We start from the raw sequence: 55624 nt of genomic DNA, 5'->3' as shown, positions 1-55624 counted from the left end.
TGATCTCTCCCGGGGACAAGGTCATCGTCGAAGGCCCGACCTTCCTGGCCACCATCCAGTGCTTCCGCCTGTACGGCGCGCAGCTCATCAGTGCGCCCATCGACGCCAACGGCGTGAAGACCGACGAGCTGGAGAAGCTCATCGCCGAGCACAAGCCCAAGTTCGTCTACCTCATTCCCACCTTCGGCAACCCCAGCGGCGCCACGCTGACGCTGGAGCGCCGCAAGAAGGTGCTGGAGATGGCGGTGAAGCACAACACCGTGATCGTGGAGGACGACCCCTACGGCGACCTGTACTTCGGCGAGGCGCCGCCGCCTTCGCTGATGGCCCTGACCGAGCAGGTGCCCGGCAGCCGCGAGCTGCTGGTGCACTGCGGCAGCCTGTCGAAGGTTCTGAGCCCGGGCCTGCGCATCGGCTGGATGATCGCGCCGGCCGAGCTGCTGGCCAAGGCGACGATGTGCAAGCAGTTCAGCGATGCCCACACCAGCACCTTCGCCCAGGCCACGGCCGCGCAATACCTCAAGAGCGGCCGCATGCCCGCCACGCTGGCCAACGTGCGCGAGGTCTACGGCCAGCGCGCCAAGGCCATGGGCGCCGCGCTGCAGCGCGAGCTGGGCGATGCCATCGAGTTCACCCAGCCGGGCGGCGGCCTGTTCTTCTGGGCACGCCTGACGGGCGCGGGCGGCCGTATCGCCGACGCCAACGTGTTCGCCAAGCGTGCCATCGAGAAGCTGGTGGCCTTCGTGCCGGGCGCGCCCTTCTTTGCGGAGAAGCCGGATGTCGCCACGCTGCGGCTGAGCTTTGCCACGGCGAACGTCGAGAAGATCGAAGAGGGCATCGGCCGGTTGGCGCTGGCGCTCTGAACGAACGAAAAGCGGCGCCCTGTCAGGGCGCGCGCTGCAACCCGGGCGCAGCCAGGGAAGCCAGGCTGCTCGCGATGGCACTGTCGACCTGTCGATACTTGCCGGCCATCTTGGACAGCTTCATCACCGTCTGAAGGGCCGTGAGGTCCTTGACCGTCGGCGCGGCCTTGATCTGCGCGACGGCGGCCTGGGTCTTGCCGGCGTGGATGAGCGCCATCACCTTGCTCGTCCAGTCACTTGCTCGCGCCATGTTCTCACCCCTTGCGATTCGAAGAAGGCTTACTCTACCCCCATGAAGAAGACATTCCAGCTGCGCCCCGAGGGCAAGCATCCCGACCGCGTCCTGGACGCGCTCAAGCACGAGATCCGCAAGTACATCAAGCGGGAGCGCCGCCGCGACCTGCCCGAAGGCGTGGACTTCTGGGATTTCGATTGCCGGATCGGCACGACCACAGAAGATGCGCTGGTGGTGCACGAGGCGGAACTGATCGGCCGCCTCGATGCCGCCGCCAAGGCCGGCGCCGAGCAGGCCTACGTCGAAGTTCTGGCCAAGCACGGCCATCGCAAGCGCCGGCCTCCCGGCGAAGCGACGCCGCAGGCCGAAGAGCCCGAGGCCTGAAGCCGACGACTCAGGCCAGGGCCTGGTCGAAGCGCAGGCCGAAGCGCTCCCCGAGCGGGGCCAGCGCGAGCGCAATCGAGTGATGCAGCCGCACGCCGTCGCGTGATTGCTGCGTGCGCCGGTTCAGCCCAGCTTCGCCTGGCAGGCGCACCGGGCGCGCAGTATCGATGGGCCGGTTGGTGCGGCATGCATCGGCCAGATGGTCCATCTGGCGCAGGAAGGCTTCCTTGCCGCCGAAGGCGTCCAGGTCGTGCAGCGTGAGGTACACGGTGGCGCCCCAGCCTTCCTTCGGATCGGCGCGGCCGTGCCCCGCCAGCCCGCCGGTCAGCGACTCGACCAGCAGGGCAAGGCCGTAGCCCTTGTGCCCGTGGTCCAGGCCGCCCACCGGCAGCAGCGTGCCGGGCGGGTCGTCGAAGAGCAGCTGCGGGTCGCGCCCCGGCCGGCCCTGCGCATCGATGAGCCGGTCGGCGTCGAATGTCTCGCCGGCCGCGCGCTTGCGATTGCTCATGCCGTTGGTGGTGATCGAGGCCGAGACATCGACCATCACGCCGCCCTGCGACAAGGGAAAGCCCAGCGCCAGCGGATTGGGCGTGAACACCGCCTGCGTGCCGCCATAGGGCGCGACGCTGGCGCTGTTGGGATCGGAGCAGGCCAGCACGGCCAGCATGCCTTCTTCCAGCGCCCGCATCATGTAGACGGCCAGGCAGGCGATGTGGTGGCTACGGCGGATCACCAGCGTGGCGCTGCCCAGTTGCCGCGCGCGCGGCAGCAGCAGGTCGATGCCCTGGTGCACCAGCCACGGACCGGGCAGGCGCTGGCCGTCCCACAGCACGGCGGCGGGCTTGTCGGAGATGACCAGGGGCGCGCCTTCACGGCGCATGGTGCCGGCCTCGACCTCCTTCACGTAGCCGGCCAAGAGGGCCAGGCCGTGCGTGTCGTGGCCCAGCAGGTCGCCGTCCACCAGCGTGCGTGCCACGCTGCGCGCCATCCCGGGGGCCAGGCCGGCGCGAGAGAGCAGCGCATCGGCGAAGTCCACCAGCGCCGGGGCCGCGTAGAGAGGCGCTGCAGGGGTGGATGTTGAATCTTGCATTGCGGGGCCTCCTGGATTGCGCGGCTAGTTGAGGACTTCGAGCAGCCGGTCCAGGCCGCCTTCGTTGATCGCCACCATGGCCGCTTCGCGCACCTTGGGCTTGGCGTGATAGGCCACAGAGAGCCCCGCTTCGCCCATCATCGGCAGGTCATTGGCGCCGTCGCCCACCGCGATGCATTCTGCCGGCGACACGCCCATGAGCGAGGCCACTTCGAGCAGCGTGCGGCGCTTCTCGGCGCCGTCGCAGATGTCGCCCCAGCTCTGCTGCACCACCTGGCCGGTGAGATGCCCATCGGCCTCGTCCAGCAGATTCGAGCGGGCGAAGTCGATGCCCAGGCGCTCCTTCACGCGGTTGGCGAAGAAGGTGAATCCGCCGGACACCAGCAGCACCTTGAGGCCCGCCGCCTTGCACGCGGCCACCAGCTGCTCGGCACCGGGATTCAGGCGCAGGCGCTGGTCGTAGACCTGCTGCAGCGATGCCACCGGCACGCCCTGCAGCAGCGCGACGCGGCGGCGCAGGCTTTCCTTGAAGTCCTTGATCTCGCCGCGCATGGTGGCCTCGGTGATCGCGGCCACCTCGGCCTTCTTGCCCACGGCGTCGGCGATCTCGTCGATGCATTCGATGTTGATCAGCGTCGAGTCCATGTCGAAGGCGATCAGCTTGAAGTCGGAGAGGCGCAGCGGCGGCGTGAATTGCCGGATGACCAGGCCCGGAGCGATCTCGTTGGCGGAAGGCAGGGAACTCATTGCGGGGGTACTTTCAATTCAGCCGATGATTATCCGGTATTACTTGAATAGAATAGGTAAGACCACTCTGCGGGAGCGCTTCATGCCCACCACTCTCACCATCAAGGGACAAGTCACCATCCCCAAACAGATCCGCGATGCACTCGGGCTCACGCCCGGTACGCCGATCGACTTCGCCGTCAATCGCGACGGTGAGGTGGTGCTGCACAAGGCCCGCGCCGGCCGCGGCGCCAAGGCGGCGAAGGTTCCGGCCGACCGCTTCGAGGCGGCCAGGGGCAAGGCCGACGTGAAGTGGCGCACGCAGGATCTGATGGCGCTGCTGCGCGGCTGAGCTCGAAAGGCCCGCATGCTCCTGGTGGACACCAATGTGCTGGTCGACATGCTGGAGAACGACCCCGACTGGGCGGATTGGTCCATTGGCCAGCTGCGCGCGCAGTCGCAGGTGCGCAAGCTGGTGATCAATCCGGTCATCTACGCCGAACTCTCGCTCACGTTCAGTTCCGCCGAGTCACTGGACGACACGCTGGCGGCGCTGCAGATCGCCGTCGTGGAGATTCCGCGGCCGGCCCTGTTCCTGGCCGGGAAGGCCTTCGTCAAGTACCGCCGCCAAGGTGGCACCAAAAGCAACGTGCTGGCGGATTTCTTCATCGGCGCGCATGCTGCCGTGGCGCGCTGGCCGGTTCTCACTCGGGACGTACATCGCTACTCGGCGTACTTCCCGACGGTCGAACTCATCGCGCCGGCCTGAAGGCGAACGCCACCGGGGCTCTCACGCAAGCGCGTCTGCCTCCTGTTCCGTCGGCTTCCCAAGACTGCGCAGCACATCGCGAACCATCTGGGCCCGGTCCTTGGGTTCCTTCAGCTCGCGCTCGATGCGCAGCTTCTCGTTGCCGGCGAGCTTGATGTGCCGGTTCTTCTGGATCAGCTGGATGATCGCCATCGGGTCCACCGGCGGGTCCTTCTTGAACACGATGTTGATCACGCCGGGCGCCGCGTCCACCTTGGTCACGCCGTAGGGCCGGGCCAGCACGCGCAGGCGGTGCACGTCGATCAGCGTCTGCGCCTGCGGCGGCAGCTTGCCGAAGCGGTCCACGATTTCTTCGAGCAGCGCGTCGATCTGCGCCGGCGTCTTGGCGGTGGCCAGCTTCTTGTAGAAGGACAGGCGCAGGTGCACGTCGCCGCAGTAGTCGTCGGGCAACAGGGCGGGGGCGTGCAGGTTGATCTCGGTGGTCACCGACAGCGGCGACAGCAGGTCGGGCTCCTTGCCCGCCTTGAGCGAGCGCACCGCCTCGGACAGCATCTCGTTGTAGAGCTGGAAGCCGATCTCCATCATGTTGCCGCTCTGGTTCTCGCCCAGCACTTCGCCGGTGCCGCGGATCTCCAGGTCGTGCATCGCAAGGTAGAAGCCTGAGCCCAGCTCTTCCATCTGCTGGATGGCGTCCAGCCGCTGCTGCGCGTGCTTGGTCAGGCCCTCCACGTCGGGCACCATCAGGTAGGCATAGGCCTGGTGGTGGCTGCGGCCCACGCGCCCGCGCAGCTGGTGCAGCTGCGCCAGGCCGAACTTGTCGGCGCGGCTCATGACGATGGTGTTGGCCGTGGGCACGTCGATGCCGGTCTCGATGATGGTCGAGCACAGCAGCACGTTGTAGCGCTGCGCCACGAAGTCGCGCATCACGCGCTCCAGCTCGCGCTCGGGCATCTGGCCGTGCGCGACGGCGATGCGCGCCTCGGGCAGGATCTCTTCGAGCTTCTGCCGGCGGTTCTCGATGGTCTCGACCTCGTTGTGCAGGAAGTAGACCTGGCCGCCACGCTTGAGCTCGCGCAGCACCGCCTCGCGGATCACGCCGTTGCCCTCGGTGCGCACGAAGGTCTTGATGGCCAGGCGCCGCTGCGGCGCGGTGGCGATCACGCTCAGGTCGCGCAAGCCTTCCAGCGCCATGCCCAGTGTGCGCGGGATCGGCGTGGCGGTGAGCGTGAGCACGTCCACCTCTGCGCGCATGGCTTTCATCGCCTCCTTGTGGCGCACGCCGAAGCGGTGCTCCTCGTCGATGATGAGCAGGCCCAGGTTCTTGAACTTCACGCTCTCGCTCAGCAGCTTGTGCGTGCCCACCACGATGTCCACCGTGCCGTCGGCCAGGCCCTTGGCGGCCGCCGTGATCTCCTTGCCGGAGCGGAAGCGGCTCATCTCCGCCACCTTCACCGGCCACTTGCCGAAGCGGTCCACCAGCGTCTGGTAGTGCTGCTCGGCCAAGAGCGTGGTGGGGGCGAGGAAGGCCACCTGCTTGCCGCCGGTGACGGCCACGAAGGCGGCGCGCAGCGCGACCTCGGTCTTGCCGAAGCCCACGTCGCCGCACACCAGCCGGTCCATGGGCTGCGGCGAGATCATGTCCTGGATCACCGCATGGATGGCCGCCTGCTGGTCGGCCGTTTCCTGGAAGCCGAAGTCGTTGGCGAAGGTCTCGTAGTCCTGCGCGGCGAAGCGGAAGGCATGGCCTTCGCGCGCCGCGCGGCGGGCGTAGATGTTGAGCAGCTCGGCGGCGGAGTCGCGCACCTGCTCGGCCGCCTTGCGCTTGGCCTTGTCCCACTGGCCCGAGCCCAGCTTGTGCAGCGGCGCCTCGTCGGCGCTGACGCCGGTGTAGCGGCTGACCAGGTGAAGCTGCGACACCGGCACGTACAGCGTCGCCTTGTCCGCGTACTCCAGGTGCAGCATCTCCTGCAGGGCCGGGCTGCCGTCGGGGTTCTTGGAGCCCAGGTCCATGTTGACCAGGCCCTTGTAGCGGCCGATGCCGTGCGCGCTGTGCACCACCGGGTCGCCCACGTTCAGTTCCGACAGGTCCTTGATGAGCGCCTCGACGTCGCTGACCTGCTCCTGCTTGCGGTTGCGCCGGCGCGTGGTGGGCGCGGTGGCGAAGAGCTCGGTCTCGGTGACGAAGTCGATCGCCTGCTCGCGCCAGGCGAAGCCGGAGGCCAGCGCGGCAGTCGCGATGCCGACCTTCTCCCCTGCGTCGGCCTCGAATTCGGCCAGCGAATCGAAGGCCGGCGGGCTGACCCCGCTGGCGCGCAGGAAATCGAGCAGGCTCTCGCGCCGGCCGTCGCTCTCGGCGATCACCAGCAGGCGGTGCGGCGTGGCGGCCAGGTGGCCTTTCAGGCGCGCCAGCGGTTCCTCGGCGCCGCGCACCACCGACAGGTCGGGCAGCTGGTCGAATTCGGCGAAAGCCGGCGCGCCGCCTTCGGGCGTGCCGCGGATGGCCAGTTGCGCATGCGGCTTGGCGCGCGTGTAGAACTGCTCCGCCGACAGGAACAGTGCCTCGGGCGGCAGGGCGGGGCGCTCGGGGTCGCCGCGCACCAGGCGAAAGCGTTCGCTCGTGTCCTGCCAGAAGTGCTGGAAGGCCGGCTCCAGGTCGCCGTGCAGCACCACCGTGGCGGCATCGCCCAGGTAGTCGAACACGGTGGCGGTCTCGTCGAAGAACAGGGGCAAGTAGTACTCGATGCCGGCGGTGGCCACGCCGTTGCCCATGTCCTTGTAGATGCGGCTCTTGGTCGGGTCGCCCTCGAGCAGCTCGCGCCAGCGGCTGCGAAAACGCGCGCGGGCGTCGTCGTCCATCGGAAACTCGCGGCCGGGCAGCAGGCGCACTTCGGGCACCGGGTAGAGGCTGCGCTGCGTGTCGGGGTCGAAGGTGCGGATGGAGTCGATCTCGTCGTCGAACAGGTCGACGCGGTAGGGCATGGACGAGCCCATCGGGTAGAGGTCGATCAGGCCGCCGCGCACCGCGTATTCGCCGGGGCTGACCACCTGCGTCACGTGGCTGTAGCCGGCCAGCGTGAGCTGCCCCTTCAGCTTGGCCTCGTCCAGCTTCTGCTTGGTCTTGAACTGGAAGGTGTAGCCGGCCAGGAAGGCGGGCGGCGCCAGCCGGTACAGCGCGGTGGTGGCCGGCACCAGCACCACGTCGGCTTCCTTCTGGCTGATGCGCCATAGCGTGGCCAGGCGCTCGCTGATCAGGTCCTGGTGCGGCGAGAAGCTGTCGTAGGGCAGCGTCTCCCAGTCCGGGAAGAGGGCGCAGCGCAGCTCGGGCGCGAAGAAGCGCATCTCGTCGATCAGGCGCTGGGCGTCGTTGGCGTCGGCGGTGAAGACGGCCGTGGCGCGGCCGGCGGCCTTCTCGCGCTCCGCCAGCCGGGCCAGCAGCAGGGCGTCGGCCGAAAGAGGAGGACGGGGCAAGGTGAAGCGCTTGCCGGGGACGAGATTGGGAAGATCCATGGCGAAGTAGCAAAGCAGAACACCCCGCGCCGGGCTGGAGCGGGGTGTGCAATGGGGCAATTCTAGAATGGGCACGAACCACACGTCTTTCAATGCACCCGTCCCACCCTCCGCATCTTCACGCCCTGATCCCTTGCGCCGGCAGCGGCAGCCGCGCCGGCGCCGGCAGCCCCAAGCAGTACCAGCGGCTGGCGGGCCGCCCCATGGTGGCCCACACGGTGGAAGCCTTCCGGGCCCTGGCCGACCGCTTTGCCACCATCGCGCTGGTGGTGGCCCCCGAGGACAGGGAGATCCAGACCGCGCTGCCCGCCTTTCCCCGGGACCCCGGCGAGCGCCTGCTGCAGGTGGGCGGCGCCACCCGCGCCGCCTCGGTGCGCAACGGCCTGCTGGCCCTGCGCCAGCAGGGCGCCCGGCCCAACGACTGGGTGCTGGTGCACGACGCGGCCCGCTGCCTGGTCACGCCCACGCAGATCGAGGCGCTGATCGCCGCCTGCGAGCACGACGCGGTGGGCGGCCTGCTGGCGCAGCGCCTGGCCGACACGCTCAAGTCCGCCGGCGGCGACGGCCGCGTGCACGACACGCTGGCACGGGCCGACAAGTGGCTGGCGCAGACGCCGCAAATGTTCCGCCTGGGCCTGCTGCTCGACGCGCTGGACCGGGTGGGCGATTCGGTCACCGACGAATCCAGCGCCATCGAGGCGCTGGGCCTGGCGCCGTTGCTGGTGCCGGGGAGCGCGCAAAATTTCAAGGTCACCTTCCCCGAGGACTTCGCGCTGGCCGAGGCGGTGCTGCGCAGCCGGAGCAAGGGATGAACCCCATGGAGATCCGTGTGGGCGAGGGCTGGGACACGCACCAGCTGGTGGCCGGCCGCAAGCTGGTCCTTGGCGGCGTGGAGATCCCGCACAGCGCCGGCCTGCTGGGCCATTCCGACGCCGATGCGCTCTTGCACGCCATCACCGACGCGCTGTTCGGCGCGGCCGGGCTGGGCGACATCGGCCGGCACTTCCCGGACACCGACGAGCAGTTCCGCGGCGCCGATTCGATGGTCCTTCTCACCGAGGCGGCGCGCCGCGTGCGCGCGGCCGGCTGGCAGATCGGCAACGTCGACAGCACCGTGATCGCCCAGGCGCCCAAGCTGGCGCCGCACATCCCGGTGATGCGCGAGCGCATCGCCGCCGGGCTGGGGCTGTCGCCCGAGCGCGTCAACGTGAAAGCCAAGACGGCCGAGAACATGGGCCCGGTGGGCGAGGGCCGCGCCATGGAGGCGCGCGCCGTGGTGCTCCTGTTCGCCGCGGCGAGCGCCTGAGGCCCGTGCTCAGCCCTTGTTGAAGGGCTCCTTCGACGCTGTCGGCCGCGGTGCGGCGCCCTTGGCGTTGGCCGAAGCCGGACGGATGGATGCCGCCCGCGGCAGCCGGATGTGCGCGGCCAGCCCGCGCCCTGGCGTGCTGGTGAGGGCGAAGGTGCCGCCCATGCGCTCGATGTTCTTCGCCACGATCGACAGCCCCAGCCCGGCGCCCACCGCCGAGGTGCGCGCCTGGTCGCCGCGGAAGAATGGCTTGGTCAGCTGCGAGAGCATGGCCGGCGCCACGCCCGCGCCGTGGTCGCGCACCTTGATCAGCACCGCATCGTTGTGCGCCTGCGCCTGGATGGTGACGCGAGCCACGTCGGTGCCGGGCGTCTTGCCGTAGCGGCGGGCGTTCTCCAGCAGGTTGGAGACCACGCGGATCAGCTCCACCTCGTCGGCCATCACCCGCAGGTCGCCGGGGACCTCGGCCGTGATGTGCATGTCCTCGTGGTCCTGCACGGCGTAGGTGCAGGCATCGACCACGTCGCGAAGCAGCACCGGCTTGAACTCGACGTGGTCCGGTCGCGCATAGTCGAGGAACTTGTCGATGATGGCGTCCAGCTGCGCGATGTCGGCCGCCATGTGGGCGCGTGCATCCTCGTCGGCGACGCTCATCTCGGTTTCCAGGCGCAGGCGCGCCAGGGGCGTGCGCAGGTCGTGTGAGATGCCGGCCAGCATCACGGCGCGGTCCTGCTCGATCTTGGCCAGCTGGTCGGCCATGCGGTTGAAGCCGATGTTCACCGCCCGGATCTCGGCCGTGCGCGCGCCTTCGTCCAGGCGGTGGGCCGCGTATTCGCCCTCGCGCACCTGCCGCGCCGCGCGCGAAAGCTGCGAGAGCGGCCGGTTGATGAAGCTGGTGATCAGCGCCGCGCCCGCCAGCGACAGCGCCATCGCGGTCACCAGCCAGATCAGCCAGGTGCGCCCGCCCACCCGGGTGAAACGGGCCGGGTCCAGCAGCAGCCAGTAGTTGTCGCTCTCGATGGCAAAGCCGATCCACAGTCCCGGCTCGTCGTTGACCACGCTGGCCACCGTGGTGCCCACGCCCAGGCGCGCGACCAGCTCCTCGGTGACGCGCGCATCCAGCTCGCCGCCGGTATAGGGCGCGTAGCGGTCGTCCGGCTCGCGCGGGACGATGCGCACGCCTTCCTGCTCAGCCAGCGTCTTGATCAGGGAGACGCGAGTGATGGCGTCCGAATACACCAGCGCCGCGCGGGTCAGGTTGACCAGCGAGGCGATCTGGTGCGCCGTCTGGATGGCGCGCGGCTCGTACTCCAGCTGCCGGAAGGTCTGCAGCCACGCGATGGTGCTGCCCACAAGCAGCAGCGCCAGCAGGAAGAAGGTGCGCCAGAACAGGCTCAGGCCCAGCCGGACCTTGCGCTTGCGGCTGGGCGGCCCGCCTTCCAGCGGGCTGGAGACGGTGACCGACGAGCTGTCCTCGAGGCCGCCCGACTGCGTGGTGGTGGGGCCGCTGGCGGCCACTGCGCTCAGGTCGTGCCGTCCGGCACGAACACGTAGCCCACGCCCCAGACGGTCTGGATGTAGCGTGGCGCAGCTGCGTCGGATTCGACCAGCTTGCGCAGGCGCGAGATCTGCACGTCCAGGCTGCGGTCGAAGGGCTCGAACTCGCGGCCGCGCGCCAGTTGGGCCAGCTTCTCACGCGACAGCGGCTGGCGCGGATGGCGCACCAGCGCCTTGAGCATGGCGAACTCGCCGGTGGTCAGCGACAGTTCCTCGCCGTCCTTGCGCAGGGTGCGCGAGCCCAGGTCGAAGCTGAAGGGGCCGAAGGTGACGGTCTCGTTGTCGGTGGAGGGCGCGCCTGGCGCTTCCAGCGGCGGGCGCCGGCGCAGCACGGCATGCACGCGGGCCAGCAGCTCGCGCGGGTTGAAGGGCTTGCCCAGGTAGTCGTCGGCGCCGACTTCCAGGCCGACGATGCGGTCCACGTCCTCGCCCTTGGCGGTCAGCATGATGATGGGGGTGCGATCGTTGGCAGCGCGCAGTCGGCGGCAGACAGACAGGCCGTCTTCGCCGGGCATCATCAGGTCGAGCACGATCAGGTCGACCGTGTCACGCAAAAGTATGCGATTGAGCGCCTTGCCGTCCTCCGCGACGATCACCTCGAACCCCTCCTGGGTGAGGTAGCGGCGCAGCAGATCACGAATGCGAGCGTCGTCGTCGACGATGACGATCTTGTCCGTACGGGCAGGTGTTTGAGTCATTTCAACAACACTGAATTTGTAACAGCGTCGATTCTGAAGCGGTTGGCGGGCCATTGAGCCCGTTTTGGCCGTGTGTTGACACAAAGTTACAAAACTTGCGACCGCTCGCGTTCGGGGGTGCAGAGCAGTCGCAGACCAATGGCAAAGTCGCACCCTTTGCGCTTCTCCACCCTAGATGCGACGTGTCCTGACCCTGCTCGTACCCCTGGCCCTGGCGGTTCCTTCCGCCGGGGCGGCGACCCCGTCGCCGCGCCCCGTGCCCACGGCCGAGCAGACCCGCATCGAGGTGCGCAAGGCAGTGGAAGCCCACCGCGCACAGGAGCGCGACGACATCCGCCGCCAGGAAGCCGAGATCGGCCGCCGCCTGACGCCCGCCGAGCGCGCGGAACTGCGCGAGCAGGTTCGGTACCAATGGCTGCTGCCCAGCAAGGCGCAAGGGCCGGCCGGCAAGCTGGAGGGCACGGTGCTCACGCCGCCGGCCCCCGGCACGCCGTCGACGGCGCCCGCGCCCGGCGCGGCGCCCGGCACGCGCGGATTCGCACCCTGACCGGGCGAAAGCCGTCCGGGCAGGCGTTCCAACACTCGACACTATTGAAGGGAATCTTTCGTTTTGAAAAACGCAATCAAGCTCATCGTTTCCTGCGGCGCACTGGCAATGGCCGGTCTGGCCATGGCGCAGAGTGCGCCGGGGGGATGGGCGCCGCCCCAGAACGTGCTGCAGCTTTCAGCGAGCGGCACGGTGGAGGTCCCGCAGGACATGATCAGCATCTCGCTGCAGGCCACGCGCGACGGCAGCGACGCCGCTGCGGTGCAGGCGCAGCTCAAGCAGGTGCTCGACGCCGCCCTGACCGAGGCGCGCAAGAGCGCCCAGCCCGGCCAGCTGGACGTGCGCACCGGCAACTTCAACCTGCACCCGCGCTACAACCGCGACGGCAAGCCGGCCGGCTGGCAGGGCAGCGCCGAGCTGCTGCTGGAAGGCCGTGATTTCGCCCGCGTGTCGCAGGTGGCTGGCCGCCTGGACCAGATGACGGTGGGCAACATCAGCTACGGCCTCACCCGCGAGAGCCGCACCAGTGCCGAGACCCAGGCGCAGACCCTGGCCATCGAAGCCTTCAAGCAGCGGGCCGGCCTGCTGGCCAAGGACTTCGGCTTCGGCGGCTACACCCTGCGCGAGGTCGCGGTCAATTCCGAGTTCGGTTCGCCCATGCCCCGCGTGATGGCGATGAAGGCACCGATGGCCGCTTCGGCCGACGCGCCCGTCCCGGTGGAACCGGGCAAGGCGAACGTCGTCGTCAACGTGTCGGGCTCGGTGCAGCTGAAGTAGGCCCCGGCCGCCGCCCGGCCGCTCCGAAGGCGGCCGAGCGCCCTCGGGGGCCTTTATTATTGGGCCGTCCAGCCGCCATCCATCTGCCAGGCCACGCCGCGCACGTTGTCGGCCGCCGGCGAGCTCAGGAACACGGCCAGGCCGCCCAGCTGCTCCACCGTGGTGAACTGCAGCGAAGGCTGCTTCTCGCCCAGCAGTTCGTTCTGCGCCTTCGAGACCGGAATGCCTTCGCGTGCCGCGCGGTCGTCGATCTGCTTTTGCACCAGGGGCGTGAGCACCCAGCCGGGGCAGATGGCGTTGCAGGTGACGCCGGTGGTGGCGGTCTCCAGCGCCAGCGCCTTGGTGAAGCCGACGATGCCGTGCTTGGCGGCCACGTAGGCCGACTTGCCGGCCGAGGCCACCAGGCCGTGCGCGGAGGCGATGTTGATGATGCGGCCCCAGTTGGCCGCGCGCATGGCGGGAACGGCCAGGCGCGAGGTGTGGAAGGCGCTGGTGAGGTTGATGGCGATGATCGAATCCCAGCGGTCGGCGGGGAAGTCCTCGACATTGGCCACGTGCTGGATGCCGGCGTTGTTCACCAGGATGTCGACTTGGCCGAAGCGCGCGGCGGCGTGCTTCATCATGTCCTCGATCTGGTCGGGCTTGCTCATGTCGGCGCCGTGGTAGTCCACCTGCACGCCGTAGGCGGCAATCTGCGCCTTCGGTGCCTCGTGGTCGCCGAAGCCGTTGAGCACGATGTTGGCGCCTTGCTGAGCCAGCGCGGAAGCGATACCCAGGCCGATGCCACTGGTGGACCCCGTGACAAGAGCGGTTTTGCCTTTGAGCATGATGAGCAATTCTCCGGATGATTTAGGATGCAGCGAGATTATCGGCACAGGACGCAAGGCAGAAAAATGACAGGACCTTCCCTCCGCTTCGTGACCTGCGCCGACGCCGATGGTGGCCACCGCATGGCCTACTGGCAGTGGGGCGAGGACGACGCGCCGCACGTCGTGCTGTGCGTCCATGGGCTCACCCGCCAGGGGCGCGACTTCGACGTCCTGGCGCAGGCGCTGCTGGCGCGCGCAAAGGGTCATCTGCGCGTGGTGTGCCCCGACGTGGTCGGGCGCGGCCAGAGCGACTGGCTGCGCAACCCGCAGGGCTACCAGTTGCCCACCTATGCAGCCGACATGCTGGCACTGCTCGCGCAGTTGCATGCGCAGCGGGAGATCGTCACGCTGGACTATGTCGGCACCAGCATGGGCGGCCTGATCGGCATGGCCATCGCCGGCAGTCCGAAGCTGCCGCTGCCTTCGCCGATCCGCAGGCTGGTGCTCAACGACGTGGGCCCCGCGATCAGCCAGTCGGCGGTCGAGCGCATCGGTGCCTACGTGGGCAAGGGCGGACGCCACGACAGCCTGGAAGCCGCGGCCGATGCCATGTGGCTGCTGTCGACCAGTTTCGGCGCGCACACGCGCGAGGAATGGCTCGAGCTCTCGCGCCACATGGTGGTCCCCGCGGCACAGCGCAGCGAGGACGGCAGCGCCAAGGCGGCGTCCGGCGAGACCGGCGGCCCTGTCATGCTGCACTACGACCCGGCCATCGGCGCGCCCATCCGCGCCATCACGCCCGAGGCGGCCACCCAGGCCGAGGCCGTGATGTGGGGCTTGTATGACGCGATCTCCGCCCGCACCTTGCTGCTGCGCGGTGCGCAGTCGGACCTGCTGACGGGCCAGACCGCGCAGGCCATGACACAGCGGGGCGCGAAGGCCCGGCTGGTCGAGTTCGAGGAAGTGGGCCACGCGCCCACGCTGGTATCACCTGCGCAGCATGGCGTGGTGGTGGACTTCCTCCTGGATTGAGAAGAATTGGATTTCGGATTTGGTAGCAGTACCTTCGCAGCAGCGCTCTTCCGTGAGCGCCGACAACATCACTGAAACCGCGTTGTCGGCCGCCACCGCAGACAGTTCTCCGGCCATGGAGAACATGCTGGCGCGCGCGCGTGCGTTCGCCGAGCCGCTGATCGCCGGCGAGACCCTCAAGACCGGCGAGAACACCCTGGCCCACGCGGATGCGGTGGCCGCCATCGTCGAGCGCATGGGTGGCTCCGAGGCCATGCAGGCAGCCAGCTACCTGGTGTACTCCTGCCAGCACCTGAACAAGCCGCTGGAAGTCATTGCCAAGGTCTTCGGCCAGAACTTTGCCCTGCTGGCGGTGGAGACCACCAAGCTGGTGCAGGTGCAGGAACAGGCGCGCTCGGCGCCCGGCGCCGGCCACCTCATCGAAGGCATGGGCACGCAGACCGAGAACGTGCGCAAGATGCTGCTGGCCTTCTCGCGCGACCTGCGGGTGGTGATGCTGCGCCTGGCCTCGCGCCTGCAGACGCTGCGCTTCGCGGCCTCGGTGCGGCGCCCGGTGACCGAGAGCGTGGCGCGCGAGTCGCTCCTGGTGTTCGCGCCGCTGGCCAATCGGCTGGGCATCTGGCAGGTCAAGTGGGAGATCGAGGACCTGTCGTTTCGCTTCCTGGAGCCCGAAACCTACAAGCTGATCGCCCAGTTGCTGGAGGAAAAGCGCGCCGAGCGCGAGGGCTACATCGAGCAGCTGCGCAACCGCCTCGAACAGGACCTGCGTGCCGAGGGCATCCAGGCCAACGTGCAGGGGCGCCCCAAGAACATCTACAGCATCGTCAAGAAGATGCGCGGCAAGTCGCTGGACTTCGCGCAGGTCTTCGACATCATGGCGCTGCGCGTGATCGTGCCCGACGTGAAGGACTGCTACGCGGCCCTGGCCTGGGTGCATTCGAACTTCCAGCCCATCGACGAGGAGTTCGACGACTACATCGCGCGGCCCAAGCCCAACGGCTACCAGTCGCTGCACACGGTGGTGCGCGAGCGGATCAACGGCCATGCGGGCAAGCCCATCGAGATCCAGATCCGGACCGAGGAGATGCACGACCATGCCGAGCACGGCGTGGCTGCGCACTGGGCCTACAAGGAGGCCGGCACCAAGGGGTATGCAGGCGTCTGGGCCGGCGGCGAGTACGACGCCAAGATCGCGGTGCTGCGCCAGCTGCTGGCCTGGGAGCGCGACCTGTCGGGCGGCGAGCAGGGCAAGGGCCTGTTCGACGACCGCATCTACGTGCTCACCCCCGATGCGGCCATCGTCGAGCTGCCGCAGGGTGCGACGCCGGTGGACTTCGCCTACAGCGTGCACACCAGCCTGGGCCACCGCTGCCGCGGCGCGCGGGTGGACGGGGCCATGGTGCCGCTGAACACGCCGCTGCAGAACGGGCAGACGGTGGAGGTCATCGCAGTGAAGGACGGCGGCCCGTCGCGCGACTGGCTCAACGCCGACCTGGGCTACCTGGCGAGCCACCGTGCGCGCGCCAAGGTGCGCGCCTGGTTCAACGCGCAGATCACGCACGAGACCATCGCTCGCGGCCGCGAGGCGGTGGAGAAACTGCTGCAGCGCGAAGGCAAGACGGCACTGCGGCTGGAAGACCTGGCAGGACGGCTTGGCTTCAAGTCGGCCGACAACCTGTTCGAGGTGGTGGGCAAGGACGAGTTCTCGCTGCGCAACATCGAGAACCTGCTGCGTCCGGCCGAGGCACCGGCGCAGGCCGACGACGGCGTGCTCATCAAGAAATCGCGTGGCAGCGACAAGGCGGGCAAGAGCGGCGTGCTGGTGGTGGGCGTCTCATCGCTCATGACCCAGCTGGCCAAGTGCTGCAGGCCTGCGCCGCCTGATGCCATCGGAGGCTTCGTCACGCGCGGCCACGGCGTGAGCATCCACCGGGCCGACTGCAGCAACTTCCGCTCGATGTCGGTGAACCAGCCCGAGCGCGTGGTCGACGTCGAATGGGGCAGCCCCAAGGGAGACCAGGGCGCGGTCTACGCGGTGGACGTGGCGGTGGAGGCGGCCGACCGCCAGGGCCTGCTGCGCGACATCTCCGACGTGTTCGCACGCGAGAAGATGAACGTGATCGGCGTGCAGACCCAGTCGGTGAAGGGCACGGCCTGGATGACGTTCACCATCGAGATCGCCGACGCGACGCGCCTCTCGCAGGTGCTGCAGGTGGTCAAGGCGGTGAACGGTGTGCGCTCCGCGCGCCGTCGATGACAGAAGCTCTCGAAAAGTTTGCTACAATCGCGGTCTTCCTAGGAAACGCTTAGGCGCGTAGCTCAGTTGGTTAGAGCACCACCTTGACATGGTGGGGGTCGTTGGTTCGAATCCAATCGCGCCTACCAAGCCTTTTCAGGGAAGCATCAAGGACTCCGCAGACATGCCGAGTCCTTTTTTGTTGGCCGCAACGCCCTGCGGCCAGAGCCGGTTCCACCAGCGCCCTTCGTCGGCCGATGCCGACACGCGCGCGGGGCGCAACTGGGCCATGTGCTCGCGGCCCCGGCGCCGGCATTCCGCTTCCAGCGCATGTGCAACGCCGAAGGCCGGCCGCACGCCGTGCGCCGCCTGCTTGCGCCACAGGGCGGCAAGATCTTGCAGTTCCTCGTCGAGTAGCAAGGCGAGCTGCTGCGGGGTCGGGGGCGTCATCAACATGGTGGCTTCTGCGTGTGGTTCAATACGAGCGCCAGTGTCCAGAGCGTAACGCCCGGCTACCGTCGTACGGCGCAGGGCTTGTGCGTAGGACGCCACGCCGCTTTCAAATTCTTGCCAGGCGCGGTTCCCACCAGGCGGGCAACAGCCGTGCCACCTCGGGCCGGGCGAAGCGCTCGTCCAGCAGCCACACCACGCCCTCGTCGCTCTCGCTGCGGATCACGCGGCCGGCGGCCTGTACCACCTTGCGGATGCCGGGATAGAGATAGGTATAGGCATAGCCGTTGCCGAAGCGCTCTTCCATGCGCGCGCGCATGCGCTCGTTCAGCGGGTCGTGCTGCGGCAGGCCCAGCGTGGCGATGAAGGCGCCCACCAGTTGCTCGCCGGGCAGGTCCACGCCTTCGCCGAAGATGCCACCCAGCACCGCGAAGCCGATGCCGCTGGTGCCGCCGGTGCGAAAGCGCTCGACGAAGGCGCTGCGCTCGTCTGCGCGCATGCCACGCCGCTGGCTCCAGGCCGGGACCTGCGGATGGCGTAGCGCGAGCGCGTCGGCGGCCATGTCCAGGTATTCGAAGCTGCTGAAGAAGGCCAGGTAGTTGCCGGGGCGGCGCTCGAACTGCGCGGCCAGGATGTCGACCAGGCGTGAGAGCGAATGGGGGCGGTCTTCCAGCCGCGTGGACAGCGCCCGTGCGAGATGCACGTCCAACTGCCGCGCCTCGAAGGGCGAGTCGACGTCGATCGTGGCGGTGTTCTCCGGCAGGCCCAGGGTGTCGCGGTAGAAGTCGAAGGGCGAGAGCGTGCCCGAGAAGCACACGCAGCTTCGCGCGGCGGCGAACCTCGGGCGCAGGAAGGGCGCAGGGATCAGGTTGCGCAGGGCCAACTGCCTCGCGTCGCCGGCGGGGGAGAAGTCCAGCACCGAATGCTCGTCGAAGCTTTCGGCCAGGCGGGCGAATTGCAGCACTTCGAAGAAGAGGGCGTGCAAGGGGCCCTCGGGCAGCTTGGGATTGGCGTTGAAGTGCTCCGCCAGGCATGCGGCCGAATCGCGCAGCGCGAAGAGCAGGTTGTCGGGCAGCGTGTCCAGCAGCGCATCGCCCGCGCATTGGTCCTCGGCGCGGCGCCACTCGGTGCGCAGCACCTTCAGCGCGCGGGCAGCCGCCGGTGGCGCCAGCTTGCGCGCCGCGTCGAAGGCGGCGTCGCTCAGCTGTGCCGAGTACATGGCGCGCGCGCGTTCCAGCAGGTTGTGCGCCTCGTCCACCAGCAGCGACACCTGCCACTCTTCCTCCCGCGCCAGCACGTACAGGAAGGCGCTGGGATGAAAGTAGTAGTTGAAGTCGCCCACGATGACGTCGCACCAGTGCGCCATTTCCTGGGCCAGGAAATAGGGGCACACGGCATGGTTTGCGGCCAGCTTCGAGAGCCCGGCGCGGTCCAGGACCGGGATGGCGGCAGCTTCTTCACGCGCTGCGGGCAGCCGGTCGTAGAAGCCGCGCGCGAGGGGACAAGCCTCGCCGTGGCAGGCGGCACCCGGATGCACGCAGGCCGATTCTCGCGCCTCGATCTCCAGAACCCGCAGGTCGTGCGTGCCCTTGTCGCGAAGCTCGCGCAATGCCTCGAGCGCGACGGCACGGCCCGGCGTCTTGGCGGTGAGGAAGTAGACCTTGTCGATGCGATGCTGCGCCTTGGCCTTGAGCATCGGATAGATCGAGGCCAGCGTCTTGCCGATGCCGGTGGGCGCCTGCGCCAGCAGGCAGCGCCGCGCAGCGCTGGCTTGGTAGATTCGGCGCGACAACTCGAGCTGGCCGGGCCGGAACGCGGGTCGGGGAAAGGACAGGCCGGACAAGGCTTGCGACAAAGCCTCGGCGCGGCGCGCCTGCGAGCGCGCCCAGCCGAGATAGCGCTGAGCCAGCGCCTGCAGCTGCTCGCACAGGGTGGCGGCGTCCAGTTGCTCTTCGAGCGTGGTCTCGGTCTCGCTGTCCAGGTCGAAGTACACCAGCGCCACCCGCAGGCCAGGCAGCTTGCGCTCGATGCACAGCATGGCGGCATAGGCCCGGGCCTGTGCCCAGTGCAGGGCGCGCTGGTTGGGCTTGACGCCTTCGGCGGCGCCGCGGCACGTCTTGATCTCTTCCAGGCGCTGCGCCTGCGGGTCGAAGCCGTCGGCGCGGCCGCGCACGCGCAGGCCCTCGAAGCGCCAGTCGAGCGTGACCTCGGTCTCGTAGTCCGGGCCACGCCGTGCCTGCACCAGGCGGTGGCCGGCCATGCCTTGCAGCGCAGTGGGCGCAGGCGTGAAGCGCAGGTCGAGGTCGCCCGCCTGGGCGGCGAAGGCGCACAGCCGCCGCACCGACACGGTCAGTTCGGAAGAGGCTTCAGGCAACGGGGAGGGCGCAGGTGCGGACACCCCGAAACTGTACACATGTCCAGTAAATCACAGTGGGACAGTGGCTCTCATCCTGGCGAATGAATTTTGTTCGTGCGCCTTGTGTTAACTTGGTTCAAGATGTTCTGACAATGTCCAAACCGCGCGAATGAACACCTTGCCCAATGACTCCGATGCCACGCCGAACGAGGAAATCCGGCTGGCCGCACTGATGCGGCAGGCGCCGCTGGAATTTGCACGCGTAGTCTACGGCCTCAACGACCGGGCCAGCGGGCGAGCCGAGACCATGGCCGCCGAAGACGTCGCGCGCAGCGAGCGCCACGGCATGCCGGTGACGCGGGAGCGGGCCGAACAGCGGGCCCGCGCCTATCTGCCGGTGGGCGGTCACGAACATTGCCCGCGCTGCTGGGTGTTCAACGGCGTGAAGAACCTGCTGGTCTTCAAGGAAGGCGACGAGGAGCGGCCCGAGACCGCGGCCTGCAAGGTCTGCGGTGCCGAATACGCCTGCGCCGTTGATTGAGGGAATCCCGAAGAGGGTAAACCTTGGCGCGGTGCAACAAACGCGCTCCCTAGAATGGCCCGCGCGCCATGCGTCCAACCCTGAAGGAGAGTTCCCAAGTGCAGAGCAAGAAGGCCGCCGGCAAGCCGGCGCAGCGCGTGATCAAGAAGTATCCCAACCGCAGGCTCTATGACACGGAAACCTCCTCCTACATCACGCTGGCCGAGGTCAGGCAGCTGGTGATGGCCAAGGCATCCTTCGTGGTGCGCGACGCCAAGACGGGGGACGACCTCACGCGCAGCATTCTTCTGCAGATCATCCTGGAGGAAGAAGCCGGCGGCGCACCCATGTTCAGCGAGCAGGCCCTGGCCAGCATCATCCGTTTCTACGGCCAGGCGATGCAGGGCTACATGGGGCCGTACCTCGAGAAGAACATCCAGGCCATGACCGACCTGCAGGCGCAGATGGCCGAGAACGCCGAGACCCTGTCGCCCGAGATGTGGTCCAACTTCCTGTCGATGCAGTCGCCCATGCTGCAGGGGCTGATGGGCAACTACGCCGAGCAGTCCAAGAATGCGTTCAAGCAGCTGCAGGAGCAGATGCAGAAGAACACCGAGCAGGCGCTGGCCGCCTTCGGCATCAAGCGCCCCTGATCTTTCGCGGCGGAAGGCCCCGCGCGGGCCGGCGGCTGCGTTCCCTGGGACAATAGGGGGATGGCCGAAGCAGCAACCCCCGTACGTCTTGAAAATCCCGCCACGGCGCCCAAAGTGGGCTTCGTGAGCCTGGGCTGCCCCAAGGCCCTGACCGATTCCGAACTGATCCTCACGCAACTCAGCGCCGAGGGCTACCAGACCTCCAAGACCTTCGAGGGCGCCGACCTTGTCATCGTCAACACCTGCGGCTTCATCGACGACGCCGTCAAGGAAAGCCTGGACACCATCGGCGAGGCGCTGGCCGAGAACGGCCGCGTGATCGTCACCGGCTGCCTGGGCGCCAAGAGCGGCGATGGCGGCGGCAACCTGGTGCGCCAGATGCACCCCAGCGTGCTGGCCGTGACCGGCCCGCATGCCACGCAGGAGGTGATGGACGCGGTCCATGCCAACCTGCCCAAGCCGCACGACCCCTTCGTGGACCTGGTGCCGCCCATGGGCATCAAGCTCACGCCCAAGCACTACGCTTACCTGAAGATCAGCGAAGGCTGCAACCACCGCTGCACCTTCTGCATCATCCCGTCGATGCGCGGCGACCTGGTGTCGCGGCCCATCGGCGACGTGCTCAAGGAAGCCAAGGCGCTGTTCGAGGGCGGCGTGAAGGAACTGCTGGTGATCAGCCAGGACACCTCGGCCTACGGCGTGGACGTGAAGTACCGCACCGGCTTCTGGGACGGCACGCCCGTGAAGACGCGCATGCTGGAACTGGTGCGCACCCTGGGCGAGATCGCCGAGCCCTACGGCGCCTGGGTGCGGCTGCACTACGTGTACCCCTATCCCAGCGTGGACGAGATCATTCCGCTGATGGCTTCGGGCCTCGTGCTGCCCTACCTCGACGTGCCGCTGCAGCACAGCCACCCGGCCGTGCTCAAGCGCATGAAGCGGCCCGCGAGCGGCGAGAAGAACCTGGAGCGCATCGCCAGGTGGCGCGAACTGTGCCCGGAGCTGGTGATTCGCAGCACCTTCATCGCGGGCTTCCCGGGCGAGACGGAAGAAGAGTTCGAGCATCTGCTCGACTTCATCCGCGAAGCCGGGATCGATCGCGCCGGCTGCTTCGCATACAGCCCGGTGGAAGGTGCCACGGCCAACGACATCCCCGGCATGCTCCCGGAAGCAGAGCGCGAGGCACGCCGCTCGCGCTTCATGGAAGTGGCGGAGGAAGTGTCGATTGCGCGGCTTCGTCGTCGCATCGGCGCAACGATGCAGGTGCTGGTCGACTCCGCACCGGCGATGGGCCGCAAGGGCGGGGTGGGGCGAAGCTATGCGGACGCGCCCGAGATCGATGGCATCGTGCGGCTGCTGCCGCCCGAGAAGATCAGCAAGCAGCTCAAGGTGGGCGAGTTCACGAAGGCGCGCGTGGTCGACACGCAGGGCCACGACCTGATTGCGCTACCGATCTGAGGCGGCGACAAGCAGGCCTTGCGTTCGCACGTGGCGCCGCAGTGTCAGCAGTGTGTGTCATGATGACTGCGCGAAGCCCTCGTCAGAGGGGCTTCGCGCCCAGAGACGAGACGACGCAACCCGAACATGCCTGCCGCCAGTACAAACAAAAATCCCCTGCAAACTCTCATTTGCAGGGGATCTTGTTGTTTGGTGCCCAGAAGAGGACTCGAACCTCCACGATGTTACTCGCTAGTACCTGAAACTAGTGCGTCTACCAATTCCGCCATCTGGGCCCGCATGCTGCTGAGTTAACCTCAGCAACATGTTTTGTTTTTCAGGAACGAGAGGAATCATATCAAAAATTTAGGCCACTCCGGCGTTCTGTCGGAAGAAGTTGAAGGAATTGTCCAAGGACACCGCGACGGACACGGCTTCGTGTTGCGCGATGACGGTGATGCGGACATCTATCTGCCCCCCAACGAGATGCGTGCGGTCCTGCACAAGGACCGTGTGAAAGCGCGCGTGGTGCGGCAGGACCGGCGCGGTCGCCCCGAGGGCCGCGTCGTTGAAATCGTCGAGCGTCCCGAGCAGCCCATCATCGGCCGCCTGCTGCATGAAGGCGGCGTGTGGCTCGTGGCGCCTGAAGACAAGCGCTACGGGCAGGACGTGCTCATTCCCAAGGGCGCCACCGGCCCCGCCAAGGTCGGGCAGGTGGTGGTGGTGCAGCTCACCGAGCCGCCGGCCCTGTTCGGCCAGCCGGTGGGCCGCGTGAAGGAAGTGCTGGGCGAAATCGACGACCCCGGCATGGAGATCGAGATCGCGGTGCGCAAGTACGGCGTGCCGCACGAATTCTCCGAAGCCTGCCTGGCGCAGGCCAAGGCGCTGCCCGACAAGGTCCGCCCCGCCGACAAGCGCGGCCGCATCGACCTGACCGACATCCCGCTGGTCACCATCGACGGCGAGGATGCGCGCGACTTCGACGACGCCGTCTATTGCGAGCCCGCCAAGGTCGGCCGCGCCAAGGGCTGGCGGCTGCTGGTGGCCATCGCCGACGTGAGCCACTACGTGCAGACGGGCAGCGCGCTGGACATCGACGCCTACGACCGCGCCACCAGCGTGTACTTCCCGCGCCGCGTGATCCCCATGCTGCCGGAGAAGCTTTCCAACGGCCTGTGCTCGCTCAACCCCGATGTCGAACGCATGTGCATGGTGTGCGACATGCTGGTCACCGGTACCGGCGAGATCTATGCCTACCAGTTCTATCCGGCGGTGATGCACAGCCATGCCCGCTTCACCTACACCGAGGTGGCGGCCATCCTGGCCAACACCCGCGGCTCGGAGGCCGCAAGGCGCAAGGACCGGGTGAAGGACCTGCTGAATCTGCACGACGTGTACCGCGCGCTGCTCAAGGCGCGCTCGGTGCGCGGCGCGGTGGACTTCGAGACCACCGAGACGCAGATCATCTGCGACGAGGCCGGCCGCATCGAGAAGATCGTGCCCCGCGTGCGCACCGAGGCGCACCGGCTCATCGAGGAAGCCATGCTGGCGGCCAACGTGTGCAGCGCCGACTTCATCGCCGAAGGCAAGCACCCGGGCCTGTTCCGCGTGCACGAAGGCCCGACGCCCGAGAAGAAGGAGATCCTGCGCAACTACCTCAAGGCCATGGGCGTGGGCATGTCGATCAGCGACGATCCGCGTCCCGCCGAGTTCCAGGCAGTGGCCGAAGCCACCAAGGACCGGCCCGATGCGCAGCAGATCCACACCATGCTGCTGCGCTCCATGCAGCAGGCCATCTACACGCCGATCAACAGCGGCCACTTCGGCCTGGCCTACGAGGCCTACACGCACTTCACCAGCCCGATCCGGCGCTATCCCGACCTGCTGGTGCATCGCGTGATCAAGGCCATCCTGGGCAAGACCAAGTACCAGCTGCCCATGCTGCCCACGCCAGGCGAAGCGCACGCGAAGCTGGCCAAGCGCCTGGCCTCGAGAGTGAAGGCGCCCGCCAACAAGCCCCAGAAGGCAACCGTCGCACCGAGCAAGGAAGTGTTGGCCTGGGAGGCCGCGGGCCTGCACTGCAGCGCCAACGAGCGCCGCGCCGACGAGGCCAGCCGCGACGTCGAGGCCTGGCTCAAGTGCAAGTACATGCGCGAGCACCTGGGCGAGGAATACGGCGGCGTGGTCACCGCGGCCACCACCTTCGGCATCTTCGTGACGCTCGACGCCATGTATGTCGAGGGGCTGGTGCACATCACCGAGCTGGGCGGCGAGTACTTCAAGTTCGACGAGACGCGCCAGGAACTGCGCGGCGAGCGCACCGGCATCCGCTACGCCATCGGCTCGCGCGTGCGGGTGCAGGTGAGCCGCGTGGACCTGGACGGCCGCAAGATCGACTTCCGCCTGGTGCGCGAAGGCGAGGAACTCACCAACCGCGCCCTCAAGGACAAGGGCCTGCCCGGTCCGACCGGCGTGCCCGTGAAGGCCGCCGACAAGCGCTCGGGACGCAAGAAGACCGAGGCTTCGCGTTCGGCACAATCGCCCATCCAGGCCCTGCGCACGGCGGTCAAGAAGGCCGCCAGCAAGATGAAGGGCAAGGGGCGCACCGCGCGCCGATGAACTTGAACAACGAGGAGATCAAGCGAGATGAGTGAAGCAACGAGCCGCATTGCAATCGTGACCGGCGCAGGCACCGGCATCGGCCGCGCCGCCGCACTGGCCCTTCTGGGCGACGGCTGGAAGGTGGCCCTGGCGGGCCGCCGCGCCGAGCCGCTGGAGGCGGTGGCCAAGGAGTCCGGCGCGGGCGACCGGGTGCTGGCGGTGCCCACCGACGTGGCCGATCCGAAGTCGGTGGAGGCGCTTTTCGCCGCCGCGGTCGCCAAGTTCGGCCGCGTCGACCTGCTCTTCAACAACGCCGGCGTGGGCAACCCGCCCGGCCCGTTCGAAGACTGGACGGCCGAGCAGTGGAAGGGCGTGGTGGACATCAACCTGAACGGCATGTTCTATTGCATCCAGCAGGCCTTCCGCACGATGAAGTCGCAAAGCCCGCGAGGCGGCCGCATCATCAACAACGGCTCCATCTCGGCCAGCGCACCGCGCCCCAACTCGATCGCCTACACCGCCACCAAGCATGCCGTTCAGGGCCTGACCAAGACGGCCTCGCTGGACGGGCGCAAGTACGACATCGCCGTGGGCCAGGTCGACGTGGGCAATGCCATGACCGAACTGGCGGCACGCATGGCCAAGGGCGTGCCGCAGGCCAATGGCGAGCTGGCGATCGAGCCCTTGATCGATGTGGCCATCGTCGGCCAGTCAGTGCTCTACATGGCGAACCTGCCGCTGGAGGCCAACGTGCTGTTCCACACGATCATGGCGACCAAGATGCCCTTCGTGGGCCGCGGCTGAAGAGCGTGTTCAGCCGCCGGCCAGCGCGCCGGCGGTGAGCGGCCTGCCGGCCGGCCAGCCGTCGGCCAGCGCGCCGTGGTGCCAGACGGCACGGCGCGCGGCGGCCAGGGCTTCGTGGCCGGCCGCGAGTTCGGCGCCGATCATTCCTGCCAGCACATCGCCCGTGCCACCCGTGGCCAGGAGGGCGTTGCCACTCAGGTTGATGAACGGCGCCTCGTCGGGCGCCGCAATGACCGAGCCCGATCCCTTGAGCACCACCACCGATTGAAATTGCGCCGCGAGCGCGCGTGCAGCCTTCAGCCGGTCGCACTGGACGCCAGCCGTGTTGGTGCCCAGCAGGCGCGCGGCTTCCAGCGGATGCGGTGTCAGCACTGTCTGCTGGCCTCGATCGCGGCGTGCCGCCACTGCGCTTTGCAGCGAGCCGTCGGCCGCGATTGCATTGAGCGCATCCGCATCGAGCACCGCCCGCGGCGTCTCCGCAAGCACGCGAGGCAGCAGGGCCTGCACCGCCGTTCCGCCGCCGCAGCCGCAGACGACCGTGGGCTGCGTCCAGTCCATGGCGGCGGGATTGCGGAACATCAACTCGGGCTGCACCGTCGACAACGACGGCCGCGCCTTGTCCAGCAGCGCCACGAATACGCGGCCTGCGCCGCCATGCAGCGCGGCGCTCGCGGCCAGCAGCGCCGCGCCCGCCATCCCTTGTGCGCCGCCGAGCACCGCGACATCGCCGTAGCTGCCCTTGTGCGTGGCGTGGGCGCGCGACTCGCGCCTGGGCTCGGTGTTGAGCAAGGCCGCGGCCACTTCCTGTCCAGGCGCGCAGCCCAGGTCGTCGAACCAGACCTCGCCGGCCGCGTCGCGGCCTTGGGCGGTGAAGACGCCGGGCTTGAGCGTCAGCAGGTTCAGGCAGTGGCGCGCGCCACCGTGTCCGAAGTCGAAGCGGGCCACTCCGGTGTCGGCGTCGAGGCCGGAAGGCAGGTCGACAGCGAGCACCGGCGCGCCGCAGCGATAGATGCGTTCCAGCCAGCGCGCCATGCCCTCGGCCGGCGCGCGGGTCGCGCCCAGGCCCAGCAGGGCGTCGATCGCCAGGTCATGCTCGGCGGGCCGCTCGGTCAGGAATGGCACCTGCGCCTGGCGTGCGCGCTGCAGGGCATCGAGCGCGTCCGGAGGCAAACGCGCCTCGTCACCGGCAAAGCTGATGCAGGCATCGAAGCCGCGCGACTTCAACTGCGCGGCTGCCTCGAAGCCGTCCCCGCCGTTGTTGCCGGGGCCGCAGGCAATCCAGATCGTGCGCGCGTGCGGCACCAGCGCCGCGGCCAGTTGCGCCACCGCGAGGCCCGCGCGGCGCATCAGTGTGTGAGGCGGCAGTGCGGCCGCGCTGGCCTGCTCGATGCGCCGGCTCGCGGCCACGTCGAACACGGGAAGCTCGCTGTGGCCGGAAATGCGCTGCATGGTGGACGGGCTCGTTAGCCCCGCAGCAGGCGTTCCACGCCCAGGCCTTCCAGGTCGATGCCCGGGTCCTGCCCGCCGACGAGGTCGGCCAGCACCCGCGCGCTGCCGCAGGACAGGGCCCAGCCGCTGGAGCCATGGCCCAGGTTGAGCCACACCCCCGGCACGCCGCTGGCGCCGATGACGGGCGGCCCGTCGGGCAGCATGGGGCGCGCGCCCTTCCATTGCTGGACGCCCTGCTTGAGCGTCACCGCGCCCGGAAACCAGTCGTGAAGCACCTTGTAGAGTGTCTTCAGCGCCGCCGGATCGATGCGGTCCGCGGAGCCACCGAGCTCGGCGCCGCCGGCCACGCGCACGCGCCTGCCGAGGCGCGAGATGGCGACCTTGAAGCGCTCGTCCATCACCGCGCTGCGCGGGGCGTGCAGCGCTTCCTTGATGTGCGCGCTGACCGAGTGGCCGTAGACCGGCGTCAGTGGAATGCGCAGCCCCAGCGGCTTCAGCAGCCGCGTCGAGGCCAGGCCAGCGCAGACGACGACGGCATCGAAATCCAGGGCGGGCGAACCGCCCGCCAGCGTCAGCGAGCGCGGTGCCGCGCGGGTCAGCGGCGCGATGTCGCAGCCGAAGTGGAAGGTCGCACCCAGCGACTCGGCCTCGCGCTTGAGCAGCAGGGCGAACTGGCGACAGTTGCCCACCTCGTCGTCGGGCAGGTGGATGGCGCCGGACAGCTCGGTCTCGGTGTTGAGCGCCGGCTCGATCTTTCGCGCCTCGTCGGCGTCGATCTCGCGGAACCTGGCGCCGGCGGTGCGCAGCACTTCCAGCCCCGGCTGCACGAGCTTGTGCTCGCGCTTGCCGCGCAGCAGGACCATGTAGCCCTCGCTGCGGTCGTACTCCATCTCGCGCTCGGCCACGATGTCGTGCAGGCGCAGGCGGCTGTAGAAGGCCAGGCGCTGCATGCGGGCGCGGTTCTGCAGGTAGGCCTCGAGCGTACAGGCGCGCTGGAAGCGCGACATCCAGCCGACGTCCCGCAAGGACAGCGGCCAGCGCAGCTTGACGGCACCGTGCGTGGAGAACAGGGAGCGCAGCACCTTGCCGCGCATGCCGGGGGCAGCCCAGGGCGTGACGTAGCCGGGCGCGACCACGCCGGCATTGGCAAAGCTCGATTCCTCGGCTGCCGAGTTGCGGCGGTCGAACACGGACACCTCGTGGCCGTCGACGCTCAACTCCCAGGCGGTGGTGATGCCGACGATGCCGGCGCCCACGATCGCGATTTTCATTGGATGCTTGGATCTGCAGATGGCGAGCGCCTTTTCCGGCGCTCGCGGAAGAAGGTTCCGAGCATAGACGAGCGCAAGCCCCGCGCCGGTGGCCAAAAGCTACTTCAGCCGCCGCTGCACCAGGATCACCACCGCCGCGCCCAGGGCGAGTGCCGCCAGCAGCCGGTAGAGGTCCCCGCAGGACATCAGCAGCGCCTGCTGGTCGACCAGGCGCGACAAAGACGCCATCGCGGCATGGTGCGCCTCGCCGCTGGACAGGCCCTGGGCCGTGAGGGAGGCCTGCAGCCCGTCCAGCCAGTTGCTGGCTTGCGGGCTCGACGTGTCGATGTGCGAGGCGATCTGGCTGGCGTTGGCGAACTGCCGGTCCTGCAGCGTGATGGCCGCCAGTGCCGAGGCGAAGGTGCCGGCCACCTGGCGCATCAGGTTCTTGCTCTGGTAGCCGTGCGCGAAGCGCTCGTCGCCCAGGTCGCGGAAGGTCAAGCCGGCCACCGGCAGCACCAGCAGCGCGCCGAAGACGCCCTTGGCGGCCAGTGCGAAGAGGAGGGCGCCGGCGGGCGCTTCGGGCGGCATGCTGGAGAGCATCCAGGCCGCCACTGCCAGGGCCAGTGCGCCGGCTGCCATCAGCGGCTTCTTGCGCGGCAGCCGTGCGCCGCGCTTGATGTAGGCCCAGGCCGCCGCCAGGGTCACGAGCGCAGAGAAGGTGTTGAGCCAGCCGGCCGTGATCAGCGGGATGCCCAGCCCGCGCTCCGCGTAGATCGGAAAGACGTAGCCGCTGGCACCCGCCAGGCAGTAGTGGACGAAGTACAGGCCCAGCCCTGCCAGGTAGACCGGGTGCCCCAGTTCGCGCAGCCGCACCAGTGGTTCGTCATGGCGCAGCTGGTGCGCGAAGAACCAGGCCAGCAGGCCGAGCCCGCACAGCGCGGTGATCGCGAGCCGCGCCGGATGTGCGAAGGCCTCGAAGCGCGCCTGCGCCAAGCCCATCTGCACCAGCGTCACGGCGGCGGCGAAGAGCAGCAGCGGGCCGGCGGCCCAGCGCACCGGCTCGCCGCCGCGCCCGGCGTTGTCGGGCATCAGCCACCACGCGCCCGCCATCGCCAGCGCGGCCAGGGGCAGGGAGGCCAGGAAGACCCAGCGCCAGCCCCAGTGCTCCACCAGCGCCGCCGACAGCAGCGGTCCGGCCGCCGACAGCGCGAAGGCCACCATCATGAAGTCCTTCAGTGCGCGGGGCCGGTCGCGCGGGCCGAAGAGCATGGGCACCAGCACCCGGCAGCTGGTGAAGAGGGCGCCGCCGCCAAAGCCCTGCAGCAGGCGCGCCAGCGTCAGCTGCGGCAGGTCCTGCGCGCCCGCGCAGGCCAGCCCGCCGAGCATGAACAGCGCCAGGGCCGCGCTCAGGTAGCGACGGTAGCCGAAATGGCGCGACAGCCACTGCTGCAGCACGATCATGGTCATGCTGCCGATGGCGTAGGCCGCCTGCACCTGCGCAAACTCGCGCGGTGCCGCGTCGATGCCGCCCACGATGTGGCTGGCGGCAAAGACGAACATGCCGTTCTCCAGGAACTCGACCCCCACGGTGAGGCCCAGCAGCAGCATCAGCAGCCGCTTCCTGTCGGCGTGCCAGCCCCAACTCATGGCGATTCCGGTGGCGACAGTTCCCTGTGCAAGAGCTTGAGCACGCGCAGGGCCTTGCCGGTGCCATCGGTGCCGACGGCGGACCAGCCGGACTGGTAGGCCGCATGCACCCCGGGCGCGGCGCGGCGCAGCAGGTCGCGCGCGGCATCGGTCTGGGCTAGGTGCAGGCTGCGGCGGTCCGTGCTGCTTCCGGCCAGCCGCTGGGCCAGGCCCTTCTTCTCGAGGCCGTCGAGCAGACGGGTGACCTGGGTGCGCGTGGCGTCCAGCGTGGTGCTCAGGTCGGAAGGGCGCAGCGGCTCGACGGCATGGTCGGCGATCAGCACCAGGGCCAGGTACTCGCGCATGTCGATGCCGAAGGGAGCCAGTGCTTCGTCGATGCGCGCTTCCAGCAGATGCGCCACGCGAAACAGCATCCGCGAGGCGGCAATGGCGTTGGCCAGTTCGGGTGGCCGGCCGGCCAGCAGGCGATCGAGACGGGAAGGCTGGGTCATTTCATTCGAAATAGTTTCATGTGAAATTATATCGAATGAAATTGAATTCCGCTCGGAGGTCCCTCCAACCGTCTTGCGGGCCTGGGCCGCTACGCGTCCTTCAGCAGCGCTTCCACCTGAAGGCCGATGCCCAGGATGTCGTCATCGTGAAGCGCTCCGTGCCACAGCATCAGGCCGGCCGGCGCCTCGCCCGCCGCCTGGCAGGGCAGGGACAGCGCGCAGCCGTCCAGCATGTTGACCACGGACGGATTGCGCAGGAGCAGGCCGTTGAGCCGGAAGAAGGCTTCGTCGCGCTCGGCGCCCGGCGCCACCCGCGCGATGGGCGGCGCGATGACCGGGACGGTGGGGGAGAGCACCGCGTCGAATCCGGCCAGCGCAGCTTCCATGCGTGCGATCCATTCGGCGCGTGCCTTCACCAGGTCGAGGTACTCGAAGGCCCGCATGTCGGCGCCCTTGACGATGCGCTGCGCCACCCGCGGGTCGTAGCCGGCGGCGCTGCGTTCCAGCAACTGTCGGTGCCAGGCGTAGCTCTCGGCGGCGGAGAAGCCGCCGGTGGCGTTGATGGCGGGCAGGTCGGCCAGGGGCGGCAGCGAGATCTCCTCGATGCGTGCGCCCGCGTCGCGCAGGCTGCTCAGGGCACGCTCGAAGGCCCGCGACACTGCGGGCTCCAGGGCGTCCTGGAACAGTTCCTTGACCACGGCGAAGCGGCGTTCCGGCAGAGGCCTGGCGCTGGGCGCAACGCTGCGCGCCGACAGGATCCCGTGCGCCACCACCGCATCGCGTACCGAGCGGGTCATGGCGCACACGGTGTCCAGCGTGGTCGACAGCGGCAGTGCGCCCTCGGTTGGCACGAGGCGCGCGGTGTTCTTGAAGCCGACGATGCCGTTCAGCGCAGCGGGGATGCGGATGGAACCTCCGGTATCCGAGCCCAGGCCGATGAAGGCGGCGCGTGTGGCCACCGAAATGGCCGCGCCGGACGAGGAGCCGCCCGGCACGGCCCCGGCCAAGGCTGCGTTCGACGGCGTGCCATGGTGCGGATTGATGCCGACGCCCGAGAAGGCGAACTCGGTCATGTTGGTGCGTCCGATCAGGATGCCGCCGGCGGCACGCAGCCGCGCCACGGCGGGCGCATCGGCCTTTGCGGCAGGCGCATGCGACAGCACCACCGAGCCGGCCGGGGAGGGCTGGCCGGCGATGTCGAACAGGTCCTTGGTCGACACTGCGAGGCCGGCGAGCGGCGAATTCGGGCGAGAGGCCTCGGATTCGGCCAAGGCCTCATCGAACATCGTCCGGGTAAAAACATGCGCGCAGGCGGGCGAACGGGCGGCCGCCAGGCTGCGTTCCATTTCGGTGCGGGCGCTGCGGCGGCCGGCCAGGATGTCGGCGCGGATCTGGAGAAGGTCTTCTTGCATGGGCCCAGAGCGTACAAGATGAGGGAAAGCACGGGGTGGCGTGCTATACTCTCTGGGTTTCGCTGATTGCGTGCGTCGCCTCTTTGGGGCAGGCGTCACCACAGTTGGAAACGCATCCGCAAACCGGTCCACTCAAGGTGTTGCAGTCCTCATGGCGAGGCGCAAAACGGGCCGGATTTTAGACATAACCTTTGGAGTTCAATCCCATGTCGACCACCATGCGCGAAATGCTGGAAGCCGGTGTCCATTTCGGCCACCAAACCCGCTTCTGGAACCCCAAGATGGCCCCGTTCATCTTTGGCAGCCGCAACAAGATCCACATCATCAACCTGGAAAAGTCGCTCCCGATGTTCCAGGACGCGATGAAGTACGCCAAGCAGCTCACCGCCAACCGCGGCACCATCCTGATGGTGGGCACCAAGCGCCAGGCTCGTGAAATCGTTGCCGCCGAAGCCCGCCGCGCCGGCGTGCCCTTCGTCGACACCCGTTGGCTCGGCGGCATGCTGACCAACTTCAAGACGGTCAAGACCTCCATCAAGCGCCTCAAGGACATGAAGGCCCAGCAGGAAGCTGGCCTCGACAGCCTGAGCAAGAAGGAGCAGCTCACTTTCACCCGTGAAATCGAGAAGCTCGAGAAGGACATTGGCGGCATCCAGGACATGACCGCTCTGCCCGATGCCATCTTCGTGATCGACGTGGGCTTCCACAAGATCGCCGTGGCCGAAGCCAAGAAGCTGGGCATCCCGCTGATCGGCGTGGTGGACTCCAACCATTCGCCCGAAGGCATCGACTACGTGATCCCCGGCAACGATGACTCGTCCAAGGCCGTCACGCTGTACGCCCGCGGCATCGCCGACGCCGTCATCGAAGGCCGTGCCAACGCCGTGTCCGACGTGGCCAAGGCCGTGACCGAAGGCGCCGACGACGAGTACGTCGAGGTCGAAGAGGGCGCCAACGCCTGATTTGCTCCCCCTGGAGCCTGAAGAAGGGGCTTTGTTGCCCCTTTTTTTTAACCTGAATACTGAACCGAGTACGGAGATCTAGATATGGCAGCAATCACCGCAAGCATGGTTGGCGAACTTCGCGCCAAGACCGACGCGCCGATGATGGAGTGCAAGAAGGCGCTGACCGAGGCCGAAGGCAACATGGAAAAGGCCGAAGAGCTGCTGCGCATCAAGCTGGGCAACAAGGCGGGCAAGGCATCCTCGCGCATCACCGCCGAAGGTGTGGTGGCGGCCTATGTCGACGGCACCACCGGCGGCCTGATCGAAATCAACTGCGAAACCGACTTCGTCAGCAAGAACGACAGCTTCCTGTTCTTCGCCAACAAGGCTGCTGAACTGGTCGCCAAGAGCAACCCGGCCGACATCGCTGCCCTGGGCGCCCTGCCCTACGAGCAGGACGGCTTCGGCCCCACGCTGGAAGACGTTCGCAAGGGCCTGATCGGCAAGATCGGCGAGAACATGACCTTCCGCCGCTTCAAGCGCTTCGCTTCCGGCGCCAAGCTGGCTTCCTACCTGCACGGCACCCGCATCGGCGTGCTGGTCGAGTACGAAGGTGACGACGTGGCTGCCAAGGACGTGGCCATGCACATCGCCGCCATGAAGCCCGTGGCGCTGTCCACCGCCGACGTCTCGAACGAGCTGATCGAGAAGGAGCGCGCTGTGGCCGCCGGCAAGGCAGAGGAAGACCGCAAGACCGCCGAAGCCGCTGGCAAGCCGGCGCAGTCGGCCGAGATCGTGACCAAGCGCGTCGAAGGCGCCGTGCAGAAGTTCCTGAAGGAAGTGTCCCTGTACAACCAGGCCTTCGTGAAGAACGACAAGCAGACCGTCGAGGCGATGCTCAAGGGCGCCAACACCCAGGTCAAGGGTTTCACGATGTTCATCGTGGGCGAAGGCATCGAGAAGAAGGTCGACGACTTCGCTGCCGAAGTGGCTGCCCAGGTGGCTGCCGCCAAGGGCCAGGCCTGATCCGACCCTGAGCCTGTCGCGGCATGATGTTGCCGCGACAGCATCATCCCCGCCCCTTACACTCCGCCCGCCACATTGAAGGAAATGCCCATGCCAGAGTCCCGCCCAGCCCACAAGCGCATCTTGTTGAAGCTGTCGGGCGAGGCGCTCATGGGTGACGATGCCTTCGGCATCAACCGCGCGACCATCGTCCGGATGGTCGAAGAGGTGGCCGAGGTGGTGAACATGGGGGTGGAGGTGGCCGTCGTGATCGGTGGCGGCAACATCTTCCGCGGCGTGGCCGGCGGCTCGGTCGGCATGGACCGCGCCACCGCCGACTACATGGGCATGCTGGCCACGGTGATGAACTCGCTGGCCCTGGCCGACGCGATGAACAAGCAGGGCCTCATTGCCCGCGTGATGTCGGCCATCGCCATCGAGCAGGTCGTCGAGCCCTACGTGCGCCCCAAGGCGCTGCAATACCTCGAAGAGGGCAAGGTGGTGGTGTTCGCCGCCGGCACCGGCAATCCCTTCTTCACGACCGACACCGCGGCCGCCCTGCGCGGCGCCGAGATCGGTGCCGAACTGGTCCTCAAGGCCACCAAGGTCGATGGGGTCTACAGCGCGGACCCCAACAAGGACCCCGAAGCCACGCGCTATGCGACGCTGAGCTTCGACGAGGCCATCGCCAAGAACCTGGGCATCATGGATGCCACCGCCTTCGCGCTGTGCCGCGACCAGAAGCTGCCGATCAAGGTGTTTTCGATCCTCAAGAACGGCGCGCTGCGCCGCGTCGTGATGGGCGAGGACGAAGGCACGCTCGTGCATGCCTGACAAAATGACGTACGCGCGCTGCCCGGATGGCGGCGCGGCTGCCGTCTTCCAGGAACCGAAGAAATGACCACTATCGCCGAGATCCGCAGCACGACCGACGCCAAGATGAATCAGTCGCTGGCTGCGTTCCAGAACAATTTGACCAAGATCCGCACCGGCCGCGCCAACCCGGCCCTGCTGGACACCATCCATGTCGACTACTACGGCTCTTCGGTTCCGCTGAGCCAGGTGGCCAACGTGTCGCTGCTCGACTCGCGCACGATCAGCGTGCAGCCTTGGGAAAAGGGCATGGGCGCCAAGATCGAGAAGGCGATCCGCGAAAGCGACCTGGGGCTGAACCCCGCCTCGATGGGTGACCTGATCCGCGTGCCGATGCCGCCCATGAGCGAAGAGCGCCGCAAGGAAATGACCAAGCTGGTGCGCACCGAAGGCGAGAACGCCAAGATCGCCACCCGCAACCTGCGCCGCGACGCCAACGAGGCGGTCAAGAAGCTGGTCAAGGACAAGCTGGCTTCCGAAGACGACCAGAAGCGCGCCGAAGGCGAGATCCAGAAGACGACCGACCGCCACATCGCCGAGATCGACAAGATGGTCGCGGCCAAGGAGGCGGAGATCATGGCCGTCTAGGCCCTCCCATGAGCAGACCGAGCGGCGCAATCCCCCACCACATCGCCGTCGTCATGGACGGCAACGGCCGCTGGGCGACCCGGCGCTTCCTGCCGCGCGTCGCCGGGCACAAGCAGGGCGTGGAGTCGCTGCGCCGCTGCGTCAAGGCCTGCGCCGCACGTGGCGTGGGCGTGCTGACGGTCTTCGCCTTCTCCTCCGAGAACTGGAACCGCCCGGCCGACGAAGTCTCGGGGCTCATGGAACTGATGGTGATGGCGCTGGGCCGGGAAGTTCCGCGCCTGCTCGAGGACGGCGTGCGCCTGCACTTCGTCGGCGCGCGCGGCGGGCTGTCGGAGAAGATCGCCAACGGCATCGCCAAGGCCGAGCAGGCCACCGCGCACAACACGAAGCTGGTGCTCAACGTCTGCTTCAACTACGGCGGCCGCTGGGACATCGCTCATGCGGCGCAGCAACTGGCCCTGAAGGGCGAGCCCATCACCGAAGAAAGCCTGAACCGGGCGCTGGCGCTGGCCCACGTGCCCGATCCCGACCTGTTCATCCGCACAGGCGGGGAGCAGCGGCTGTCCAACTTCCTGCTGTGGCAGAGCGCCTACTCGGAACTCTTCTTCAGCGACCGCCTGTGGCCCGAATTCGACGAGGCCGCACTCGACGAGGCCATCGCCGCCTTCCATGGCCGCGAGCGCCGCTTCGGCAAGACTTCGGCGCAACTCGCGCCGCCCGGCGCCCGCGCGCAGGAAGCAGCCTGACTCCCGCATGCTCAAGCAACGCATCATCACGGCCGTCATCCTGCTGGCCATCCTGCTGCCCGCGCTCTTCTATCCGTCCCATGTGCCCTTTGCCCTCGTGATGCTGGCGATGATCGGCGCCGGCGCGTGGGAGTGGGGCCGGCTCAATGGCTGCAGCCCGGGGGTCTCGATCTTCCTGGGCGTGGAGGCGGTCGCGCTTTGCGCACTGTCGTGGTGGCTCGGGCTGCTGGAGCAGCGCCTACCGCTGGTCTGGATCGTCGCCGGCGCCTGCTGGGTGCTGGGCGGCGGCCTGCTGCTGCGCGCGGGCGTGGCCGGCTGGCCTACGGTCCCGCGAGGGCTGCGGCTGGTGGGCGGTCTGCTCGCACTGTGGGTGGCCTGGCTGGCCGTCGTGCAGGCGCGCATCGTGGGCATCAATTTCCTGCTGTCGGTGCTGGTGCTGGTCTGGGTGGCCGACGTGTTCGCCTATTTCGCGGGCCGTGCCTTCGGTTTGCGCTTCACCAAGGGCAAGCTGGCCCCGTCCATCAGTCCCGGCAAGAGCTGGGAGGGCGTGTGGGGCGGCGTGGTCGGCGTGCTGGTGCTGGCGCTAGCCTGGGTCTGGGCCGACGATTCGACGCGTGCCCAGGTGGCCAGCCTCTACACCCGCCTTGCGGAGCGCGGCTGGTGGCAACTGCCCCTGGGCGTGGTCTTTCTTTCGATGATGAGCGTGGTGGGCGATCTGATCGAATCGCTCGTCAAGCGCAGCGCCGGTGCCAAGGACAGCAGCAACCTGCTGCCCGGCCACGGCGGCGTGCTGGACCGGGTGGATGCACTGTTGCCAACCCTGCCGCTTGCGATGATGCTGGCCTTCCTGTGAACCCCCTTCCCAAAAAGCGCGTCACGGTGCTGGGCGCCACTGGCTCGGTGGGCGTCAGCACGCTCGACGTGATCGCGCGCCACCCCGAGCATTTCGAGGTTTTCGCGCTCTCGGCCGCCACCCGCGTGGACGAACTGCTAGCGCAGTGCCACCGCTTCAAGCCGCGCTACGCGGTGATGGCCAGCGCCCCGCATGCCGCGGAACTGGCCGACAAGCTGCGCGCCAACGACATCGGCACCGAGGTGCTGCGTTCGCCCGATGCGCTGGAACGCATCGCCGACCACGAGGAGGTCGATGCGGTCATGGCCGCCATCGTCGGCGCCGCCGGCCTCTCGCCCTGCCTGGCCGCGGCGCGCGCCGGCAAGCGCTTGCTGCTGGCCAACAAGGAGGCCCTGGTGGTGGGTGGCGAGCTGTTCATGTCGGCGGTGCGCGAAGGCGGTGCCTCGCTGCTGCCCATCGACAGCGAGCATTCGGCCATCTTCCAGTCGCTGCCCGAAGACCCGGCCACCTGGCCGCGGCGCATCGACAAGATCATCCTTACCGCCTCGGGCGGGCCGTTCCGCACGCGGGACCCGCAGAGCCTGCGGGACGTCACGCCGGACCAGGCCTGCGCCCATCCCAACTGGGTCATGGGCCGCAAGATCTCGGTCGACTCGGCCACCATGATGAACAAGGCGCTGGAGGTGATCGAGGCGCGCTACCTGTTCGGCGTGACGCCCGAGCAGATCGAGGTGGTGATCCATCCGCAGAGCGTGATCCACTCGATGGTGCAGTTCACCGACGCCTCGGTGATCGCCCAGATGGGCACGCCCGACATGCGGGTGCCCATCGCCTGCGGCCTGGCCTGGCCCGAGCGGCTGGAAAGCGGCGCCACGCGCCTGGACTTCCGCAGCCTCTCGGCGCTCACCTTCGAGGCGCCCGACGCGCAGCGTTTCCCGGGCCTGGACCTGGCCTGGCAGGCCTTGCGCGCCGCGCCCGGCACCACCGCCGTGCTGAACGCCGCCAACGAGATCGCCGTCGAGTCCTTCCTGGACGGCCGGCTGCGTTTCGACCGCATTCATGCGGTGAACCTGGAAACTTTGCAGGCGGTGCTGCCCTCCAAGCCGGCATCGCTGGCCGACCTGCTGGACCTGGACGCCAGCGCGCGCCGTGCGGCCCGCGCGGCCGCGCTGCGTCTGGCGGCCTGAAGCGCAACCCTTCCAAGCTGCCGCCATGCTCACCGTCGTCGCCTTCATCGTTGCCCTGGCCATCCTGATCGCGGTGCACGAGTGGGGGCACTACCGCGTCGCCGTGGCCTGCGGCGTGAAGGTGCTGCGCTTCTCCGTGGGCTTCGGCCACACTCTCTACCGCTGGAAGCCCAAGCGCCAGCACCCGGGGCAGGACACCGAATTCGTGATCGGCGCCTTCCCGCTGGGCGGCTACGTCCGCATGCTCGACGAGCGCGAGGCCCCGGTGGACGCGGCCGAGCGCCACCGCGCCTTCAATACCCAGCCCCTGCGTTCGCGCGTGGCCATCGTGGCCGCCGGCCCGCTGGCGAACCTGGTGCTGGCCGTGGCGCTCTATGCCGCGGTGAACTGGATCGGCGTGGACGAACCGGTGGCGCGGCTGGCCCGTCCCGTGGCCGCCTCGCTGGCGGAGCAGGCCGGGCTTCGCGGCGGCGAGCACGTGCTGCGGGCCGGTTTCGATGGCGAACTGGAGCCCGTGCAGTCCTTCGAGGACCTGCGCTGGCGCATCACCCGCGGCGCGCTCGAGCGCCGCGACCTCTCGCTGGAGACCGATGCCGACGGGCGAGGGCGTGTTCAGACCGTGGTGCTGCCGCTCAGCCAGGTGGAGGCCAAGGACGCGGACGCCCAGATGTTCAGGCGCATCGGCATCGTCACGCCCTTGACCCGGCCGGAGATCGGCGAAGTGATGCCCGGCGGTGCGGCGCAGCGCGCCGGCCTGCAAAAGGGCGACCTCGTCCTGTCGGTGGGGAGCACGCCCATCGTCGACGGCCAGCAGTTGCGCGAGCTGATCCGTGCCTCGGTCGACGGCGACCAGCCGCGCGAGCAGGGCTGGCGTGTGCAGCGCGGCGCCCAGGTGATCGACCTGCCGGTCGCACCCGAAGTGCGGGCCGAAGGCTCCGGCAAGGTGGGGCGCATCGGCGCCTACGTGGGCGCGCTGCCCGAGATGGTGACGGTGCGCCAGGGCCCGCTGGACGGCATCTGGATGGGCGTGGTCCGCACCTGGGAGGTGTCGGCGCTCACCGTTCGCATGATGGGCAAGATGATCATCGGCGAGGCCTCGCTCAAGAACCTGAGCGGCCCGCTGACGATCGCGGACTACGCCGGCAAGTCGGCCAGCCTAGGCCTGACCCAGTACCTGACCTTCCTGGCCCTGATCAGCGTGAGCCTCGGGGTGCTGAATCTGATGCCGCTGCCCGTCCTCGATGGAGGGCACCTGATGTATTATCTTTGGGAGGGCCTCACCGGCAAGAGCGTGTCCGACGCCTGGATGGAGCGGTTGCAGCGCGGTGGCGTTGCACTGCTGCTGATCATGATGTCCATCGCGCTCTTCAACGACGTGACTCGGCTCTTTGGTTAACTTTCGCTCGGCCGCGACGCGCCGGCCCAATCTCTAATGAAGAACAAATTCAGCCGCATCCGCCTGCGCAGCATTGTCGTACTCGTTGCCGGCGCGGTTTCCACACTGGCTGCCTGGGCCGTCGAGCCTTTCACCGTCCGCGACATCCGCGTCGAAGGCCTGCAGCGCGTCGAGCCAGGCACCATCTTCGCCTCCATGCCGATCCGCGTGGGCGATACCTACACCGACGAGCGCGGCTCGGCCGCCATCCGTGCGCTGTTCGACCTGGGCCTGTTCAAGGACGTGCGCATCGATGTGAACGACAGCGTGGTGGTCGTGATCGTCGAAGAACGGCCCACCATCGCCGATGTGGACTTCGTCGGCACCAAGGAATTCGACAAGGACAACCTCAAGAAGGCCCTGCGCGACGTGGGCCTTGCCGACGGCCGTCCCTATGACAAGGCGCTGGCCGACCGTGCCGAGCAGGAGCTCAAGCGCCAGTACGTGAGCCGCAGCCTCTACAACGCGGAAGTGGTGACCACGGTGACGCCCATCGAGCGCAACCGCGTCAACCTGACCTTCACCGTGACGGAGGGCGATGCTGCCCGCATCCGCGAGCTCAAGATCGTGGGCAACAAGGCCTTCAGCGAGTCGACCCTGCTGGGCCTGTTCGACCAGGACACCGGCGGCTGGCTGAGCTGGTACACCAAGTCCAACCAGTATTCGCGCTCCAAGCTCAACGCCGACCTGGAGACGCTGCGCTCCTACTACCTGCAGCGCGGCTACCTCGAGTTCCGCATCGACTCGACCCAGGTGGCGATCTCGCCCGACCGGCAGGACCTGTCTGTGACGGTCAACGTCACCGAGGGCGAGAAGTTCGTGGTCTCGGGCGTCAAGCTGGAAGGCAACTTCCTGGGCCGCGAGGACGAGTTCAAGTCGCTGGTCACCATCGAGCCGGGCGAGCCCTACAACGGCGAGCAGGTCACGGCCACCACCAAGGCCTTCACCGACTACTTCGGCACCTTCGGCTATGCCTTCGCGCGTGTGCAGGCCCGGCCCGAGGTGGATCGCGTCAACAATCGCGTCGCGCTGACCCTTCAGGCTGACCCCGCGCGCCGGGTGTACGTGCGCCGCATCAGCGTGAGCGGCAACAACCGCACCCGCGACGAAGTGATCCGCCGCGAGTTCCGCCAGTACGAGGCATCCTGGTACGACGGCGACCGCATCAAGCTTTCGCGTGACCGGGTCGACCGCCTGGGCTACTTCACCGAAGTCAACGTGGACACGCAGGAGGTGGCGGGCACGCCCGACCAGGTGGACCTGACCGTGGCGGTCAACGAGAAGCCCACCGGCGCGCTGCAACTGGGTGCCGGCTACTCCTCGGCCGAAAAAGTCTCGTTCAATTTCGGCATCTCGCAGGAGAACGTGTTCGGCTCGGGCAACTACCTGGGCCTGCAGGTCAACACCAGCAAGTACAACCGGGTCATCCAGCTGACCAGCACCAATCCGTACTTCACGCAGGACGGCATCTCGCGCACCTTCGACCTGTACTACCGCACCACGCGTCCGTACTACACGGAAGATGGTGACTACCGCCTCGTCAACGAGGGCGGCACCCTGCGCTTCGGCGTGCCTTTCAGCGAAGTGGACACGGTGTTCTTCGGCGTCGGCCTGGAGCGCTACAGCTTCGACCCGGGCACCAACATCGCCTCGCAGATCCCGCAGGCCTACCGCGACTACTTCGGCTGCCCGACCACGTCGGACGGCTTCATCCTCTCCTGCAGCAACGACAGCGTGTGGGGCATCCCTCTTACCGTGGGCTGGGCCCGCGACGCTCGCGACAGTGCCCTGGTTCCCACGCGCGGCCGCCTGCAGCGCGCCAACCTGGAGATCGGCTCCGGTGGCGACATGAAGTACTACAAGGGCAGCTACCAGATCCAGCAGTTCTACCCGCTGTCCAAGCAATACACCTTCGCCATGAATGCCGAGGTGGGCTACGGCCGGGCCTATGGCGACAAGGTCTACCCGATCTTCAAGAACTTCTATGCCGGCGGCCTGGGCTCGATCCGGGGCTTCGAGCAGAACTCGCTGGGCCCGCGCGACAGCGTCACGCAGGCCTCGCTGGGCGGCACGAAGAAGGCCATCTTCAACGCGGAAATCAATGCGCCGTTCCCGGGCGCCGGCAACGACCGCACGCTGCGCCTCTATGGCTTCTTCGACATCGGCAACGTGTTTGCCGATCGGACCCCGGACCTGAACGACGCGCAGTGGGAAGCGCAGAAGAAGTTGCGCTCATCGGTGGGCCTGGGCATCAGCTGGGTGTCGCCGTTGGGCCCGCTTCGCCTGGCCTATGCGATCCCGGTCCAGTCCCAGAAGGCGGACCCGGCGAACAACATCCCCGAGGATAGAATTCAGCGGATCCAATTCCAGATCGGAACGTCGTTTTAATGAACCAATTGCTTCGTGTCGCCGCGGCACTGCTGGTGCCGGTCTTCGCACTTGGCGCAGCGCCGGCGCAGGCACAGGAAACCTTTCGCGTCGGCTTCGTCAATCCGGACCGTGTGCTGCGCGAGGCACTGCCGGCCAAGGCCGCCCAGGCCAAGCTGGAAGCAGAGTTCGGCAAGCGCGACAAGGATCTTCAGGCGCAGGGCGCGGAGCTCAAGGCGGCATCCGAGCGCTTCGAGCGCGAGGCGCCGACCCTGGCGGACAGCCAGCGCGCCCAGCGCCAGCGCCAGCTCATCGAGCAGGACCGCGAGTTCCAGCGCAAGCGCCGCGAGTTCCAGGAAGACCTCAACGCCCGCAAGAACGAAGAGCTGCAGGCCGTCTACGAACGCGCCAACCGCGTCGTCAAGCAGGTGGCCGAGACCGAGAAGTACGACGCCATCCTGCAGGAGGCGATCTACATCAATCCCAAGCACGACATCACCGACAAGGTGATCAAGGCCCTGAACGCCTCCGGCCCGACCGGCACCGCTACCCCCGCGGTTCCCGCTGGTACCAACGGCAAGTAGGTCCGGCGCAGGCTGGGAAGACGGCGTGGCACTGCAACTCGCAGCCATCGTTGACGCCCTGGGGGGCGAACTGCATGGTGACCGCGAGCGCACCATCGAGCGCCTGGCGCCGCTGCAGAGTGCGGGGGAAGCCGAGCTGAGCTTCCTGTCCAATCCCAAGTTCCAGAAGGACCTGGCCGCCAGCGCTGCAGGCTGCGTGATCGTGTCACCAGCCGCGCAGGAAGCCGCCGCGGCGCGCGGCGACTACATCCTCACGCCCGATCCCTACCTGTACTTCGCCCGCCTCACCCAGTTGTGGAAGGCGCGGCATGCCCCGCCCAAGGGCGAGCGCATCCACCCCAGCGCGGTGATCCATCCCGAGGCCATCGTCGATGCCACGGCCGAGATCGGGCCGCTGTGCGTGGTGGAGCGGGGCGCGCGCATCGGCGCGGGCACCGTGCTCAAGTCCCACGTGACCGTGAGCGAAGGCTGCCTGATCGGCGATCGGTGCCTCCTGCATCCCGGCGTGGTGATCGGCGCGGACGGCTTCGGCCTGGCACCGTCCAAAGAGGGCTGGATCAAGATCGAGCAGTTGGGCGCCGTGCGCATCGGCAACGACGTCGAGATCGGCGCCAACACCTGCATCGACCGTGGCGCGCTGGAAGACACCGTCATCGAGGACGGCGTCAAGATGGACAACCTGATCCAGATCGGCCACAACGTGCGCATCGGCCGCAACACGGCGATGGCGGGCTGCTCGGCGGTGGCCGGCAGCGCCCAGATCGGCCCCAACTGCACCATCGCCGGCGCCGGCATGGTGCTGGGGCATCTCACGCTGGCCGAGGGCGTGCACGTCTCGGCGGCTTCGCTGGTCACCCGATCGATCCTCAAGCCGGGGCAGTACACCGGGGTGTTCCCCATCGACGAGAATGCGGCCTGGGAGAAAAACGCCGCCACGCTTCGGCATCTCCATTCCCTGAGGGAGCGCATCAAGGCGCTGGAGAAAAGCCTCTCGCAAGAAAAGAAATCATGACCACCGATACGCTCGACATCCACCAGATCCTCAAGCTGCTGCCGCACCGCTATCCCTTCCTGCTTGTCGATCGCGTGATCGACATGGAAAAGGGCAAGCGCATCACGGCGCTGAAGAACGTGACGATGAACGAGCCCTTCTTCAACGGTCACTTCCCGCACCGTCCGGTGATGCCGGGCGTGCTGATGCTCGAAGCCATGGCGCAGGCGGCTGCGCTGCTTTCTTTCCGCTCGCTGGACATCGTGCCCGACGAGAACATGATCTATTACTTCGCCGCCATCGACGGCGCGCGCTTCAAGCGTCCCGTGGAACCGGGCGACCAGCTCATCCTCGAGGTCGAGATCGAGCGCATGAAGGCCGGCATCTCCAAGTTCCGCGGCCGCGCCCTGGTCGGCCAGGAAGTGGCCTGCGAGGCGCAGCTCATGTGCGCCATGCGCCAGATCAACTGATCGCGGCCCTTTCGATCGAATGACGCAGATTCACCCGACGGCCCTCGTCGATCCCAAGGCACAGCTCGATTCGTCGGTGACGGTCGGGCCCTATGCCGTGATCGGGCCCGAGGTGCGCATCGGCGCCGGCACCTCGGTCGGCCCGCATTGCGTGGTCGAGGGCCGCACCACCATCGGGCGCGACAACCGCTTCTTCCAGTTCAGCTCCATCGGGGCCGAGCCGCAGGACAAGAAGTACAAGGGCGAGGACACCGAACTCATCATTGGCGACCGCAACTTGGTGCGCGAGTTCTGCACTTTCAACCGCGGCGTCCCGGGTGCTGGCGGCAAGACCAGCATCGGCGACGACAACTGGATCATGGCTTACTGCCACATCGCGCACGATTGCCACGTCGGCAGCCACACGACGATGTCTAACAACACCACATTGGCGGGGCACGTGCTGATCGGCGACTGGGTCACGGTGGGTGGGCTGACTGGCATCCATCAGTTCGTGAAGGTCGGCGCGCACGCCATGCTCGGCTTTGCCAGCGCGGTCACCCAGGACGTGCCGCCCTTCATGCTGGTGGACGGCAACCCGCTCGCGGTCCGCGGGTTCAACACCGTGGGGCTCAAGCGCCGAGGCTTCTCGGCGGCGCGTCTCGCGGCTGTCAAGCAGATGCACAGGTTGCTCTACCGTGAAGGCAAGACCCTCCAGGAGGCCCGTGACGCCATCGACGCGCTGGCCGGCGACACGCCCGAGGCGGCGGAGGACGTCGCCCTCATGAGCGCCTTCCTGGCCGACGCCACGCGCGGCATCGCGCGCTGAGGGCGGCTGTGGTGCAAAGCGCGCAGCAGCGACAGTTCGCGCTGGTCGCGGGCGAGGCGTCCGGCGACCTGCTGGCTGGCCTCATGCTCGACGGCCTGAAGGCGCGCTGGCCCGGCATGCAGTCGGCGGGCATCGGCGGACCGCGGATGATCGACCGCGGTTTCCAGACCTGGTGGCCGCAGGAAAAGCTGGCCGTGCGCGGCTACATCGAGGTGCTGCGCCACTACCCGGAAATCGCCGGCATCCGGCGCCAGCTCAAGGCGCGGTTGCTGCGTGAGCGGCCCGACATCTTCATCGGCGTGGATGCACCCGATTTCAACCTGGACCTGGAAGCCGGCCTGCGCGCGCAGGGCGTCAAGACGGTGCACTTCGTCTGCCCGTCGATCTGGGCCTGGCGTCCCGAGCGCATCGACAAGATCCGCGCCGCCGCCGACCGCGTGCTCTGCATCTTCCCTTTCGAGCCGGCCATGCTGGCGGAGAAGGGCGTGGCCGGCAGCTACGTGGGCCATCCGCTGGCCCAGGTCATTCCCATGGAGCCCGACCGCGCCGCCGCGCGCTCGGCTCTGGGCCTGCCGGCCGACGCGCCGGTGGTGGCGCTGCTTCCGGGCAGCCGGCAGTCGGAGCTGCGCTACATCGCCTCGCGCTTCCTGGCGGCCGCCGCGCTGATGCGCCGCGAAGACCCGAACATCCGCTTCGTGCTGCCCACGCTGCCTGCCTTGCGTGCCGAGGCCGAACAGATGCTGCAGGCCAGCGGCATGGCCGGGCATGTGATGCTGCTCAATGGCCAGTCCCACGCCGTGCTGGCGGCCTGCGACGCCACGCTGATCGCCAGCGGCACTGCGACCCTGGAGGCGGCGCTTTTCAAGCGGCCCATGGTGATCGCCTACAACATGAACAACCTGACTTGGCGGCTGATGATCCGCAAGCAACTGCAGCCCTGGGTCGGCCTGCCCAACATCCTGTGCCGCGATTTCGTGGTGCCCGAGCTGATCCAGCACGAGGCCACGCCGCAGGCCCTGGCCCAGGCCACGCTGGCCTGGCTGCGCTCGCCTGAAAAGGTTCAGGCACTGCAACAAAGATTCACCGCGCTGCATGCCCAATTGCTGCGCGACACGCCCACACTGTGTGCCGATGCGATCGAGCAAGTTCTTGAAGGCTAAGCAGGCCCCCCTGATCTGGGACGTCCCCGGCCTGATGGCCGGCGTGGACGAGGCCGGCCGCGGCCCGCTGGCCGGCCCGGTGGTGGCCGCCGCCGTCATCCTGGACGACCTGCGCCCGATCCGCGGCCTGGCCGACTCGAAGGTGCTGAGCCCCAAGCAGCGCGAGCGCCTGTACGACCAGATCATGGCCAAGGCCCTGTGCTGCTCGGTGGCCATGGCCAGCGTGGAAGAAATCGACACCCACAACATCCTGCAAGCCACCATGCTGGCCATGCGCCGCGCGGTGGAAGGGCTTCGACTGAAGCCGGCCAAGGTGCTGGTGGATGGCAACCGCCTGCCCACGCTCGACGTGCTGGCCGAGGCGGTGGTCGGCGGTGATGCCCGCATCAAGGCGATTTCCGCCGCCTCCATCCTGGCCAAGGTGCACCGCGACCGGCTGTGCGAGGAGTTGCACACCCAATTCCCTCACTACGGGTTTGCCGCCCACAAGGGTTACGGCACGCCCGAGCACCTGGAGGCCCTGCGCGTTCACGGCGCCTGCGTGCACCACCGGCGCTCCTTCAGCCCGGTGGCGGCCGTCATGCCGGCGACGGTCGTCGAGGTCGATCTGAGCATCACGACCACCGCCAGCGTGAGCCTGACGGCCTCGCCATGACCAGCCCCGACATCACCACGGTCAGCTCGCGCGACAACCCGCTGCTCAAGGACCTGCGCAGGCTGGCGCAGGACCCAGGGGCCTACCGCAAGCTGGGCAAGGTCTGGCTGGAAGGCGACCATCTCTGCCGGGCGGCCCGAGAACGCGGCGTTCGGCCGGCCATTGCCGTGTTCACCGAGTCGTATTGGGGCGTTCAGGAGGCGCAGTGGCGCGGCTACGCCCGCAAGACCGTGCTGCTGCCCGACGCGCTGCTGCACGGCGTCAGCGGCCTGGAGTCCCCGGCACCGATGGGTTTCGTGATCGACACGCCCGCGCCGCCGGAAATCCAGCCGACCGCGCCCACCATCGTGCTCGACCGGCTGCAGGACGCCGGCAACGTCGGCTCCATCCTGCGCAGCGGGGCGGCCTTCGGCTTCCAGCAGGTCATCGCCCTCAAGGGCACGGCCGCGCTGTGGGCGCCGAAGGTGCTGCGGGCTGGCATGGGCGCGCATTTCGGGCTCCGGCTGATCGAAAGTGCAGCGCCCGAGGTGCTGGATGCCTTGCAACTGCCGCTGCTGGCCACCAGCTCGCACGGCGGCCAGTGGCTGCACGAGGCGCACGCGCAAAAGAGCCTGCCCAACCCCTGCGCCTGGCTGATGGGCCACGAAGGGCAGGGCGTCTCCCCGGAGTTGCAACAGCGCGCAACGCAGCTGATCCGCATTGCCCAGCCCGGCGGCGAGGAATCCCTCAACGTGGCCGCCGCGGCGGCCATCTGCCTGCACGCGAGTGCAGCCGTCTCGCTGCGTTCTCCGTAGAAACACCAAGCGCCCGGCTATAATGGGAGGCTTTCCCGCTCATACCCAGCCCGCCGCGCACGCAAGCTCTACCTCGACGAAAGTTGCAACCCCTGCCGCCTCGAATGGCACCTTGGGTTCGCTGTGGGCGTCATCCATCCGGAGAACCCAGTGCTTTTGTCTCTTCAGGGCGCCTTCCCGCCCGCCATCCTGGCGCTTGCAGACGGCACGGTCTTTCTCGGTCAGTCGATCGGTGCCCCCGGCACCACCGTCGGTGAAGTGGTGTTCAACACCGCCATCACCGGCTACCAGGAAATCCTCACCGACCCCAGCTACTGCCAGCAGATCGTCACCCTGACGTATCCGCACATCGGCAACTACGGCGTCAACGAGGAAGACATCGAGGCCGACAAGATCCACGCCGCAGGGCTGATCATCCGCGACCTGCCGCTGGTCGCGTCGAACTTCCGCAAGACCGCCACGCTCACCGAGTACCTGCGTGCCGGCAACACGGTGGCCATCGCCAACATCGACACCCGCAAGCTCACCCGCCACCTGCGCACCCACGGCGCGCAGAACGGCTGCATCCTGGGCCTGAAGGACGGCGAGGCGGTCAGCCAGGCGCTCATCGACAAGGCCATCGGCGCCGCCAAGGGCGCGCCCAGCATGTCCGGCCTGGACCTGGCCAAGGTCGTGTCGGTGAAGCAGACCTACGAGTGGACCCAGACCGAATGGAAGCTCGGCTCGGGCTACGGCGTGCAGATCACGCCCAAGTTCCACGTGGTGGCCTTCGACTTCGGCGTGAAGAAGAACATCCTGCGCATGATCGCGCAGCGCGGCGCGCGCATCACGGTGGTTCCGGCGCAGACTCCGGCGGCCGACATCCTGAAGCTCAAGCCGGATGGCATCTTCCTGGCCAACGGTCCCGGCGATCCGGAGCCCTGCGACTACGCGATCACCGCCGTCAAGGAACTCATCGAGACCGGCATCCCCACCTTCGGCATCTGCCTGGGCCACCAGATCATGGCCCTGGCCCTGGGCGCCAAGACCTACAAGATGAAGTTCGGCCACCACGGCGCGAACCATCCGGTGAAAGACCTGGACAACGGCCGCGTGAGCATCACCAGCCAGAACCACGGCTTCGCGGTGGACGAGAAATCGCTGCCGTCGACGCTGCGTCCCACGCACATCAGCCTGTTCGACAACACGCTGCAGGGCCTGGCCCACACCAGCAAGCCGGCCTTCTGCTTCCAGGGCCACCCGGAAGCCTCGCCCGGCCCGCACGACATCGCCTACCTGTTCGATCGCTTCGCGGCATTGATGGAGAAACACAAGAATGCCTAAGCGCACAGACCTCAAATCGATCCTCATCATCGGCGCCGGCCCGATCATCATCGGCCAGGCCTGCGAGTTCGACTACTCGGGCGTGCAGGCCTGCAAGGCCTTGCGCGAGGAGGGCTACAAGGTCATCCTGATCAACAGCAACCCCGCGACGATCATGACCGACCCGGCCACGGCCGACGTCACCTACATCGAGCCCATCACCTGGCAGACGGTCGAGAAGATCATCGCCAAGGAGCGCCCCGACGCCATCCTGCCCACCATGGGTGGCCAGACCGCGCTGAACTGTGCGCTGGACCTGTGGCGCAACGGCGTCCTCGACAAGTACAAGGTCGAGCTGATCGGCGCCTCGCCCGAGGCCATCGACAAGGCCGAGGACCGCCTCAAGTTCAAGGACGCGATGACCAAGATCGGCCTGGGCTCGGCGCGCTCGGGCATCGCGCACTCCATGGACGAGGCTTGGGCGGTGCAGAAGAGCGTGGGCTTCCCCACCGTGATCCGCCCCAGCTTCACGCTGGGCGGCACCGGCGGCGGCATTGCCTACAACCCGGAAGAGTTCGAGGTCATCTGCAAGCGCGGCCTCGAAGCCTCGCCCACCAACGAACTGCTGATCGAAGAGTCGCTGCTCGGCTGGAAGGAGTACGAGATGGAAGTGGTCCGCGACAAGGCGGACAACTGCATCATCGTGTGCTCCATCGAGAACCTGGACCCGATGGGTGTGCACACCGGCGACTCGATCACCGTGGCCCCGGCCCAGACGCTGACCGACAAGGAATACCAGATCATGCGCAACGCCAGCCTGGCGGTGCTGCGCGAGATCGGCGTGGACACCGGCGGCTCCAACGTGCAGTTCTCGGTCAATCCGAAGGATGGCCGCATGATCGTCATCGAGATGAACCCGCGCGTGTCGCGTTCCTCGGCGCTGGCCTCCAAGGCCACGGGCTTCCCGATCGCCAAGGTGGCGGCCAAGCTGGCCATCGGCTACACGCTGGACGAACTGCGCAACGAGATCACCGGCGGCGCCACGCCGGCGTCCTTCGAGCCCTCGATCGACTACGTGGTCACCAAGATCCCGCGTTTCGCCTTCGAGAAGTTCCCGCAGGCCGACTCGCGCCTGACCACCCAGATGAAGTCGGTGGGCGAGGTGATGGCCATGGGCCGCACCTTCCAGGAATCCTTCCAGAAGGCCCTGCGCGGCCTGGAAGTGGGCGTGGACGGCATGAACGAGAAGACCCAGGACCGCGAGGTGCTGGAGAAGGAACTGGGCGAGCCCGGTCCCGAGCGCATCTGGTACGTGGGCGATGCCTTCGCCCAAGGCATGAGCGTCGATGAAGTCTTCGCGCTCACCAAGATCGACCGCTGGTTCCTGGTGCAGATCGAGGAGATCGTGAAGATCGAACTCGAGCTGGAAACCAAGTCGCTGGACGACATCGACGCCGCCCAGCTCCGCATCCTGAAGCAGAAGGGCTTCAGCGACCGCCGCCTGGCCAAGCAGCTGCGCACCACCGACACGGCCGTGCGCGAGAAGCGCCGCGCCCTGGGCGTGCGCCCGGTCTACAAGCGCGTGGACACCTGCGCCGCCGAGTTCGCGACCAACACCGCCTACATGTATTCCACCTACGAGGAGGAATGCGAGGCCGAGCCCACCAACAACAAGAAGATCATGGTGCTGGGTGGTGGTCCCAACCGCATCGGCCAGGGCATCGAGTTCGACTACTGCTGCGTGCATGCCGCGCTCGCCATGCGCGAGGACGGCTACGAGACCATCATGGTCAATTGCAACCCCGAGACGGTCTCGACCGACTACGACACCTCCGATCGCCTGTACTTCGAGCCGCTCACGCTGGAAGACGTGCTGGAGATCGTCGACAAGGAAAAGCCCACGGGCGTGATCGTGCAGTACGGCGGCCAGACGCCGCTGAAGCTTGCGCTCGACCTGGAGGCCAACGGCGTGCCGATCATCGGCACTTCGCCCGACATGATCGACGCCGCGGAAGACCGCGAGCGCTTCCAGAAGCTGCTGCACGAATTGGGCCTGCGCCAGCCGCCCAACGCCACCGCCCGTACCGAGCCCGAGGCGCTGGAAAAGGCCGCGTCGCTGGGCTATCCGCTTGTGGTTCGCCCCAGCTACGTGCTGGGCGGCCGCGCGATGGAAATCGTGCACGAGCAGCGCGACCTCGAGCGCTACATGCGCGAGGCCGTCAAGGTGAGCAATGACTCGCCGGTGCTGCTGGACCGCTTCCTGAACGACGCCATCGAGTGCGACGTCGACTGCTTGCGCGACGCCGAAGGCGCCACGCTGATCGGCGGCGTGATGGAGCACATCGAGCAGGCCGGCGTGCACTCGGGCGACTCCGCCTGCTCGCTGCCGCCCTACAGCCTGCGCGCCGAGACGATCGATGAACTCAAGCGCCAGAGCGCCGCAATGGCCAAGGCCTTGAACGTGGTCGGCCTGATGAACGTGCAGTTCGCCATCCAGGAGAAGGACGGCAAGGACGTCATCTACGTGCTGGAAGTGAACCCGCGCGCCTCGCGCACCGTGCCCTACGTGAGCAAGGCCACCGGTATCCAGCTGGCCAAGGTCGCGGCCCGCTGCATGGCCGGCACCTCGCTGGCCAGGCAGGGCGTCACCAAGGAAGTGACGCCGCCTTACTTCAGCGTGAAGGAGGCCGTGTTCCCCTTCGTCAAGTTCCCCGGCGTGGACACCATCCTCGGTCCGGAGATGAAGTCCACCGGCGAGGTGATGGGCGTGGGCAAGACCTTCGGCGAAGCCTTCGTGAAGTCGCAGCTGGGCGCCGGCACGCACCTGCCCAAGTCGGGCAAGGTCTTCATCTCGGTGAAGAACAACGACAAGGCGCGCGCCGTCGAGGTCGCGCGCGGCCTGGCGCAGCTGGGCTTCGAGCTGATCGCCACCAAGGGCACGCAGGCCGCCATCCAGGCGGGCGGCGTGGCCTGCGAGGTGGTCAACAAGGTGACCGAAGGCCGCCCGCACATCGTGGACATGATCAAGAACAACGAGATTGCCCTGGTCATCAACACGGTGGAAGAGCGCCGCAACGCCATTGCCGACTCGCGCCAGATCCGCACCTCCGCGCTGCTGGCCCGCGTGACCACCATCACCACCATCTTCGGTGCCGAGGCGGCGGTGGAAGGCATGAAGCACCTCAACGAGCTGTCGGTGATCTCCGTGCAGGAGATGCACGCGCAGCTGGCGGCCGCCTGAGGTAGGCTCGAAAGCCATGGAATCGCAGCTCGTCGAACTGGACCTGGCCGACTGGCGGGTGCCCACCCCCAACAAGGCCTGGATCGAGGCGCTGGAGGCGGGGAAGGTGCTCTACTTTCCCCGGCTCGGCTTCGAGTTCCAGCCGCACGAGCGCGCCTTCCTCGACCCCAAGCTGCTCGCTCCCAAGGTGCGCAACATCAGCCTGGACGGCAACGGCAAGCTCAAGGGCGTGCTGGGCGACGAGAAGGTGCAGCAGGACGTGGCGGCCATGATCGGGCGCTTCCGCCAGCAGGCGCGCTCGCTCATCGACGGCCTGCTGCCGGCCTACGGCCCGCACCTGCGCATGGCGCCCACCAGCTTTCGGCCGGCCCAGGTCGAGACGCGGGTGCAGTCCTGGCGGGCGGACGACCGCCGGCTGCATGTGGATTCCTTTCCGTCGCGGCCCAACTACGGCGAGCGCATCCTGCGCGTGTTCACCAACGCGAACCCCGAAGGCGCGGCGCGCGTGTGGCGCGTGGGCGAACCTTTCGAGGACGTGGCCAAGCGCTTCCTGCCGCGCGCCAAGCCTTATTCGCGCTGGCAGGCCAAGGCCCTGCAGGCGCTGCACGTCACGAAGTCCTTCCGCAGCGAGTACGACCACCTGATGCTGCAACTGCACGACGGCATGAAGTCGGACCTCGACTACCAGAAGCAGTCGCCGCAGGAGACGGTGCCTTTTCCCGCGGGCTCGGTGTGGGTTTGCTTCTCCGACCAGACCTCGCACGCCGTCATGTCAGGGCAATTCATGATGGAACAGACCCTGCACCTCGCGGCCGAGCACCAATACAATCCGGGTGCAAGCCCGCTGGCCATCCTGAGCCGACTCAAGGGCCGCGCGCTGGTCTAGAATTTCCCTCAGACCACCTGAAAACCAAGTTACCGCCGGACGGCGACGTTCGGCGGTTTCGCTTTTTGACGCTACAAGAATCATGGCAACCTTTCCTATCACCAAGCGCGGCTCCGAGAAGCTCAAGGAAGAGCTGCAGCGCCTGAAGACCGTCGATCGCCCCTGGGTCATCAACGCCATCGCCGAGGCGCGTGCGCAGGGTGACCTGAGCGAGAACGCCGACTACGACGCCGCCAAGGATCGCCAGGGCTTCATCGAAGGCCGCATCCAGGACATCGAAGGCAAGCTGTCGGTGGCACAGGTCATCGACCCCAGCGTCATTGATGGCGGCGGCAAGGTGGTGTTCGGCGCCACGGTCGAGTTGGAGGAAGAGGAATCCGGCGACGCAGTGCGCTACCAGATCGTGGGCGAGGACGAGGCCGACCTGAAGCTGGGCCTCATCAACGTCGGCAGCCCCATCGCCCGCGCGCTCATCGGCAAGGAAGAGGGCGACACCGCCGAGGTGCAGGCGCCCGGTGGCGTCAAGCGCTACGAGATCGTCGGCGTGCGCTACATCTGAGCCCCGGCCATTTGAACTCACGCCTTCCCGCCCTGGCTGCCGCCTTCTGGTGGGTGAGCCTTTCGGTCATAGGCTTCATCGTGGTGCCGATGCTGTTCCAGAACCTGCCCACGCCGGCCGAGGCGGGGCGGATGGCGGCGCGGCTCTTCACGGCGCAGACCTGGGTTTCCATTGCCTGCGCCGTGCTTCTTCTGGGAATGTCGCGCGCCGAGCAGATGGGGGAGGCCGCCAAGGCGGTGGACCGCGCCATCCTCTTCGTGATCCTCGGCCTGCTGCTGGCGCTGGTGGGGGAGTTCGGCATTTCGCCGCGCATCGTGGCGCGCGAGAACCTCAAGCTGTGGCACGCCATGGGCAGCGGTGCCTACCTGGCCCAGTGGGCCTGCGCCGGCACGGTGCTGTGGCGCGTGCTCAGGCCGCGGCCGGCCTGAGCGGCTTTCTCGTCACTCGTGCCAATGTTCGGCCACCCAGGTGGCCGGGCGGATGAAGCGGAAGCGCCGGTTGCGCCGGCCCGCCAGGGCGTCCGGCGGATTGCATTCCCCGTGGAAGATCACGATGCGTGCGCCGTCCGGCACGAAGGGGCGGCGCCAGTAGTTGCTCGGCCACAGCGGAATGCCGTGGTATTTGAAGCTGGGGCACCAGTCGCTCGGCCAGTACTTGAGCTTGCCCTTGCTGTGCAGGTAGTCCGAGAGGTAGGTCTGCTCGTTGCGGAAGCGCTCGCGCATTTCCACCTCATGGTCGCGGAAGTACTGCAGCACGTCGGGCAGGGCGCCGATCTCGAAGCGGTAGACCGAGGAATTGCCGGTCACGCGCCACGGCCGGCGGTAGTCCTTGATGATCAGGAACTCGCCGGGCTGGGTGAAGAAGTCGTCCAGGCTGCCGACCACCACCACGTCCAGGTCCAGGAAGAGGGCGGTGCCCTCCAGGCCGTACTCGTCCTTGAGCACGGGGCTGAAGGTGGTCAGCTTCTTCCAGGCGCGGTCGCGCACACCGGCCGCCTCGGGGGCGATCTCCACGGGTGGGATCGGAAAGCAATCGACCTCCGGGCGGATGCCCTCGGAGTCGTCGGTCAGGCACACGAAGCGGAACTCGCCGGTGAGATGCCGGCGAGCCATGGCGTACAGGTTGTTGACGTAGTAGGGCTCGTACTTCGTGCCCCATTTCATGCAGATGATGTGGCGCATGCTTCCTGGCTGGGCGACCGGGTTGACCATCTGGCCGTCAGTCGGCCTGGCGGCGCTTCTTGACGGAGATCATCTTCGGCTTGGCGCGCTTGATGGTGCCGCCGGCCGTCAGGCGCTGGTTGCCCAGCACGCGCAGGGTCTTCACTTCGGGGCGCTGGCCGCCCTTCTTGCTGTACTTGAGGATCTTCACGTCGCGCGGGCCGGGCATGCGGTCCTCATCGACGGCTTTCTCCTTTTCCGGCTTGGGGCGCCAGAGCACCAGCAGCTTGCCGATGTGCTGGATGGGGGCGGCGTCGAGCTCCTCGGCCAGCGTCTGCAGCATTTCGTCGCGTGCAGGACGGTCGTCGGAAAAGACGCGGATCTTGATCAGTCCGTGCGCCTTCAGGGCGGCATCGGTTTCTTTCTTGACGGCTGGCGTGAGCCCGTCGCCGCCGACCATCACGATCGGATCCAGATGGTGCGCTTCGGCGCGATGCACCTTGCGTTGGGCGGGGGTAAGTTGAATGGCGGGCATCCCCGTATTATCGAGCGTAGATGAAGATCAAGACCAAAAGCAAAAAGATCAACAAGGCGTGGATCAACGAGCACGTCAACGATCCGTGGGTGAAGCTGGCCGCACGGGAGGGCTTTCGCGCGCGCGCCGCGTACAAGTTGAAGGAAATCGACGAGTCCCTGGGCCTGATCAAGCCCGGCCACGTGGTGGTGGACCTGGGCTCGACCCCTGGTGCCTGGAGCCAGTACGTCCGCCGCCGCCTGTCGCCCGCCGGGGCTGCCGTGGGAGAACTGCACGGCACCATCATTGCGCTGGACATTCTGCCCATGGAGCCTGTCGAAGGGGTGCATTTCATCCTCGGCGACTTCCGGGAGGAGACGGTGCTGGCCCAACTCGAGGAGGCCATGGCCGGCCGCCCGGCCGACGTGGTGGTGTCGGACATGGCGCCCAACCTTTCGGGTGTCGCTTCTGCCGATTCCGCCCGGGTGGCGCACCTGATCGAGCTGGCAGTCGATTTCTCGAAGAACCACCTCAAGCCGGAGGGCGCGCTCGTCGCCAAGGTCTTCCACGGCGCCGGCTACAACGAGCTGGTGGCCTTGTTCAAGGCCAATTTCCGGGTGTTCAAGCCCTTCAAGCCAAAGGCTTCGCGCGATAAATCGTCCGAAACCTTCCTTGTCGGGATCGGTCTGAAATAGGCCGAATTCGGCACGCTGAGGGTTGACATGTATCAACCCGTGCCAAATTCCCCGCAGACCCTATGGCTGCTCAAGGGATTTATGAAAGTTTCGCAGCTTGAAAAGCCTAAAATGGGGACCAATTGCCGTCTATTGGCGCGGCCATGGTTCCCGTGGCTTGGCGCTTCCCCCGACTGGAGCTTCGTTTGAACAATCAGT

54 protein-coding genes and 2 tRNA genes (2 of these 56 running past the window's edge) are annotated in these 55624 nt (G+C 67.7%); 39 read left to right on the top strand and 17 right to left on the bottom strand.

Annotated features, from left to right (window positions below):
* A protein-coding gene (locus BM345_RS11110) for an aminotransferase-like domain-containing protein (RefSeq protein WP_093379207.1) crosses the window boundary here: on the top strand, window positions 1-863 show its 3' portion. The gene continues 322 nt to the left of window position 1, outside the view; 863 of the gene's 1185 nt are visible here — the last part of the coding sequence; the start codon falls outside the window, past its left edge; its stop codon occupies window positions 861-863.
* A gap of 22 nt (window positions 864-885) precedes the next feature.
* Here BM345_RS11110 and BM345_RS11105 read toward each other — a convergent pair whose 3' ends face one another.
* Window positions 886-1113, bottom strand: a complete 228-nt coding sequence (locus BM345_RS11105) for a hypothetical protein (RefSeq protein WP_093379205.1) — start codon at window positions 1111-1113, stop codon at window positions 886-888.
* A 42-nt stretch (window positions 1114-1155) separates the two neighbouring features.
* Between BM345_RS11105 and BM345_RS11100 the strand changes: the two genes are divergently transcribed.
* Window positions 1156-1482: a DUF6172 family protein gene (locus BM345_RS11100; protein WP_093379202.1), complete on the top strand. Its 327-nt coding sequence runs from the start codon at window positions 1156-1158 to the stop codon at window positions 1480-1482.
* A gap of 10 nt (window positions 1483-1492) precedes the next feature.
* Here BM345_RS11100 and BM345_RS11095 read toward each other — a convergent pair whose 3' ends face one another.
* Together BM345_RS11095 and serB are read right to left on the bottom strand one after the other, a co-directional pair.
* Entirely contained in the window at window positions 1493-2572 is a 1080-nt protein-coding gene (locus BM345_RS11095) for an Ldh family oxidoreductase (RefSeq protein WP_093379199.1), read from the bottom strand.
* Between the two features lie 24 nt (window positions 2573-2596).
* A complete protein-coding gene (gene serB / locus BM345_RS11090) occupies window positions 2597-3310 on the bottom strand; it encodes a phosphoserine phosphatase SerB (RefSeq protein ID WP_093379484.1) in 714 nt (237 codons plus the stop codon).
* A 91-nt stretch (window positions 3311-3401) separates the two neighbouring features.
* On the opposite strand from serB, the gene BM345_RS11085 reads away from it, so the two are divergent.
* Both BM345_RS11085 and BM345_RS11080 read left to right on the top strand, forming a co-directional pair.
* Complete coding sequence (locus BM345_RS11085; RefSeq protein WP_093379196.1) at window positions 3402-3650, top strand: AbrB/MazE/SpoVT family DNA-binding domain-containing protein; 249 nt, start codon at window positions 3402-3404, stop codon at window positions 3648-3650.
* A gap of 15 nt (window positions 3651-3665) precedes the next feature.
* Window positions 3666-4067 carry a type II toxin-antitoxin system VapC family toxin gene (locus tag BM345_RS11080; RefSeq protein WP_093379193.1) on the top strand — a complete coding sequence of 134 codons (402 nt, stop codon included), beginning with the start codon at window positions 3666-3668 and terminating at the stop codon, window positions 4065-4067.
* Window positions 4068-4088: 21 nt separating this feature from the next.
* Here the strand turns inward: BM345_RS11080 and mfd are convergent, their stop codons facing one another.
* Window positions 4089-7574, bottom strand: coding sequence for a transcription-repair coupling factor (gene mfd, locus BM345_RS11075; RefSeq protein WP_093379190.1), 3486 nt, complete (start codon window positions 7572-7574; stop codon window positions 4089-4091).
* Between the two features lie 92 nt (window positions 7575-7666).
* On the opposite strand from mfd, the gene ispD reads away from it, so the two are divergent.
* Both ispD and ispF read left to right on the top strand, forming a co-directional pair.
* Window positions 7667-8386: a 2-C-methyl-D-erythritol 4-phosphate cytidylyltransferase gene (gene ispD, locus BM345_RS11070; protein ID WP_093379187.1), complete on the top strand. Its 720-nt coding sequence runs from the start codon at window positions 7667-7669 to the stop codon at window positions 8384-8386.
* Window positions 8387-8391: 5 nt separating this feature from the next.
* On the top strand, window positions 8392-8880 hold the full coding sequence (ispF, locus tag BM345_RS11065; RefSeq protein ID WP_093379481.1) for a 2-C-methyl-D-erythritol 2,4-cyclodiphosphate synthase: 489 nt from the start codon (window positions 8392-8394) through the stop codon (window positions 8878-8880).
* A gap of 9 nt (window positions 8881-8889) precedes the next feature.
* Here the strand turns inward: ispF and BM345_RS11060 are convergent, their stop codons facing one another.
* A complete protein-coding gene (locus BM345_RS11060; protein WP_254789696.1) occupies window positions 8890-10323 on the bottom strand; it encodes an ATP-binding protein in 1434 nt (477 codons plus the stop codon).
* Between the two features lie 80 nt (window positions 10324-10403).
* The gene (gene ompR, locus BM345_RS11055) at window positions 10404-11135 is read right to left on the bottom strand and encodes an osmolarity response regulator transcription factor OmpR (protein ID WP_093379182.1); all 732 of its coding nucleotides are present in this window, start codon (window positions 11133-11135) and stop codon (window positions 10404-10406) included.
* Window positions 11136-11310: 175 nt separating this feature from the next.
* Between ompR and BM345_RS11050 the strand changes: the two genes are divergently transcribed.
* Both BM345_RS11050 and BM345_RS11045 read left to right on the top strand, forming a co-directional pair.
* Entirely contained in the window at window positions 11311-11682 is a 372-nt protein-coding gene (locus BM345_RS11050; protein ID WP_093379180.1) for a hypothetical protein, read from the top strand.
* A gap of 63 nt (window positions 11683-11745) precedes the next feature.
* The gene (locus tag BM345_RS11045) at window positions 11746-12459 is read left to right on the top strand and encodes an SIMPL domain-containing protein (protein ID WP_254789682.1); all 714 of its coding nucleotides are present in this window, start codon (window positions 11746-11748) and stop codon (window positions 12457-12459) included.
* Window positions 12460-12515: 56 nt separating this feature from the next.
* On the opposite strand, the gene BM345_RS11040 is transcribed toward BM345_RS11045, so the two are convergent.
* Window positions 12516-13286: a 3-hydroxybutyrate dehydrogenase gene (locus BM345_RS11040; protein ID WP_093379476.1), complete on the bottom strand. Its 771-nt coding sequence runs from the start codon at window positions 13284-13286 to the stop codon at window positions 12516-12518.
* 66 nt (window positions 13287-13352) lie between these two features.
* Between BM345_RS11040 and BM345_RS11035 the strand changes: the two genes are divergently transcribed.
* From BM345_RS11035 to BM345_RS11025, 3 genes are all read left to right on the top strand, one after another.
* Window positions 13353-14300, top strand: a complete 948-nt coding sequence (locus tag BM345_RS11035; RefSeq protein ID WP_093379177.1) for an alpha/beta fold hydrolase — start codon at window positions 13353-13355, stop codon at window positions 14298-14300.
* Between the two features lie 115 nt (window positions 14301-14415).
* Window positions 14416-16557, top strand: coding sequence for a RelA/SpoT family protein (locus BM345_RS11030; RefSeq protein WP_254789695.1), 2142 nt, complete (start codon window positions 14416-14418; stop codon window positions 16555-16557).
* A 51-nt stretch (window positions 16558-16608) separates the two neighbouring features.
* Window positions 16609-16685: transfer RNA gene (locus BM345_RS11025), tRNA-Val, on the top strand.
* A 7-nt stretch (window positions 16686-16692) separates the two neighbouring features.
* Here BM345_RS11025 and BM345_RS11020 read toward each other — a convergent pair.
* The gene (locus BM345_RS11020; RefSeq protein WP_139237497.1) at window positions 16693-16992 is read right to left on the bottom strand and encodes a hypothetical protein; all 300 of its coding nucleotides are present in this window, start codon (window positions 16990-16992) and stop codon (window positions 16693-16695) included.
* A 103-nt stretch (window positions 16993-17095) separates the two neighbouring features.
* Window positions 17096-19360 carry an ATP-dependent DNA helicase gene (locus tag BM345_RS11015; RefSeq protein ID WP_254789681.1) on the bottom strand — a complete coding sequence of 755 codons (2265 nt, stop codon included), beginning with the start codon at window positions 19358-19360 and terminating at the stop codon, window positions 17096-17098.
* A 151-nt stretch (window positions 19361-19511) separates the two neighbouring features.
* Here BM345_RS11015 and BM345_RS11010 point away from each other — a divergent pair, with 151 nt between their 5' ends.
* The 3 genes from BM345_RS11010 (at window position 19512) to rimO (ending at window position 21973) form a co-directional block, all read left to right on the top strand.
* A complete protein-coding gene (locus BM345_RS11010; protein WP_254789680.1) occupies window positions 19512-19883 on the top strand; it encodes a hypothetical protein in 372 nt (123 codons plus the stop codon).
* A gap of 68 nt (window positions 19884-19951) precedes the next feature.
* Entirely contained in the window at window positions 19952-20515 is a 564-nt protein-coding gene (phaR, locus tag BM345_RS11005; protein WP_093379168.1) for a polyhydroxyalkanoate synthesis repressor PhaR, read from the top strand.
* A gap of 60 nt (window positions 20516-20575) precedes the next feature.
* Window positions 20576-21973, top strand: coding sequence for a 30S ribosomal protein S12 methylthiotransferase RimO (rimO, locus tag BM345_RS11000; protein WP_093379165.1), 1398 nt, complete (start codon window positions 20576-20578; stop codon window positions 21971-21973).
* Between the two features lie 190 nt (window positions 21974-22163).
* Here rimO and BM345_RS10995 read toward each other — a convergent pair.
* Window positions 22164-22248, bottom strand: a tRNA-Leu gene (locus BM345_RS10995).
* A 61-nt stretch (window positions 22249-22309) separates the two neighbouring features.
* On the opposite strand from BM345_RS10995, the gene rnr reads away from it, so the two are divergent.
* Complete coding sequence (rnr, locus tag BM345_RS10990) at window positions 22310-24571, top strand: ribonuclease R (RefSeq protein WP_093379468.1); 2262 nt, start codon at window positions 22310-22312, stop codon at window positions 24569-24571.
* Window positions 24572-24598: 27 nt separating this feature from the next.
* A complete protein-coding gene (locus tag BM345_RS10985; RefSeq protein WP_093379162.1) occupies window positions 24599-25357 on the top strand; it encodes an SDR family oxidoreductase in 759 nt (252 codons plus the stop codon).
* Between the two features lie 9 nt (window positions 25358-25366).
* Here the strand turns inward: BM345_RS10985 and BM345_RS10980 are convergent, their stop codons facing one another.
* The 5 genes from BM345_RS10980 to BM345_RS10960 form a co-directional block, all read right to left on the bottom strand.
* Complete coding sequence (locus BM345_RS10980) at window positions 25367-26806, bottom strand: NAD(P)H-hydrate dehydratase (protein ID WP_093379159.1); 1440 nt, start codon at window positions 26804-26806, stop codon at window positions 25367-25369.
* A gap of 14 nt (window positions 26807-26820) precedes the next feature.
* Entirely contained in the window at window positions 26821-28077 is a 1257-nt protein-coding gene (locus tag BM345_RS10975; RefSeq protein WP_093379156.1) for a D-amino acid dehydrogenase, read from the bottom strand.
* A 99-nt stretch (window positions 28078-28176) separates the two neighbouring features.
* Complete coding sequence (locus tag BM345_RS10970) at window positions 28177-29706, bottom strand: MFS transporter (RefSeq protein ID WP_093379154.1); 1530 nt, start codon at window positions 29704-29706, stop codon at window positions 28177-28179.
* A complete protein-coding gene (locus BM345_RS10965; protein ID WP_093379151.1) occupies window positions 29703-30197 on the bottom strand; it encodes a MarR family winged helix-turn-helix transcriptional regulator in 495 nt (164 codons plus the stop codon). The genes BM345_RS10970 and BM345_RS10965 overlap by 4 nt, the downstream gene beginning before the upstream one ends.
* Window positions 30198-30286: 89 nt before the next feature.
* Window positions 30287-31609, bottom strand: a complete 1323-nt coding sequence (locus BM345_RS10960) for an amidase (RefSeq protein ID WP_093379149.1) — start codon at window positions 31607-31609, stop codon at window positions 30287-30289.
* A gap of 206 nt (window positions 31610-31815) precedes the next feature.
* Here BM345_RS10960 and rpsB point away from each other — a divergent pair, with 206 nt between their 5' ends.
* The 21 genes from rpsB (at window position 31816) to BM345_RS10855 (ending at window position 53485) form a co-directional block, all read left to right on the top strand.
* Entirely contained in the window at window positions 31816-32571 is a 756-nt protein-coding gene (rpsB, locus tag BM345_RS10955; protein ID WP_093379466.1) for a 30S ribosomal protein S2, read from the top strand.
* 84 nt (window positions 32572-32655) lie between these two features.
* On the top strand, window positions 32656-33579 hold the full coding sequence (tsf, locus tag BM345_RS10950) for a translation elongation factor Ts (RefSeq protein ID WP_093379146.1): 924 nt from the start codon (window positions 32656-32658) through the stop codon (window positions 33577-33579).
* 90 nt (window positions 33580-33669) lie between these two features.
* Window positions 33670-34392, top strand: a complete 723-nt coding sequence (pyrH, locus tag BM345_RS10945; RefSeq protein ID WP_093379123.1) for a UMP kinase — start codon at window positions 33670-33672, stop codon at window positions 34390-34392.
* 63 nt (window positions 34393-34455) lie between these two features.
* Window positions 34456-35019: a ribosome recycling factor gene (gene frr, locus BM345_RS10940; RefSeq protein ID WP_093379120.1), complete on the top strand. Its 564-nt coding sequence runs from the start codon at window positions 34456-34458 to the stop codon at window positions 35017-35019.
* An 8-nt stretch (window positions 35020-35027) separates the two neighbouring features.
* Window positions 35028-35765 carry a polyprenyl diphosphate synthase gene (gene uppS, locus BM345_RS10935; RefSeq protein WP_093379118.1) on the top strand — a complete coding sequence of 246 codons (738 nt, stop codon included), beginning with the start codon at window positions 35028-35030 and terminating at the stop codon, window positions 35763-35765.
* 7 nt (window positions 35766-35772) lie between these two features.
* The gene (locus BM345_RS10930; RefSeq protein WP_093379115.1) at window positions 35773-36618 is read left to right on the top strand and encodes a phosphatidate cytidylyltransferase; all 846 of its coding nucleotides are present in this window, start codon (window positions 35773-35775) and stop codon (window positions 36616-36618) included.
* Complete coding sequence (gene ispC / locus BM345_RS10925) at window positions 36615-37805, top strand: 1-deoxy-D-xylulose-5-phosphate reductoisomerase (RefSeq protein ID WP_093379113.1); 1191 nt, start codon at window positions 36615-36617, stop codon at window positions 37803-37805. Before BM345_RS10930 ends, ispC begins: the two co-directional genes overlap by 4 nt.
* Before the next feature lie 25 nt (window positions 37806-37830).
* Window positions 37831-39201 (top strand): RIP metalloprotease RseP, encoded by a 1371-nt coding sequence (rseP, locus tag BM345_RS10920; RefSeq protein ID WP_093379463.1) that lies wholly within the window; start codon window positions 37831-37833, stop codon window positions 39199-39201.
* Between the two features lie 36 nt (window positions 39202-39237).
* Window positions 39238-41628: an outer membrane protein assembly factor BamA gene (gene bamA, locus BM345_RS10915; RefSeq protein ID WP_093379110.1), complete on the top strand. Its 2391-nt coding sequence runs from the start codon at window positions 39238-39240 to the stop codon at window positions 41626-41628.
* Window positions 41628-42191 (top strand): OmpH/Skp family outer membrane protein, encoded by a 564-nt coding sequence (locus BM345_RS10910; protein WP_093379108.1) that lies wholly within the window; start codon window positions 41628-41630, stop codon window positions 42189-42191. Before bamA ends, BM345_RS10910 begins: the two co-directional genes overlap by 1 nt.
* A 25-nt stretch (window positions 42192-42216) precedes the next feature.
* On the top strand, window positions 42217-43203 hold the full coding sequence (lpxD, locus tag BM345_RS10905) for a UDP-3-O-(3-hydroxymyristoyl)glucosamine N-acyltransferase (RefSeq protein WP_093379105.1): 987 nt from the start codon (window positions 42217-42219) through the stop codon (window positions 43201-43203).
* Entirely contained in the window at window positions 43200-43652 is a 453-nt protein-coding gene (gene fabZ / locus BM345_RS10900; RefSeq protein WP_093379103.1) for a 3-hydroxyacyl-ACP dehydratase FabZ, read from the top strand. The genes lpxD and fabZ overlap by 4 nt, the downstream gene beginning before the upstream one ends.
* A 19-nt stretch (window positions 43653-43671) precedes the next feature.
* Complete coding sequence (gene lpxA / locus BM345_RS10895; protein ID WP_093379100.1) at window positions 43672-44460, top strand: acyl-ACP--UDP-N-acetylglucosamine O-acyltransferase; 789 nt, start codon at window positions 43672-43674, stop codon at window positions 44458-44460.
* Between the two features lie 11 nt (window positions 44461-44471).
* Window positions 44472-45620, top strand: a complete 1149-nt coding sequence (gene lpxB, locus BM345_RS10890) for a lipid-A-disaccharide synthase (protein ID WP_175544966.1) — start codon at window positions 44472-44474, stop codon at window positions 45618-45620.
* The gene (rnhB, locus tag BM345_RS10885; RefSeq protein ID WP_093379098.1) at window positions 45592-46275 is read left to right on the top strand and encodes a ribonuclease HII; all 684 of its coding nucleotides are present in this window, start codon (window positions 45592-45594) and stop codon (window positions 46273-46275) included. The genes lpxB and rnhB overlap by 29 nt, the downstream gene beginning before the upstream one ends.
* On the top strand, window positions 46272-47069 hold the full coding sequence (locus BM345_RS10880; protein WP_093379095.1) for a TrmH family RNA methyltransferase: 798 nt from the start codon (window positions 46272-46274) through the stop codon (window positions 47067-47069). The genes rnhB and BM345_RS10880 overlap by 4 nt, the downstream gene beginning before the upstream one ends.
* A 150-nt stretch (window positions 47070-47219) precedes the next feature.
* Window positions 47220-48392: a glutamine-hydrolyzing carbamoyl-phosphate synthase small subunit gene (gene carA, locus BM345_RS10875; RefSeq protein WP_093379458.1), complete on the top strand. Its 1173-nt coding sequence runs from the start codon at window positions 47220-47222 to the stop codon at window positions 48390-48392.
* Entirely contained in the window at window positions 48385-51612 is a 3228-nt protein-coding gene (gene carB / locus BM345_RS10870; RefSeq protein ID WP_093379092.1) for a carbamoyl-phosphate synthase large subunit, read from the top strand. Before carA ends, carB begins: the two co-directional genes overlap by 8 nt.
* Window positions 51613-51628: 16 nt before the next feature.
* Complete coding sequence (locus tag BM345_RS10865; protein WP_093379089.1) at window positions 51629-52498, top strand: Kdo hydroxylase KdoO; 870 nt, start codon at window positions 51629-51631, stop codon at window positions 52496-52498.
* 82 nt (window positions 52499-52580) lie between these two features.
* The gene (gene greA / locus BM345_RS10860) at window positions 52581-53057 is read left to right on the top strand and encodes a transcription elongation factor GreA (RefSeq protein ID WP_093379086.1); all 477 of its coding nucleotides are present in this window, start codon (window positions 52581-52583) and stop codon (window positions 53055-53057) included.
* Between the two features lie 11 nt (window positions 53058-53068).
* Window positions 53069-53485 carry a DUF4149 domain-containing protein gene (locus BM345_RS10855; RefSeq protein ID WP_093379083.1) on the top strand — a complete coding sequence of 139 codons (417 nt, stop codon included), beginning with the start codon at window positions 53069-53071 and terminating at the stop codon, window positions 53483-53485.
* Window positions 53486-53497: 12 nt separating this feature from the next.
* Here BM345_RS10855 and BM345_RS10850 read toward each other — a convergent pair whose 3' ends face one another.
* Together BM345_RS10850 and BM345_RS10845 are read right to left on the bottom strand one after the other, a co-directional pair.
* The gene (locus BM345_RS10850; protein WP_254789679.1) at window positions 53498-54238 is read right to left on the bottom strand and encodes a glycosyltransferase; all 741 of its coding nucleotides are present in this window, start codon (window positions 54236-54238) and stop codon (window positions 53498-53500) included.
* Window positions 54239-54275: 37 nt separating this feature from the next.
* Window positions 54276-54752: a YhbY family RNA-binding protein gene (locus BM345_RS10845; RefSeq protein ID WP_093379077.1), complete on the bottom strand. Its 477-nt coding sequence runs from the start codon at window positions 54750-54752 to the stop codon at window positions 54276-54278.
* Between the two features lie 20 nt (window positions 54753-54772).
* Between BM345_RS10845 and BM345_RS10840 the strand changes: the two genes are divergently transcribed.
* The gene (locus tag BM345_RS10840) at window positions 54773-55426 is read left to right on the top strand and encodes an RlmE family RNA methyltransferase (RefSeq protein ID WP_093379074.1); all 654 of its coding nucleotides are present in this window, start codon (window positions 54773-54775) and stop codon (window positions 55424-55426) included.
* A gap of 185 nt (window positions 55427-55611) precedes the next feature.
* Window positions 55612-55624 carry the 5' portion of an ATP-dependent zinc metalloprotease FtsH gene (gene ftsH / locus BM345_RS10835; protein WP_093379071.1) on the top strand. The gene runs 1907 nt beyond the window's last position, so 13 of the gene's 1920 nt are visible here — the first part of the coding sequence; its start codon is at window positions 55612-55614; its stop codon lies beyond the right edge, outside the window.

The sequence above is a fragment of the Variovorax sp. OV329 genome (assembly GCF_900114785.1).
In the GTDB taxonomy this organism is placed as follows: domain Bacteria; phylum Pseudomonadota; class Gammaproteobacteria; order Burkholderiales; family Burkholderiaceae_C; genus Variovorax.
Note: the sequence above shows the minus strand (reverse complement) of the source record. Positions and strands in the feature narration are given on the sequence as shown.

Bases quoted from the DNA above. Each gene is read 5' to 3' on its own strand.
- BM345_RS11040 (WP_093379476.1), bottom strand. From the start codon at position 13,286: ATGCTCAAAGGCAAAACCGCTCTTGTCACGGGGTCCACCAGTGGCATC.
- BM345_RS10970 (WP_093379154.1), bottom strand. From the start codon at position 29,706: ATGAGTTGGGGCTGGCACGCCGACAGGAAGCGGCTGCTGATGCTGCTG.
- ompR (WP_093379182.1), bottom strand. From the start codon at position 11,135: ATGACTCAAACACCTGCCCGTACGGACAAGATCGTCATCGTCGACGAC.
- fabZ (WP_093379103.1), top strand. From the start codon at position 43,200: ATGACCACCGATACGCTCGACATCCACCAGATCCTCAAGCTGCTGCCG.
- BM345_RS11095 (WP_093379199.1), bottom strand. From the start codon at position 2,572: ATGCAAGATTCAACATCCACCCCTGCAGCGCCTCTCTACGCGGCCCCG.
- BM345_RS10975 (WP_093379156.1), bottom strand. From the start codon at position 28,077: ATGAAAATCGCGATCGTGGGCGCCGGCATCGTCGGCATCACCACCGCC.
- rnhB (WP_093379098.1), top strand. From the start codon at position 45,592: ATGCGATCGAGCAAGTTCTTGAAGGCTAAGCAGGCCCCCCTGATCTGG.
- BM345_RS11050 (WP_093379180.1), top strand. From the start codon at position 11,311: ATGCGACGTGTCCTGACCCTGCTCGTACCCCTGGCCCTGGCGGTTCCT.
- rseP (WP_093379463.1), top strand. From the start codon at position 37,831: ATGCTCACCGTCGTCGCCTTCATCGTTGCCCTGGCCATCCTGATCGCG.
- bamA (WP_093379110.1), top strand. From the start codon at position 39,238: ATGAAGAACAAATTCAGCCGCATCCGCCTGCGCAGCATTGTCGTACTC.
- BM345_RS10910 (WP_093379108.1), top strand. From the start codon at position 41,628: ATGAACCAATTGCTTCGTGTCGCCGCGGCACTGCTGGTGCCGGTCTTC.
- lpxA (WP_093379100.1), top strand. From the start codon at position 43,672: ATGACGCAGATTCACCCGACGGCCCTCGTCGATCCCAAGGCACAGCTC.
- uppS (WP_093379118.1), top strand. From the start codon at position 35,028: ATGAGCAGACCGAGCGGCGCAATCCCCCACCACATCGCCGTCGTCATG.
- rpsB (WP_093379466.1), top strand. From the start codon at position 31,816: ATGTCGACCACCATGCGCGAAATGCTGGAAGCCGGTGTCCATTTCGGC.
- BM345_RS10930 (WP_093379115.1), top strand. From the start codon at position 35,773: ATGCTCAAGCAACGCATCATCACGGCCGTCATCCTGCTGGCCATCCTG.
- ispD (WP_093379187.1), top strand. From the start codon at position 7,667: ATGCACCCGTCCCACCCTCCGCATCTTCACGCCCTGATCCCTTGCGCC.
- BM345_RS10980 (WP_093379159.1), bottom strand. From the start codon at position 26,806: ATGCAGCGCATTTCCGGCCACAGCGAGCTTCCCGTGTTCGACGTGGCC.
- BM345_RS11020 (WP_139237497.1), bottom strand. From the start codon at position 16,992: ATGTTGATGACGCCCCCGACCCCGCAGCAGCTCGCCTTGCTACTCGAC.
- BM345_RS10865 (WP_093379089.1), top strand. From the start codon at position 51,629: ATGGAATCGCAGCTCGTCGAACTGGACCTGGCCGACTGGCGGGTGCCC.
- BM345_RS11085 (WP_093379196.1), top strand. From the start codon at position 3,402: ATGCCCACCACTCTCACCATCAAGGGACAAGTCACCATCCCCAAACAG.
- carB (WP_093379092.1), top strand. From the start codon at position 48,385: ATGCCTAAGCGCACAGACCTCAAATCGATCCTCATCATCGGCGCCGGC.
- mfd (WP_093379190.1), bottom strand. From the start codon at position 7,574: ATGGATCTTCCCAATCTCGTCCCCGGCAAGCGCTTCACCTTGCCCCGT.
- BM345_RS10985 (WP_093379162.1), top strand. From the start codon at position 24,599: ATGAGTGAAGCAACGAGCCGCATTGCAATCGTGACCGGCGCAGGCACC.
- BM345_RS11105 (WP_093379205.1), bottom strand. From the start codon at position 1,113: ATGGCGCGAGCAAGTGACTGGACGAGCAAGGTGATGGCGCTCATCCAC.
- ispF (WP_093379481.1), top strand. From the start codon at position 8,392: ATGGAGATCCGTGTGGGCGAGGGCTGGGACACGCACCAGCTGGTGGCC.
- BM345_RS11035 (WP_093379177.1), top strand. From the start codon at position 13,353: ATGACAGGACCTTCCCTCCGCTTCGTGACCTGCGCCGACGCCGATGGT.
- BM345_RS11030 (WP_254789695.1), top strand. From the start codon at position 14,416: ATGGAGAACATGCTGGCGCGCGCGCGTGCGTTCGCCGAGCCGCTGATC.
- BM345_RS10850 (WP_254789679.1), bottom strand. From the start codon at position 54,238: ATGCGCCACATCATCTGCATGAAATGGGGCACGAAGTACGAGCCCTAC.
- rimO (WP_093379165.1), top strand. From the start codon at position 20,576: ATGGCCGAAGCAGCAACCCCCGTACGTCTTGAAAATCCCGCCACGGCG.
- BM345_RS11010 (WP_254789680.1), top strand. From the start codon at position 19,512: ATGAACACCTTGCCCAATGACTCCGATGCCACGCCGAACGAGGAAATC.
- greA (WP_093379086.1), top strand. From the start codon at position 52,581: ATGGCAACCTTTCCTATCACCAAGCGCGGCTCCGAGAAGCTCAAGGAA.
- BM345_RS11100 (WP_093379202.1), top strand. From the start codon at position 1,156: ATGAAGAAGACATTCCAGCTGCGCCCCGAGGGCAAGCATCCCGACCGC.
- BM345_RS10965 (WP_093379151.1), bottom strand. From the start codon at position 30,197: ATGACCCAGCCTTCCCGTCTCGATCGCCTGCTGGCCGGCCGGCCACCC.
- BM345_RS10840 (WP_093379074.1), top strand. From the start codon at position 54,773: ATGAAGATCAAGACCAAAAGCAAAAAGATCAACAAGGCGTGGATCAAC.
- BM345_RS10880 (WP_093379095.1), top strand. From the start codon at position 46,272: ATGACCAGCCCCGACATCACCACGGTCAGCTCGCGCGACAACCCGCTG.
- phaR (WP_093379168.1), top strand. From the start codon at position 19,952: ATGCGTCCAACCCTGAAGGAGAGTTCCCAAGTGCAGAGCAAGAAGGCC.
- frr (WP_093379120.1), top strand. From the start codon at position 34,456: ATGACCACTATCGCCGAGATCCGCAGCACGACCGACGCCAAGATGAAT.
- BM345_RS10960 (WP_093379149.1), bottom strand. From the start codon at position 31,609: ATGCAAGAAGACCTTCTCCAGATCCGCGCCGACATCCTGGCCGGCCGC.
- BM345_RS10845 (WP_093379077.1), bottom strand. From the start codon at position 54,752: ATGCCCGCCATTCAACTTACCCCCGCCCAACGCAAGGTGCATCGCGCC.
- tsf (WP_093379146.1), top strand. From the start codon at position 32,656: ATGGCAGCAATCACCGCAAGCATGGTTGGCGAACTTCGCGCCAAGACC.
- pyrH (WP_093379123.1), top strand. From the start codon at position 33,670: ATGCCAGAGTCCCGCCCAGCCCACAAGCGCATCTTGTTGAAGCTGTCG.
- BM345_RS11080 (WP_093379193.1), top strand. From the start codon at position 3,666: ATGCTCCTGGTGGACACCAATGTGCTGGTCGACATGCTGGAGAACGAC.